62 protein-coding genes and 4 pseudogenes (1 of these 66 only partly in view) are annotated in these 55,353 nt (G+C 62.8%); 22 read left to right on the top strand and 44 right to left on the bottom strand.

The annotated features are described in order from the left end of the window. The 15 genes from ACM61V_RS17950 to ACM61V_RS17880 form a co-directional block, all read right to left on the bottom strand. Positions 1-1,658, bottom strand: the 5' portion of a protein-coding gene (locus ACM61V_RS17950; protein WP_419714323.1) for an efflux RND transporter permease subunit. 1,504 nt of this gene lie to the left of the window's left edge; the window shows 1,658 of its 3,162 coding nt (coding positions 1-1,658); its start codon is at positions 1,656-1,658; the stop codon falls past the left edge of the window. Beyond that, the gene (locus ACM61V_RS17945; RefSeq protein ID WP_419714322.1) at positions 1,655-3,145 is read right to left on the bottom strand and encodes an efflux RND transporter periplasmic adaptor subunit; all 1,491 of its coding nucleotides are present in this window, start codon (positions 3,143-3,145) and stop codon (positions 1,655-1,657) included. The genes ACM61V_RS17950 and ACM61V_RS17945 overlap by 4 nt, the downstream gene beginning before the upstream one ends. After that, positions 3,142-4,371: a TolC family protein gene (locus ACM61V_RS17940; RefSeq protein ID WP_419714321.1), complete on the bottom strand. Its 1,230-nt coding sequence runs from the start codon at positions 4,369-4,371 to the stop codon at positions 3,142-3,144. Before ACM61V_RS17940 ends, ACM61V_RS17945 begins: the two co-directional genes overlap by 4 nt. 135 nt (positions 4,372-4,506) lie before the next feature. Continuing rightward, the gene (locus ACM61V_RS17935) at positions 4,507-4,791 is read right to left on the bottom strand and encodes a hypothetical protein (RefSeq protein WP_419714320.1); all 285 of its coding nucleotides are present in this window, start codon (positions 4,789-4,791) and stop codon (positions 4,507-4,509) included. Between the two features lie 103 nt (positions 4,792-4,894). Then, positions 4,895-5,269 (bottom strand): hypothetical protein, encoded by a 375-nt coding sequence (locus ACM61V_RS17930; RefSeq protein WP_419714319.1) that lies wholly within the window; start codon positions 5,267-5,269, stop codon positions 4,895-4,897. 46 nt (positions 5,270-5,315) lie between these two features. After that, the gene (locus tag ACM61V_RS17925) at positions 5,316-5,759 is read right to left on the bottom strand and encodes a DUF411 domain-containing protein (RefSeq protein ID WP_419714318.1); all 444 of its coding nucleotides are present in this window, start codon (positions 5,757-5,759) and stop codon (positions 5,316-5,318) included. 43 nt (positions 5,760-5,802) lie between these two features. After that, the gene (locus ACM61V_RS17920; RefSeq protein WP_419714574.1) at positions 5,803-6,198 is read right to left on the bottom strand and encodes a DUF305 domain-containing protein; all 396 of its coding nucleotides are present in this window, start codon (positions 6,196-6,198) and stop codon (positions 5,803-5,805) included. Between the two features lie 70 nt (positions 6,199-6,268). Beyond that, the gene (locus ACM61V_RS17915; RefSeq protein ID WP_419714317.1) at positions 6,269-6,715 is read right to left on the bottom strand and encodes a DUF305 domain-containing protein; all 447 of its coding nucleotides are present in this window, start codon (positions 6,713-6,715) and stop codon (positions 6,269-6,271) included. Between the two features lie 45 nt (positions 6,716-6,760). Further along, positions 6,761-7,480 carry a PepSY domain-containing protein gene (locus ACM61V_RS17910; RefSeq protein ID WP_419714573.1) on the bottom strand — a complete coding sequence of 240 codons (720 nt, stop codon included), beginning with the start codon at positions 7,478-7,480 and terminating at the stop codon, positions 6,761-6,763. Beyond that, on the bottom strand, positions 7,477-8,730 hold the full coding sequence (locus ACM61V_RS17905; RefSeq protein WP_419714316.1) for a copper resistance protein B: 1,254 nt from the start codon (positions 8,728-8,730) through the stop codon (positions 7,477-7,479). Before ACM61V_RS17905 ends, ACM61V_RS17910 begins: the two co-directional genes overlap by 4 nt. Beyond that, positions 8,727-10,622, bottom strand: coding sequence for a copper resistance system multicopper oxidase (locus ACM61V_RS17900; protein WP_419714315.1), 1,896 nt, complete (start codon positions 10,620-10,622; stop codon positions 8,727-8,729). Before ACM61V_RS17900 ends, ACM61V_RS17905 begins: the two co-directional genes overlap by 4 nt. Positions 10,623-10,715: 93 nt before the next feature. Continuing rightward, positions 10,716-11,288, bottom strand: coding sequence for an RNA polymerase sigma factor (locus ACM61V_RS17895; protein ID WP_419714314.1), 573 nt, complete (start codon positions 11,286-11,288; stop codon positions 10,716-10,718). Beyond that, the gene (locus tag ACM61V_RS17890; RefSeq protein WP_419714313.1) at positions 11,285-11,722 is read right to left on the bottom strand and encodes a periplasmic heavy metal sensor; all 438 of its coding nucleotides are present in this window, start codon (positions 11,720-11,722) and stop codon (positions 11,285-11,287) included. The genes ACM61V_RS17895 and ACM61V_RS17890 overlap by 4 nt, the downstream gene beginning before the upstream one ends. Next, the gene (locus ACM61V_RS17885; RefSeq protein WP_419714312.1) at positions 11,719-12,000 is read right to left on the bottom strand and encodes a hypothetical protein; all 282 of its coding nucleotides are present in this window, start codon (positions 11,998-12,000) and stop codon (positions 11,719-11,721) included. The genes ACM61V_RS17890 and ACM61V_RS17885 overlap by 4 nt, the downstream gene beginning before the upstream one ends. A gap of 144 nt (positions 12,001-12,144) precedes the next feature. Beyond that, positions 12,145-12,825: a c-type cytochrome gene (locus tag ACM61V_RS17880; protein WP_419714311.1), complete on the bottom strand. Its 681-nt coding sequence runs from the start codon at positions 12,823-12,825 to the stop codon at positions 12,145-12,147. A 127-nt stretch (positions 12,826-12,952) separates the two neighbouring features. On the opposite strand from ACM61V_RS17880, the gene copC reads away from it, so the two are divergent. Then, positions 12,953-13,345 (top strand): copper homeostasis periplasmic binding protein CopC, encoded by a 393-nt coding sequence (gene copC / locus ACM61V_RS17875; protein WP_419714310.1) that lies wholly within the window; start codon positions 12,953-12,955, stop codon positions 13,343-13,345. A gap of 4 nt (positions 13,346-13,349) precedes the next feature. Continuing rightward, entirely contained in the window at positions 13,350-14,285 is a 936-nt protein-coding gene (gene copD / locus ACM61V_RS17870; protein ID WP_419714309.1) for a copper homeostasis membrane protein CopD, read from the top strand. A gap of 7 nt (positions 14,286-14,292) precedes the next feature. On the opposite strand, the gene ACM61V_RS17865 is transcribed toward copD, so the two are convergent. Then, complete coding sequence (locus tag ACM61V_RS17865; protein ID WP_419714582.1) at positions 14,293-14,460, bottom strand: hypothetical protein; 168 nt, start codon at positions 14,458-14,460, stop codon at positions 14,293-14,295. 323 nt (positions 14,461-14,783) lie between these two features. On the opposite strand from ACM61V_RS17865, the gene ACM61V_RS17860 reads away from it, so the two are divergent. The 3 genes from ACM61V_RS17860 (at position 14,784) to ACM61V_RS17850 (ending at position 18,575) form a co-directional block, all read left to right on the top strand. After that, complete coding sequence (locus ACM61V_RS17860) at positions 14,784-15,716, top strand: NAD(P)/FAD-dependent oxidoreductase (protein ID WP_419714308.1); 933 nt, start codon at positions 14,784-14,786, stop codon at positions 15,714-15,716. A 211-nt stretch (positions 15,717-15,927) separates the two neighbouring features. Then, positions 15,928-18,192 carry a heavy metal translocating P-type ATPase gene (locus ACM61V_RS17855; RefSeq protein WP_419714572.1) on the top strand — a complete coding sequence of 755 codons (2,265 nt, stop codon included), beginning with the start codon at positions 15,928-15,930 and terminating at the stop codon, positions 18,190-18,192. Then, positions 18,189-18,575, top strand: a complete 387-nt coding sequence (locus ACM61V_RS17850) for a Cu(I)-responsive transcriptional regulator (RefSeq protein ID WP_419714307.1) — start codon at positions 18,189-18,191, stop codon at positions 18,573-18,575. The genes ACM61V_RS17855 and ACM61V_RS17850 overlap by 4 nt, the downstream gene beginning before the upstream one ends. Positions 18,576-18,755: 180 nt before the next feature. Here the strand turns inward: ACM61V_RS17850 and ACM61V_RS17845 are convergent, their stop codons facing one another. The 14 genes and pseudogenes from ACM61V_RS17845 to ACM61V_RS17780 all read right to left on the bottom strand — a co-directional run bounded on the left by ACM61V_RS17845 (position 18,756) and on the right by ACM61V_RS17780 (position 31,702). Continuing rightward, positions 18,756-19,529, bottom strand: a complete 774-nt coding sequence (locus tag ACM61V_RS17845; RefSeq protein WP_419714571.1) for a hypothetical protein — start codon at positions 19,527-19,529, stop codon at positions 18,756-18,758. 35 nt (positions 19,530-19,564) lie between these two features. Next, a complete protein-coding gene (dmeF, locus tag ACM61V_RS17840; RefSeq protein ID WP_419714306.1) occupies positions 19,565-20,494 on the bottom strand; it encodes a CDF family Co(II)/Ni(II) efflux transporter DmeF in 930 nt (309 codons plus the stop codon). 9 nt (positions 20,495-20,503) lie between these two features. Beyond that, complete coding sequence (locus ACM61V_RS17835; RefSeq protein WP_068075194.1) at positions 20,504-20,779, bottom strand: metal/formaldehyde-sensitive transcriptional repressor; 276 nt, start codon at positions 20,777-20,779, stop codon at positions 20,504-20,506. A gap of 72 nt (positions 20,780-20,851) precedes the next feature. After that, entirely contained in the window at positions 20,852-22,633 is a 1,782-nt protein-coding gene (locus ACM61V_RS17830; protein ID WP_419714305.1) for a chloride channel protein, read from the bottom strand. Continuing rightward, positions 22,630-23,469 (bottom strand): prolipoprotein diacylglyceryl transferase, encoded by an 840-nt coding sequence (gene lgt, locus ACM61V_RS17825; protein WP_419714304.1) that lies wholly within the window; start codon positions 23,467-23,469, stop codon positions 22,630-22,632. Before lgt ends, ACM61V_RS17830 begins: the two co-directional genes overlap by 4 nt. 118 nt (positions 23,470-23,587) lie before the next feature. Further along, on the bottom strand, positions 23,588-24,334 hold the full coding sequence (gene arsH, locus ACM61V_RS17820; RefSeq protein WP_419714303.1) for an arsenical resistance protein ArsH: 747 nt from the start codon (positions 24,332-24,334) through the stop codon (positions 23,588-23,590). Between the two features lie 61 nt (positions 24,335-24,395). Beyond that, a complete protein-coding gene (locus ACM61V_RS17815; RefSeq protein ID WP_419714302.1) occupies positions 24,396-25,682 on the bottom strand; it encodes an arsenic transporter in 1,287 nt (428 codons plus the stop codon). Beyond that, complete coding sequence (gene arsC / locus ACM61V_RS17810) at positions 25,682-26,110, bottom strand: arsenate reductase (glutaredoxin) (RefSeq protein WP_419714301.1); 429 nt, start codon at positions 26,108-26,110, stop codon at positions 25,682-25,684. The genes ACM61V_RS17815 and arsC overlap by 1 nt, the downstream gene beginning before the upstream one ends. Further along, positions 26,110-26,634 carry an arsenate reductase ArsC gene (locus ACM61V_RS17805; RefSeq protein WP_419714300.1) on the bottom strand — a complete coding sequence of 175 codons (525 nt, stop codon included), beginning with the start codon at positions 26,632-26,634 and terminating at the stop codon, positions 26,110-26,112. The genes arsC and ACM61V_RS17805 overlap by 1 nt, the downstream gene beginning before the upstream one ends. Positions 26,635-26,645: 11 nt before the next feature. Further along, positions 26,646-26,978, bottom strand: coding sequence for an ArsR/SmtB family transcription factor (locus ACM61V_RS17800; protein ID WP_419714299.1), 333 nt, complete (start codon positions 26,976-26,978; stop codon positions 26,646-26,648). 677 nt (positions 26,979-27,655) lie between these two features. Then, positions 27,656-27,796 carry a hypothetical protein gene (locus ACM61V_RS17795; RefSeq protein ID WP_419714298.1) on the bottom strand — a complete coding sequence of 47 codons (141 nt, stop codon included), beginning with the start codon at positions 27,794-27,796 and terminating at the stop codon, positions 27,656-27,658. A gap of 27 nt (positions 27,797-27,823) precedes the next feature. Beyond that, positions 27,824-28,048, bottom strand: a pseudogene (locus tag ACM61V_RS17790) (MerR family transcriptional regulator); the annotation flags it as partial. A 22-nt stretch (positions 28,049-28,070) separates the two neighbouring features. Next, a pseudogene (locus ACM61V_RS17785) lies at positions 28,071-31,076 on the bottom strand (Tn3 family transposase). Positions 31,077-31,084: 8 nt separating this feature from the next. Next, positions 31,085-31,702 (bottom strand): recombinase family protein, encoded by a 618-nt coding sequence (locus ACM61V_RS17780; RefSeq protein ID WP_419714297.1) that lies wholly within the window; start codon positions 31,700-31,702, stop codon positions 31,085-31,087. 240 nt (positions 31,703-31,942) lie between these two features. On the opposite strand from ACM61V_RS17780, the gene ACM61V_RS17775 reads away from it, so the two are divergent. The 4 genes from ACM61V_RS17775 (at position 31,943) to ACM61V_RS17760 (ending at position 33,433) form a co-directional block, all read left to right on the top strand. Beyond that, on the top strand, positions 31,943-32,254 hold the full coding sequence (locus ACM61V_RS17775) for a nucleotidyltransferase family protein (protein ID WP_419714296.1): 312 nt from the start codon (positions 31,943-31,945) through the stop codon (positions 32,252-32,254). After that, entirely contained in the window at positions 32,238-32,498 is a 261-nt protein-coding gene (locus ACM61V_RS17770; protein ID WP_419714295.1) for a nucleotidyltransferase family protein, read from the top strand. The genes ACM61V_RS17775 and ACM61V_RS17770 overlap by 17 nt, the downstream gene beginning before the upstream one ends. A 297-nt stretch (positions 32,499-32,795) precedes the next feature. Beyond that, positions 32,796-33,212, top strand: coding sequence for a hypothetical protein (locus tag ACM61V_RS17765; RefSeq protein ID WP_419714294.1), 417 nt, complete (start codon positions 32,796-32,798; stop codon positions 33,210-33,212). After that, positions 33,212-33,433, top strand: coding sequence for a GDCCVxC domain-containing (seleno)protein (locus ACM61V_RS17760; RefSeq protein ID WP_419714293.1), 222 nt, complete (start codon positions 33,212-33,214; stop codon positions 33,431-33,433). Before ACM61V_RS17765 ends, ACM61V_RS17760 begins: the two co-directional genes overlap by 1 nt. Before the next feature lie 144 nt (positions 33,434-33,577). Here the strand turns inward: ACM61V_RS17760 and ACM61V_RS17755 are convergent, their stop codons facing one another. The 4 genes and pseudogenes from ACM61V_RS17755 to ACM61V_RS17740 all read right to left on the bottom strand — a co-directional run bounded on the left by ACM61V_RS17755 (position 33,578) and on the right by ACM61V_RS17740 (position 35,811). Beyond that, positions 33,578-34,015, bottom strand: coding sequence for a DsrE family protein (locus ACM61V_RS17755; RefSeq protein WP_419714292.1), 438 nt, complete (start codon positions 34,013-34,015; stop codon positions 33,578-33,580). Between the two features lie 173 nt (positions 34,016-34,188). Further along, positions 34,189-35,124, bottom strand: coding sequence for a multicopper oxidase family protein (locus ACM61V_RS17750; protein WP_419714570.1), 936 nt, complete (start codon positions 35,122-35,124; stop codon positions 34,189-34,191). Between the two features lie 45 nt (positions 35,125-35,169). After that, positions 35,170-35,553: pseudogene (locus ACM61V_RS17745) on the bottom strand (multicopper oxidase domain-containing protein); the annotation flags it as partial. Between the two features lie 108 nt (positions 35,554-35,661). Further along, positions 35,662-35,811 carry a hypothetical protein gene (locus tag ACM61V_RS17740; RefSeq protein WP_419714291.1) on the bottom strand — a complete coding sequence of 50 codons (150 nt, stop codon included), beginning with the start codon at positions 35,809-35,811 and terminating at the stop codon, positions 35,662-35,664. A gap of 69 nt (positions 35,812-35,880) precedes the next feature. On the opposite strand from ACM61V_RS17740, the gene ACM61V_RS17735 reads away from it, so the two are divergent. From ACM61V_RS17735 to ACM61V_RS17710, 6 genes are read left to right on the top strand one after another with little or no spacing between them, the layout of a single operon-like run. Continuing rightward, the gene (locus ACM61V_RS17735; RefSeq protein ID WP_419714290.1) at positions 35,881-36,228 is read left to right on the top strand and encodes a metalloregulator ArsR/SmtB family transcription factor; all 348 of its coding nucleotides are present in this window, start codon (positions 35,881-35,883) and stop codon (positions 36,226-36,228) included. A gap of 2 nt (positions 36,229-36,230) precedes the next feature. Further along, positions 36,231-36,656, top strand: coding sequence for a YeeE/YedE family protein (locus ACM61V_RS17730; RefSeq protein WP_004213265.1), 426 nt, complete (start codon positions 36,231-36,233; stop codon positions 36,654-36,656). Between the two features lie 3 nt (positions 36,657-36,659). Beyond that, positions 36,660-37,103, top strand: coding sequence for a DUF6691 family protein (locus ACM61V_RS17725; RefSeq protein ID WP_004213266.1), 444 nt, complete (start codon positions 36,660-36,662; stop codon positions 37,101-37,103). After that, a complete protein-coding gene (locus ACM61V_RS17720; protein ID WP_419714289.1) occupies positions 37,100-37,879 on the top strand; it encodes a sulfite exporter TauE/SafE family protein in 780 nt (259 codons plus the stop codon). Before ACM61V_RS17725 ends, ACM61V_RS17720 begins: the two co-directional genes overlap by 4 nt. 19 nt (positions 37,880-37,898) lie before the next feature. Then, positions 37,899-38,648 (top strand): MBL fold metallo-hydrolase, encoded by a 750-nt coding sequence (locus ACM61V_RS17715; protein ID WP_419714288.1) that lies wholly within the window; start codon positions 37,899-37,901, stop codon positions 38,646-38,648. A gap of 37 nt (positions 38,649-38,685) precedes the next feature. Beyond that, entirely contained in the window at positions 38,686-39,069 is a 384-nt protein-coding gene (locus tag ACM61V_RS17710) for a rhodanese-like domain-containing protein (protein ID WP_419714287.1), read from the top strand. Between the two features lie 210 nt (positions 39,070-39,279). On the opposite strand, the gene ACM61V_RS17705 is transcribed toward ACM61V_RS17710, so the two are convergent. After that, the gene (locus ACM61V_RS17705) at positions 39,280-40,518 is read right to left on the bottom strand and encodes an integrase (protein WP_419714286.1); all 1,239 of its coding nucleotides are present in this window, start codon (positions 40,516-40,518) and stop codon (positions 39,280-39,282) included. Positions 40,519-40,931: 413 nt separating this feature from the next. Between ACM61V_RS17705 and ACM61V_RS17700 the strand changes: the two genes are divergently transcribed. The 4 genes and pseudogenes from ACM61V_RS17700 (at position 40,932) to ACM61V_RS17685 (ending at position 44,424) form a co-directional block, all read left to right on the top strand. Further along, complete coding sequence (locus ACM61V_RS17700) at positions 40,932-42,368, top strand: transposase (RefSeq protein WP_419714285.1); 1,437 nt, start codon at positions 40,932-40,934, stop codon at positions 42,366-42,368. Continuing rightward, a complete protein-coding gene (locus ACM61V_RS17695; RefSeq protein ID WP_036526781.1) occupies positions 42,365-43,288 on the top strand; it encodes a TniB family NTP-binding protein in 924 nt (307 codons plus the stop codon). Before ACM61V_RS17700 ends, ACM61V_RS17695 begins: the two co-directional genes overlap by 4 nt. Next, positions 43,285-43,701, top strand: a pseudogene (locus tag ACM61V_RS17690) (TniQ family protein); the annotation flags it as partial. The gene ACM61V_RS17695 and the pseudogene ACM61V_RS17690, both read left to right, overlap by 4 nt. 399 nt (positions 43,702-44,100) lie before the next feature. Further along, positions 44,101-44,424: a hypothetical protein gene (locus ACM61V_RS17685; protein WP_008828479.1), complete on the top strand. Its 324-nt coding sequence runs from the start codon at positions 44,101-44,103 to the stop codon at positions 44,422-44,424. Positions 44,425-44,654: 230 nt separating this feature from the next. Here ACM61V_RS17685 and ACM61V_RS17680 read toward each other — a convergent pair whose 3' ends face one another. The 5 genes from ACM61V_RS17680 to ACM61V_RS17660 all read right to left on the bottom strand — a co-directional run bounded on the left by ACM61V_RS17680 (position 44,655) and on the right by ACM61V_RS17660 (position 49,179). Continuing rightward, a complete protein-coding gene (locus ACM61V_RS17680) occupies positions 44,655-45,131 on the bottom strand; it encodes a hypothetical protein (protein WP_008830650.1) in 477 nt (158 codons plus the stop codon). Between the two features lie 11 nt (positions 45,132-45,142). Next, positions 45,143-46,393 carry a molybdopterin-dependent oxidoreductase gene (locus tag ACM61V_RS17675; RefSeq protein ID WP_008830651.1) on the bottom strand — a complete coding sequence of 417 codons (1,251 nt, stop codon included), beginning with the start codon at positions 46,391-46,393 and terminating at the stop codon, positions 45,143-45,145. Between the two features lie 85 nt (positions 46,394-46,478). Then, complete coding sequence (locus ACM61V_RS17670) at positions 46,479-47,630, bottom strand: TDT family transporter (RefSeq protein ID WP_100239874.1); 1,152 nt, start codon at positions 47,628-47,630, stop codon at positions 46,479-46,481. Beyond that, positions 47,630-48,499, bottom strand: a complete 870-nt coding sequence (locus ACM61V_RS17665; protein ID WP_048939395.1) for a LysR family transcriptional regulator — start codon at positions 48,497-48,499, stop codon at positions 47,630-47,632. The genes ACM61V_RS17670 and ACM61V_RS17665 overlap by 1 nt, the downstream gene beginning before the upstream one ends. A gap of 83 nt (positions 48,500-48,582) precedes the next feature. Next, a complete protein-coding gene (locus tag ACM61V_RS17660) occupies positions 48,583-49,179 on the bottom strand; it encodes a uracil-DNA glycosylase (RefSeq protein ID WP_419714284.1) in 597 nt (198 codons plus the stop codon). Here ACM61V_RS17660 and ACM61V_RS17655 point away from each other — a divergent pair. The 3 genes from ACM61V_RS17655 to ACM61V_RS17645 are packed head-to-tail and all read left to right on the top strand — an operon-like array spanning position 49,179 to position 51,747. Continuing rightward, positions 49,179-49,745 (top strand): DUF305 domain-containing protein, encoded by a 567-nt coding sequence (locus ACM61V_RS17655; protein WP_242443602.1) that lies wholly within the window; start codon positions 49,179-49,181, stop codon positions 49,743-49,745. The two genes, ACM61V_RS17660 and ACM61V_RS17655, sit on opposite strands and share 1 nt — an antisense overlap. Beyond that, on the top strand, positions 49,742-51,178 hold the full coding sequence (locus tag ACM61V_RS17650) for a YncE family protein (protein ID WP_048939397.1): 1,437 nt from the start codon (positions 49,742-49,744) through the stop codon (positions 51,176-51,178). The genes ACM61V_RS17655 and ACM61V_RS17650 overlap by 4 nt, the downstream gene beginning before the upstream one ends. Next, positions 51,175-51,747 (top strand): DedA family protein, encoded by a 573-nt coding sequence (locus ACM61V_RS17645; RefSeq protein WP_124810932.1) that lies wholly within the window; start codon positions 51,175-51,177, stop codon positions 51,745-51,747. The genes ACM61V_RS17650 and ACM61V_RS17645 overlap by 4 nt, the downstream gene beginning before the upstream one ends. 67 nt (positions 51,748-51,814) lie before the next feature. Here ACM61V_RS17645 and ACM61V_RS17640 read toward each other — a convergent pair whose 3' ends face one another. From ACM61V_RS17640 to ACM61V_RS17625, 4 genes are all read right to left on the bottom strand, one after another. Beyond that, positions 51,815-53,128, bottom strand: coding sequence for a phospholipase D-like domain-containing protein (locus tag ACM61V_RS17640; protein ID WP_037509278.1), 1,314 nt, complete (start codon positions 53,126-53,128; stop codon positions 51,815-51,817). A gap of 66 nt (positions 53,129-53,194) precedes the next feature. Then, the gene (locus ACM61V_RS17635; RefSeq protein WP_008830659.1) at positions 53,195-53,932 is read right to left on the bottom strand and encodes a universal stress protein; all 738 of its coding nucleotides are present in this window, start codon (positions 53,930-53,932) and stop codon (positions 53,195-53,197) included. Positions 53,933-54,006: 74 nt separating this feature from the next. Continuing rightward, entirely contained in the window at positions 54,007-54,408 is a 402-nt protein-coding gene (locus ACM61V_RS17630) for a DUF190 domain-containing protein (RefSeq protein WP_008830660.1), read from the bottom strand. Continuing rightward, positions 54,401-55,353: chloride channel protein (locus ACM61V_RS17625; RefSeq protein ID WP_419714283.1), on the bottom strand; the 953-nt coding region annotated here is incomplete at its 5' end. The genes ACM61V_RS17625 and ACM61V_RS17630, both read right to left, overlap by 8 nt.

Genomic DNA, 55,353 nt, shown 5'->3' with positions numbered 1-55,353 from the left:
GGCCAGGCCGTGGTCGCGAACACCAAAGCGGCGATCAGCAGCACCGTCTTGGGCCGCTGCATCGTCCAGTCGATCGCTGGCCGGTAGAGGTTGGTCAGCCAGCGATTGACCGGATTGGCCTGCTCGGCCGGGATGCGGCCGCGGATCAGCCAGCCCATCAGGATCGGCACCAGGGTCACCGACAGGATTGCCGCCGACGCCATCGCATAGGTCTTGGTGAAGGCGAGCGGCGCGAACAGCCGGCCTTCCTGCGCTTCCAGCGTGAACACCGGAATGAAGGAGAGCGTGATGATCAGCAGGCTGAAGAACAACGCAGGGCCGACCTCGGCGGCGGCCTCCGTGACGACGATCCAGCGCATCTCGCACTCGAGATGCTTGTCCGGGTGTTCTTGCTCCCATCGCTCGATCTTCTTATGGGCATTCTCGATCATGACGACCGCTGCATCGACCATCGCGCCGATGGCGATGGCGATGCCGCCCAGTGACATGATGTTGGCGTTCACCCCCTGTAACCGCATCACGACAAACGCCGCCAGCACCCCCAAGGGAAGGGTCAAGATCGCGACCAGCGCCGAGCGGACATGCCAGAGGAACAGGCCGCAGACGATGGCGACGACGATGAACTCCTCGACCAGCTTGTGGGTGAGGTTCTCGACAGCGCGATCGATGAGCTGCGAGCGGTCATAGACCGTCACCACCTCGACACCCGGTGGCAGGCTCTTCCTGAGATCGGCGAGCTTGTCCTTGACTGCCGTGATCGTTTCCCGGGCGTTCTTGCCCGAGCGCAGGATCACGACGCCACCGGCGACCTCGCCTTCGCCGTTCAACTCGGCGATGCCCCGCCGCATCTCCGGGCCGATCTGGATCGTGGCGACGTCACCCAGCCGTACCGGCACGCCACCTGCAGCGGTGCGCAGCGGGATCGCCCGGAAGTCGTCGAGCGTCTTCAGATAGCCCGAGGCGCGGACCATATATTCCGCCTCGGCCATCTCCAGCACCGAGCCGCCCGCTTCCTGATTGGCCTGCTGGATCGCCTGGACCGCCTGCTGGTGGGTGATCCCGTAGGCGGCCAGCTTCACCGGATCGAGCAGCACCTGGTACTGCTTGACCATGCCGCCGATGCTGGCGACCTCGGCAACACCGGGAACGGTCTTCAGTTCGTAGCGCAGGAACCAGTCCTGAAACCCGCGAAGCTGGGCCAGATCGTGCTGGCCGGTCCGGTCGACGAGAGCATATTCATAAACCCAACCGACCCCGGTCGCGTCCGGCCCCAACGCACTGCGCGCGCTGGCCGGCAGGCGACCCTGCACCTGATTGAGATATTCGAGCACGCGGCTGCGCGCCCAATAGAGGTCGGTGCCGTCCTCGAAGATCACATAGACGAAGCTGTCGCCGAAGAAAGAATAGCCACGCACCGTCTTGGCGCCCGGCACCGACAGCATGGTAGTGGTGAGCGGATAGGTGACCTGATTCTCGACGATCTGCGGCGCCTGGCCGGGGTAGCTGGTGCGGATGATGACCTGTGTGTCGGAGAGGTCCGGCAGCGCGTCGATTGCGGTCGATCGCACCGCCCAGACGCCCGCGCCGATAAGGGCCAGCACACCGATCAAGACGAAGAAGCGGTTCCTGACCGACCAGCGGATGAGGTGGGCGATCACTGGCCGGAAACCTTCGTCATACGCCGGATCGTCGGTCCGGCCGGTGGCTGGTCGAAGCCGAACCGGACGCGGTCGCCCGTCCTCAGGCCCCGCGCGACGTTTGGATCCGGAAGCTGGAAGGTCATCGTCATCGCCGGCCAGCTGATCGCCGGCACTGGCTCGTGGCTCAGCGTCACCGAATTGGCGGAGAGCTGCTCGATTTTGCCCACGGTCTCGTAGAGCGCGGCGGTAGCTGCGGGTTTGCCAACTGCCATCGGCACACCGCCACCGATCGGCCGTGCCTGCACGCCGGAAAGACTAGCCTCGGAGTCGATCAGGAACTGTCCCGAGGCGATGACCTTCTCGCCTTCGGAGAGCCCAGCGAGGATCTCGGTGTCGTCCCCGGATTCCCTGCCGGTTTGCACCTCGGCCGGCCGGTAGCGGCCCTTGTCGAGCGCAAGCATCACTAATGTCCGCTTGCCGGTGCGGATAAGCGCCTCGGACGGCACGATCAGCGCCGGTTGCGCGCCGCCGCCGAACGACACCGTAGCGAACATGCCCGGGCGCAGACGACCACCACGATTGGGTAGTTCGATCCGCACGGTGAGCGTGCGGCTGTCGGCCTGTGTCGTAGGCAGGATCGCCGAGACACGGCCCGACAACGTCTCGCCGGGGAATGCGGCAAGCGTGGCCTGCACGGTTTGCCCGGGCTTGAGCGGCCCCGCGATGGCTTCGGGCACGGCAGCATTGAGCCAGACCGTGCCAAGGCCGTTGACCTCGGCGAGCGTCTGTCCTGCCGTCATGGTCATGCCGGCCCGCACATCCAACGTCTTGATGACACCGCCGGTCGGCGTGGAAATCGTGATGACATTGTGCGGCCGACCCGTTCGCTCGACCGATGCGACCGTGCCGGACGGCATGCCAAGCAGCATGAGCCGCTGGCGCGCTGCCTGGATCAACGCAGCGTTCCCGGTGCGGCGGACCGCCAGGAACTCAGCCTGTGCGCCACCCCATTCGGGGACGAGCAGGTCGGCGAGTGGGGCACCGGCGCCGATGATGTCGCCGGGTGCCCGAGCATAGACCCTTTGAACGAACCCGCCAGCGCGCGCCTGGACGATCGCGACATCGCGCTGGTTGAAGTCGATCGTGCCGGTGGCGGTCAGGCTGCTGGCCAGCTCACCGCGCCGGACTGCCGCGGTGCGAAGTCCTAACGTCTGTGACGTCGCCGGATCAATCCGCACGCCGGGCGCGTCGCCCCCGCCCTCGTCGGCAAATTTGGGAACCAACTGCATATCCATGAACGGCGACTTGCCCGGCTCGTCGAAATGCTGGGACGGCACCATCGGATCGTACCAGTAGAGCACCTTCCGACCGGCATCGGCTGTTTGCGCAGGAGGGGCTTCGCTCCCGCCGAGATGGGCAATGCCATAACCCGCGCCACCGGCAACGAGTGCGAGTGCTGCGGCGGCAAGACCCAACCGGGCGTGCGGTGATATCTCAAGGCTCATCGGTCTTCGCTCCGGTAGGTGAGGGTCAGCCGGGCGCCGTCGGCGGCGACCAGGGCTTCGCGGTCGAGGACAGTGAGGGTGGCGTCGGCGAGCGCGGCATAGGCGTCGGCGATATCGACCAGGCTGGCGCGCCCCGCTCCGTAGCTGGCGGTCTCCAACTTCACGCGCTGCTCTGCGAGCGGCTGCAGCGTTCCTTGCGCGCGCATCCATTGTTCGTGGTGCATGACATGGTCGGCGATATCGGCATCGAGGTCGGCAGCAAGCGCGCGGCGCGCGGCTTCGCGTTCGGCCAGAACGCGCCCGGCATTGGCCTGGGCTGCGGCGATTCCGGCGTTCTGACGATTGCGGGTGAAGAACGGCAGGCTGACCGTCACGCCGGCCGAGACATAGTCGCCGAAACGGGGATCGCGTCGCTGATAGGCGACATTCACGCCGAAGTCCGAACGCCGACCCGCATCCGCCACACGCACATCGGCGTCCGCCTGGCCGGCCTGGGCATCGATCATCTGGATGGTCGGATGGCGATCGAGGCCGATACGCAGCTCGGCCGCATCGATCGGGAATTCGGGGATCGGGCCGGCGATCTCGGGCGCGGGGTCGCCGGTCCAGCGGGTCAGCGTCGCGCGTGCTCGCGCTACGTTCGAGACGAGCTCGCTGCGGCGATCCTGCATCGCCGCGACCGCCTGCTGACCGGCAAGCGTCTGTGCCGGCCGGGCGTTACCCGACGCGACCGCGCTCGTCGTGGTCCCTACCACGCGCTCGAGGCGGGACAGAACATCGTCGAGTGCGGCAAGCCTGCGTTCGGCATAGGCCAGATTGATCCAGGCAAGCGCGGTGCCAACCTCGACGGTGCGCGCCTCGACGGCGGAATCGGCCTCGGCCGCCTTGATGTCGCTGTCGGCGCGCGCCTGCAGCGCATGGCGCTTGGCGAGATTGGGAATGTCCTGACTGACCCCGACCCGCGCCATCGTGAAGTCGTCACGATTGGGCTCGAACGCGAGCGGTCCAGAGATCGGAAAGCTCTCGACGCCCACAGCCAGCGTCGGATCGGGCAGCGCGCCCGCTGCGCCACGCGCGGAACGCGCGGCATCGGTGCCAAGTGTCTTCGCTCGAATGGATGGAGCATCATGCTTCGCCTGGCGAAGCGCCGCATCGAAGGTAAGCGGACCGGCGAACGCAATTCCGGGAATCGCCGCGAGCAGCGGCGCGCAAAGAAACAATCGCATGCAAAACTCCTGATCGGAGGGCCGGGCCGGTGGCGCGCGCTATGACAGGCACATCAGTGGCGGCGGAATGGGGGGCATCCCGCCGCCACTGCTGGCCTAGCCGTCTATGCGACCTGAAGCGGCCAGAACCTGTGCCTAGCCGGCCGAAGGGGCCGACGAAGGCGATGCCATGCTATGAATCTCCTTCATGCAGTCTGCGGCACTCATCTTCATCATGTCGCAGTTGCAGTTCGCCATTTGCGGAGCATCCGGCACCCAGACGCGCCGTTGACCCTGGAGCGGCGCACGCGGTCCATATTGCGGAACCGACTTCCACTCATAATGGCCAGACTGCTGGCTGTGGTCGGGCTCGCCGGCGAATGCGGCGACGGGTGCGGCGAGGGCTACGCCCAGCAGCGCATAGAAAATACGGTTTTTCATGACTGTAATCCTTTGGCAAATCATCGTGGTAGCCGCAGATCAGACGGGATGTTTGGGTGCGCAAAAGGCGCAACGATCCTGTCGGCCTGACGGCCGGGTTCGATCAGCCAAGGAGCGTCGGTGGTTCCGGTTCGGGCGTAAGGTCACTGCCGTGCAAGACAGTGGTGGTCGTCCAGAAGGCCAAGGGTGAACCAGTCGCGGGCACCGCAAGCGTTGGTGCGTCGTTGCGAACCGCCATGGGAATGACACAGCCCATCGCGGCGATGCAGGCGAGCGTCATGCCCTTGCAGGGTTTCTGCGCAGGCTTCTGTTGCTGCGCCATCATCTTCATGCAGTCTTCGGACATCCCTGCCGTGGCCATCCCGGTCATCACCGTCGGTGCGGACAACACAGGCGACGCCGATGCAAAGGCACCTTCCTGGCCGAGCAGACCGATCAGGGCTCCGAGAAGGAGAAAGAGATGAAGGGCACGTTTCACAGCTATAACCGAATACGCCAATATTGATCCAAGAGCAACGCCATGCTCATCCGCCGTGGCGCGCGTAAATGGTTTCGCGGCCGGCACCAAAGGCTATGACATTGAACGGCTGAACCGGCTGCCCGGGGACTTCCATGCCTGGTGATCCGAGAGGCATGCCCGCTACGGCGAGACCGCTCACACCACGCGGACGCTGCGCGAGAACGCGCTTCATGTCCGCGATCGGGACGTGTCCCTCGAAAACCATGCCATCGACGATCGCTGTATGGCACGATGACCGTCGAGCGGGCACCCCATGCGCGCGCTGAAAGGCGGATCGCTGCTGATCGTCGATGATGGATAGGCGCCGGCCGAATTGCTGGCGAACCTGGGCGGCCCATTTCTCGCAGCACCCACAGCCCGGATCGCGATGCACGACGATAGGTACAGCCGCGGCACTGGCGACCGAGAGAGACGCGGCGAACGCAGCAAGAGCGATTTTGAGTGTCATATAAACCTTCGGTGATCCCCCCTCGTTTTGACGGGGAAAAGCTTTACTGCGGGCGCTTACGATGAGCTCTCAACCAGCCCTGAAGCTCGCCTACTTCTCGCGTCTGCTCGCTAACCGTCTTGTTCGCCATCATCCGAACCCGAGCGTCCTTTGTGTCGCGCAAGACGATGCGTGACATCGCGATCGCGCCGCGATGATGCTCGATCATCTTTCGAACCCAGGTTTCCGTCGCGTCGCTGCCCATCGCGGACATCATCTTCTGATGCATCTCCATCTCGGCCGGCGGATACGGGTTGGCCGGCGTGGGGTTCATCATCTGGCCCATGTCCATCTTCGAATGGTCCATGCCCTGCATTTGCGCGATCGCGGGCGTGGCCAACAATCCGACGATCATGACGGCGATTATTTTCTTCACAATTCTCTCCTCATCGCCCCGCATTGTTAATACGCGCGAGCGCGCCATTACCCTCGCCAGGCCGCGCAAATTTCCGAGAATGGGATTACGAAACCTACTTACGGGCAAGAATAGCCTTCATCTCATCAATCTCCCGCCGCTGCGATTCCTCGATGCCGCCGCACAGACGGACGATCTCCGGATCTTTCAATGACGCTTCACGGCACATGAGGATTGCCCCGGAATGATGTGGAATCATCGAACGCAGGAATGCCGTATCGCCGATCGTCGTTTGCGTACGGATGAGCGCGAACGATCCGACAAATATTGCAACCGAGCCGATCAACAGGACCACATTTACGGTCTTCGACGGAAACATATGGCCCATGGCGAGGATCATCAGCGCCACCATCGGCGCGACCATCATCAGCGTCATGTAGACCATGTTGAGGTTGTTGTAGAAGCTCCCCAGACTGTCGATCATGACAAACATCACCAAATACATGATGATGCCGCCGACAAGGGTCTGGAGGGCGAGGCTCGCATACGCATTTTTCATCATTGGTCGTCTCCTTTGGTCCCCGCCCAGCTACTCTCCGCGGTTCGTTTAGCCCGTTCGGCGACGCTTTCGCGGCCAGCGGAAATACAAAAGAGCCGATCCCGCGATCGCCAGCGCGAGCCCTCCACCGGCAAACCCGATGAGCCAAGGCGTGTTGAAATCCTCATGGTTTTTCCAATCCATGATGTGGAGGCCCCAGAAGAAGTCGTAGAGCCGCCAAGTGCCGTTTCTGACGGCAACGATTCGACCGCTGTTTTGCGCAACATAGATATGGGTCGCGTCGCGGTCCGGGAAATCGACCCGCCAAGCCGGCAGCGTCCCTTTATATTCGGTGCTCGCGGTCGAAACGGCGCGCACGCTCGGTGGCGGCGACGTCCCACGGTAGGCCTGCACCCCCACCACCCGGGCCATAGCGGCGCTCAGAGGTGGAATGGACTGCGCTGTCTCGGCGTCGTGCAGCAGCACTGCGCCATCGGCCAGCTCGACCTCGGCAACCTCGCGTCCGAGGAGCAATCGATATCGAACTTCACGCACGGGCTTGGCCGCCTCGCGCAAGACGAGATCAAGCGGTGCACGCGGACGAGCTTGATCAAGCGTCGCCTGCGATAGCCGCTCCACGAGATGTTCACCGCGAACCCGGTCGATCGGCAGCACGCTCATGATCAGGCCGCTGGAAAACCACAGCAATAACTGCACACCGATGATCAGGGCGAGCCAGCGGTGGACGCGGCTAACCCCGAGGTGGAGCCGAAGCCGGGTGCTTCTCAGAACCAGGTCCGCACGCCAATGACGAAACTCGTCGCCTTGACGTCTTTCCCATCGGCGCGCGCATAGTCCGCCGTCCGCCCAAACTTACGGTCGTAGGAAACGCCGATATAGGGAGCGAATTCGCGGCGAACCTCGTAGCGCAGCCGCAACCCCAGCTCGGCATTGGACAGCCCCGATCCGATCCGTGTCTCAGGGACATTTTGAGCCGAGAGGTTCAGTTCGACCCGGGGCTGCAGAATCAGTCGCTGCGTGATGCGCTGGTCATAATAGCCTTCGATCCGCCCCAGCACCTCGCCCTTATTCGACAGGAACAAGGCTGCTTCCGTTTCGAACCAGTAAGGCGCGACTCCCTCGATGCCGATCGTTGCGTAGGTGCGGGAGGGATTGGGTTTGAAATCATACCGGACGCCGGCCTGCACGTTCCAATAGGGATCCAGCGCCCGGCTGTAGAGCGCCTGAACCTCAGCACTGTCGACCCCTTCGCGAAAAGCCCCCTCGCCCTCGGTCTTGACCACGAGCCGGTCGAGATCCTTGCCGAACCACGCCTCACCATCCCAACGGTAGCCGTCACGTCCGTTGCGGACCTGATATTCGGCCAGGTTAAATAGGATCATCGAGGATGAGCTGCCGCCATGTTCGTTGTGCAGCATGGAGCGTGAATCGGCCATTGCTCCGTTTTGATAGATCCGATCAGCATAGTGATCTTTCGGAGGGGCGGGCGCCGGCGCGTCACCCGGCGCAAGGCTCGTGCCCCCTGCCCCATGACCCGCCATCTGCCCGTCCATTGCCATCCCGGGCATCGACGACATGTCATGTTCCATCGGCTGACCGCTTGCGCCGCCAGGCATATTCATGCCCGGCATAGCGTGGTTCATCGCACCGCCTGCGGGCGCGGGCATCGCCATGCCCGGCATGCTCGACATGTCATGGTCGGCATGGCCATCGGTCGCCGGGGGCGTCTTGCTGGCTGGCATGGTCATGCCAGGCATATCGCCCATTCCCGACATGCCTTGCATAGCGGGCTTGGGTTTCGCAGCGGGTGCCCTACGCCTTGCAGGCGCTGGTCTGGCAGTCGGCTTCACGGCGGTTGCGCGTTTGGCCTGACGTGCCGGTTTGGCCGCTGGCTTCTTCTTTGCTGGCGGCTGAGCCATCGGCATGTTCATGCCGGGCATGTTTTGCATCGATTGTGCGCTGGCCGGTACCGCGAGAGCGAGCGGCACCGCGCCGATCAGGAGGAGAAGCGACTTCATGCGGCTTCTCCCCGAGGCCGGACAGAGACGACGCGCATCATCCCGGCATGCATGTGATAGAGCATATGGCAGTGGAACGCCCAGTCGCCGACCGCATCTGCGGTGACGTCGAAACTTACCTTGCCTCCAGGGGCGACATTGACCGTGTGCTTGCGCGGCGAATATTCGCCATGCCCGGTCATCAACTCGAAAAAATGTCCATGAAGATGGATCGGGTGCGACATCATCGTGTCGTTCACGAGCGTGACGCGGACCCTTTCGTTTTCGATAAACGGAATGGGCTCGCGCTTGTCGCTGAGCTTCACCCCGTCGAACGACCACATATAGCGTTCCATATTCCCGGTTAGATGGATCTCCATCGCACGATCGGGCGCCCGGACATCCGGGTTGCGCTCCACGGCCATGAGATCGCGATAGACAAGGACGCGGTGCCCGACATCTTCAAGGCCCTGTCCGGGCTCTCCGGTACGATCCATCGGCATGGTCGAGATCGTCTGTACACCAGGCCCCATCTTGACCTGCGGGGCTTTGCTGGCGTCGCGCATATTCATGCCGCCCATTCCACCCATCGCCATGCCGCCCATCGCATCACCGGCAGGGGCTCCCATTCCAGGCATATTGGCCATGGAACCACCCGCCGTCTTATCCATGCCTTGCATCGATGCACCGGACCCCATGTCCATGCCCGCCATACCACCCGCGGCGGTTCCGCCCGCCGACATGTCATGTCCCATCGCTGCGTGGTCCATGCCGGGCATGCCCCCCATGTCCATATCCCCCATCCCCATGTCCTTCATGTTGGCGAGGGGCCGTTTGCGAAGCGGAGGGACTTCGGCTGTCATGCCTTCGCGCGGGGCCAGGGTGGCGCGCGCCATGCCCGACCGATCGACGGATTCGCCAACCAGCGTGTAGGCGCGGTCATCCGCTGGCGTGACGATAACGTCATAGGTCTCGGCGACCGCAATCTGGAATTCATCGACCTCGACGGGCCTGACATTGAGGCCGTCTGCCTGAACGACCGTCAGTTTGAGGCCGGGAATCCTGACGTTGAATGTCGTCATAGCAGAGGCGTTGACGAAACGCAGTCGAACCCGCTCGCCCGGCCTGAAAAGCGCGGTCCAATTGTCCCGGGGACCATGCCCATTTACGAGATAGGTGTAGGTCGAACCGGTGACATCGGAGACGTCGGTGGGGTCCATCCGCATCTTGCCCCAGTCCAGGCGTTCCTTGAGCGGTTGATCCTTCCCGGCCAGGAGACCGGCAAGCGTCTGACGCTGGTAGTTGAAATAGCCTCCCCCGGCCTGCTTGAGCTTCCGGAAGATCGCGTGGGGGTGCATCTGGCTATGGTCGGAAAGCACGATGACATGCTCGCGATCCGATCGGATCGGATCCTCGCCTTCCGGGTCAATGACGATCGGCCCATAATGGCCCATCTGCTCCTGCAACCCCGAATGGCTGTGATACCAATAGGTGCCGGCCTGGACGATGGGGAACTCGTAAACGAAGGTCGACTTGGGCCTGATGCCGGGGAAGCTGATCCCGGGCACGCCATCGAACTGGAACGGCACAAGCAGGCCATGCCAATGGATCGAACTGTCTTCATCGAGATCGTTGATCACCGACAGACGCGCCGTCTGGCCCTGGCGCAACCGGATCAGGGGCGCGGGCACTGTGCCGTTGATACCGATCGCATGGCTTTCCCGGCCATCGATCATCATCATCTGATGCGCGATCTTGAGCGTGATATCGTTGCCGGTGACGGTCGGGAGCGGCTTCACGATCCCGGCCGAAACGGGCTGAGCCCATGCCGGCATCCAGGCCGACAGTGCCAGACCACCGCCGGTCAATGCGGCGCCGCGGAAAAGGTCGCGGCGGTTCAATACCGGGGGCATACTATCTCCTTGTTCAACCTGCAGCACTCCGGGTCCGCAAAGACGCTGGAACGCGGTATCTCTCTCTCCTTACGCGCGAGCGGGGCGCACCCCTCATTCCTCGGCCAAGATTTCTGCAAGGCGCGCCCGCGCCCGGTAGAGACGCGTCTCTACCGCCTTGCCGCTGATCGAGAGCGCGGTTGCGGCTTCCGACTGGTTCAGTCCTTCGACGGTGCGAAGCAACAGAACTTCTCGCAATGGAGCAGGTAATGCGCTGATAGCGGCCGCAATTCGCTTGAGCTGCATTTTCGCGTCAGCATTGGCATGTGCGGAAGGTGCCTCATCCGGCACTTGTTCGATCTCGTCGTCGGACGCAGCAGAACCGAAGGTGAAAAGCTGCCGCACCTTCTGTCGGCGCCGCCAATCGCGGCATTTGTTGATCGCAATCCGGGACAGCCAAGCCCGTAGCGGCCGCGCACCATCATATTTTCGCAGATGGCTGAACGCGGATACAAAGCAGTCCTGGGTAAGGTCAAGCGCGTCCTCGGCATTTCCGACGAGGCCACGCACCAAGCGGAATATCGCAGCCTGGTGTCGGTGCATGATCTCCGCGAAGGCTGACTGCCGCCCCGCGAGCGTCAGCGCCGCAAGTTCACCATCCGAACACGCCTGAAGATCCAGACTCACCGTACATCGTCGGTGAGCGCATGTACCACCGCCTGGTCGAAGGTCTTGGCCTGATCAGGGCGCAAGATCTGGCGCATGGCGAAGATATGACCAAGTGTTTCCTTTTGCAGCGCACCCATCGCCTGATGCGACTGATCGACGGCCACCGCGACCCGCGGTCCGTTACCATGTTCGGTTTCGATCGCGGCTGCGAGACGCGCATTGTCCGCTCTCATTTCAAGCTCCAGTGCGCGTCGGCGCACGGCGAAGCGCTGCTCAAGAAGCTCGACTTGAGCCTTCTGACGGTCGTCCAGATCCAGCTTGCTGTGCAATACGTCGTGGAGTTCGACCCCGGCTGCCTTGGGCTGCGGGAAGAAGTAGCGACCCAGGAACACCCCCGCAACGGCCGCAACGAAGGCGACGATTGCGATCAGAACGAGCAGCTTCGGCTTCATTGTGGGCCCGCCAGCAGGGTTGAGGGAGCAAGCGGATTGGATGGCCCGAAAGGCGAGAGTGTTACCGATGCCTCGGCAGGTGGCGTGAATCCGTTACTGGCGATACCGAGCAACACCGCGCCAAAGGCGGCCACCGCGCCGAGCCTGAGTTGAGAAGCGGCCGAAACCTGCGGCAGGGTGGCAATGCGCCTGAACACGGCCTCTTCCAGACCGATAAGGGCCGGATGTCCCGGTTCGTTTCGCAAGCGGGCCAAAAGCCCATCTAAATCCATATTCATCGCAAAATCCGATCTCTTATTTGGTAGGGCGCGCTGGCGCCGGACCCACCTTGCCCATTGTTCCCTCTATCGGTCTGTCCGTCAAAGCACCGCTGTCCTGAGCGGAGCCCGACTGCCAGCGCCTGCCGGGTAAGCACCACATCGTTATGGCATCGTCTTCTTCATGCCGGGCATATCCATCATCATCGCGTCATGGTCTTCGGGCGCGCTGGCAATTGCGGCTTGATATTGGGCCGGGGTCATCTGCGGTAGCTTCCGCACAAAGGCGACCATATCCCAAATCAGTTCATCGCTATGCGTTTTACCCCAGGCCGGCATCGCGGTCAGCTTGACCCCATGCTTGATGATCCAGAATTGCGCCTTTACCGATCGCTGCTGTTCCCGGAAAAGCTCCGGAGCCCTGGGATAGAGACCTTGGCTGATCTCGGACTTTTCCAAACCCGGCCCGAGATGGCAGCCGCTGCACATCTCGGTGTAAAGTCCTGCGCCGCTCTGCAGCCGTTTCACGTCCGCTAGGTTGGCTGGGACGCTCACGTTGCGTGACCGGACGGCGATCGAACGATCACGGAGCTGCTCTATGAGCCAATAAACCGGCTTCGTGTGCGGCGCATCAGCCCCTATGTCATAGGCACCGACATACACGACGATCCCAGCAAGCGCTCCGCCAACTAAGCCGGTCGCGGCAATAAAGCCTACGCTTGGAAAATGCCTCCGCAGCCATGCTGTCCTCGAATTTTCCATCGCGTCCTCCCGAGCAGAATGCGTCCCTGGATCCTCGGTGATCTCGCACGCATCCAATTGAGCATACGCACGGCGCGCGTTCATCCCTCATCGGCCGCGCAGATCTCTGGTGCGAACCCGTAGGCCTCCCGACATTGAAGAAATCTTGGAAGCTAAATGAGGGGTCGCGCCACGCGGTGCGTAAATCGCTTTGTCGGCAGTATCGCCGCCCATGGAGAAATCGATGTTTCGTAAAACAGCTTTTGCCGTCGCCATGGCGGCGTCTGTCCTCGCCGCTACCGCTGTTCAGGCACATCCCAAGCTCAATAGCGCGAGCCCGGCAGCCAATGCTGTCGGCGCATCCCCAACGAGGATCCAGCTCGTCTTCTCGGAGGCGCTGGTCGCGCAGTTCTCGGGGATCGACCTGACGATGACCGAAATGCCCGGCATGAAGATGGGTCCGATGAAGATGAACGGCGTCGCGGCGACTGTGGCCGCCGATGGCAAAACGCTCGTGGCCACGCTTGCCAAGCCGTTGCCGGTTGGAACTTACAAGGTCGACTACCACGTCGTCTCTACCGACACCCATCGCGTTCAGGGCAGCTATACCTTCAAGGTCCAGTAAGAGCGTGCCGGACATCTTAGCAATCGCGGTCAGGCTCGGGCTTTATCTTGACCTGATGCTCCTCTTCGGATTGCCGCTGTTCGGCCTCTATACGTTGCGCGGGACCGAGCGAGCATCCGGCTCGGTCCTGCGTTTCCGCTCGGTATTGGCGACGATCGCGCTTGCCGGCATCGGATTATCGATCCTGGGCATGATAGTCCTGGCGGCCTCGATGGGAGGCATGCCGATCGATCAGGTGGACCGCGCCACGGTCAACCTTCTGATATCAGGCACCGCGATCGGTACGGTCTGGCAAGTACGGGTAGCGGCCCTCCTGCTCGTGCTGTACTTTTCCATCGTCGGATGGCGTCGCCCCGCTTTCGCGCTGTGGTCTCTATCTGCTACCGCCGCTGTCGCTCTCGCAACCTTGGCCTGGACCGGTCATGGCGCTGCCGATGAAGGCTTGCGGGGATGGATCCATCTTGGCGCCGACATCACCCATCTGTGGGCCGCGGCCATTTGGGTAGGAGCCCTATTGGCCCTTTGCCTTCTCATTTTCCGCCCTGCCGCCCGCATGGCGCTAGATCATATCCACCTCTCCCACCGCGCGCTGGACGGCTTTGCAAAAGTCGGATCGGCTGTCGTGGCGCTGCTGATCCTGTCGGGCTTCATCAACAGTTGGATTCTGATCGGACCGTCGAAGCTCGGATCACTTTTTACCAGTCTCTACGGTCTACTGCTGGCAGGGAAGCTGATCCTGTTCGGCGTCATGTTGATTCTGGCCGCCGCCAATCGCTTCTTCCTGACGCCCTCCCTTGCTGCGGCTATCGAAACCGGCAACACATCCTCGGCGATAGGGTCACTCCGCCGCAGCCTCGCAATCGAAACCGGGTGCGCCGTTACCATTCTTGCCCTCGTTGCCTGGTTGGGGATGTTGGCCCCGCCTGCCTCCGGGATGTAATCCGGCGTCAAGGTAGCGCGCGCGAAATCGCCTTGATCGCTTTCAAGCCCGAGCCAAAACGGGAAATCGCCTCCTTGTGCCGTTCGAGTTTGCCATAAGGAAGATAGGCGATTTCCAGGTCCGCGAGATAATAAGCCCGACCACCAACATGAGTACAGCGGGAGACCAGCGACAACCATGATCACCCAAAGCGCTTGGCCCATCGAGACCGAAAAAGGGCTGCAGGTCTCCATCTTCCCCCGTCGATGATGGTGTCTCGCCCCCTGACGCTGCGACATGTGGTTGTTCCGGGGCGAGCGACAATGGAGCGCGATCGGTAATTCCAACCCGTCTTCCCCACGTCCGCTCGCCCCCGCGCCACGCTGCGACCCGTGGGCACCTGAGCTGTCCATCCTGTTGGCGATGGGCTTCATCTGAATTTACGCAGCGACGGGGCTTACCCCTCGCGGGCCACTGCTTTTTTCGAGGAACGCGCACGCTTTCGAGGGAAGGAGCGGCGTGCCGCGTAATACCAGTGACGACCAAGGTCAGCGAAAGGCAGGCATGTACGACTGCGTGATCATAGGCGGCGGCCCCGCGGGGCTGACAGCCGCAACCTATCTAGGCCGGTTTCTGCGTTCTACGCTGGTCATCGATGCTGGCGATGGCCGCGCGTCCTCCATACCGACGACACATAACCTCCTCGGTTTTCCAGACGGTATCTCTGGCGGGAATCTGCTTGTTCGTATGCATCAACATGCCGCCCGCTACGGTGCCGAATTGGTCACCGGAGAGGTCGAGCGCATCGACCGGGTCGAGAATGGTTTCGTCGTCGAAACGAAAGCCGAAATCTTCGGTGCGCGAACAATATTACTTGCCCAAGGCGTGACAAATCATCGACCGCGAATGGAGCAGGAACCGCATGATCGAGCCGTTGCCCAAGGGCTGATACGCTATTGCCCGATCTGCGACGGCTATGAGGTCCGCGGCAAGAGAGTGGCCGTGCTGGGCTGCTCCGATCATGGTGCGGCCGAGGCTCTGTTCGTTCGCCACTACAGCGACACCGTGACCTTGCTCGCCCAAGACGGCTCGCAACTTTCGGAAGCCGAAGAGGCAGATCTGGCTCGAGGCGGTATTGCGGTCGAACGCGCGCCAATCCGGGACTTGTCGATCGATGGAGAGAATTTGCTCGCCCATTTGACTGATGGCCAATTGCTCCCGTTCGACACGCTATATGTTGCCCTTGGAACCTCTCCTCGCTCAGAATTGGCGCGAATGGCTGGCGCTGAACGGAGCCCGGCAGGTTGCATCGTCGTTGACGAGCATCAGCAAACGACGGTCGGCGGCCTATTTGCTGCCGGCGACATGGTTGAAGGGCTGGATCAAATTGCGGTCGCGGCAGGTCAGGCGGCCAAGGCCGCGACGGCCATCCACAATCTATTGTCCGGCTGACGTGGGAACGCACCAAGGTACGCGCGCAAAAATAAATGTGGGCCGGGCTTGACCCTGACATGATGTCAGACCCCAGATTGACCTTCGTCGATAAGGAGACGAGCCTGTGACTGATCCTCTTCCAGCGAGCAATTCTGGTGCGCACGGCTGCTGCGCGGGCAAACACGGCGGCGACGCCGACGCGAAGACGGCCAAGGATCCGGTTTGCGGCATGATGATCGATCCCACGGCAACGCCACATCATGCCTCGCATGACGGCGAGGACTATCATTTCTGCAGCGCCGGCTGCCGCACGAAGTTTGCCGCCGACCCGGTGCGCTACTTGTCCGCGGGTGACACAGAGGCGGTGGTCGCCCAACCAGGCGCGATCTGGACCTGCCCGATGCACCCGGAGATCCGCCAAGACCATCCCGGGCCATGCCCGATCTGCGGCATGGCACTTGAGCCGGACCTCGTGACGGCAGACACCGGGCCAAGCGGCGAACTGCTCGATATGTCCCGGCGTTTCTGGATCGCGCTGTTGCTCACCATCCCGGTCTTTGTCCTGGAGATGGGCAGCCACCTGTTCCCGGCGCTGCACAATCTTGTGCCGGCCCGTCTATCGGGATGGTTGCAATTCGCGCTGGCAACCCCGGTCGTACTCTGGGCAGGCTGGCCATTCTTTGAACGCGGTTGGGTGTCGATCCGGACGCGCAACCTCAACATGTTCACGCTCATCGCTATGGGGACGGGCGTGGCCTGGGCCTATAGCGTGGTCGCAACCTTCGCTCCGAGGATCTTCCCCGCAGCGTTTCGGATGATGGACGGCACAGTCGCAATCTATTTTGAGGCCGCCGCCGTCATCACCGTTCTCGTGCTGCTGGGACAGGTGCTCGAGCTACGTGCCCGAGAACGGACCTCAGGCGCGATCAAGGCGCTGCTCAACCTCGCGCCCAAGACCGCGCGCCGCATTGGCGCCGATGGTAATGACGAGGAGGTATCGCTTGACCAAGTGGCCGTTGGCGATCGTCTCCGTGTTCGACCGGGCGAAAAGGTGCCGGTCGATGGGAAGGTCGAGGAGGGCCGATCCTCGCTCGATGAGTCAATGGTGACGGGCGAGTCGATGCCGGTCACGAAGGCGCTCGGCGACGCTGTCATCGGCGGAACAATCAATCAGAGCGGCGCGCTCGTCATGCGCGCCGAGAAGGTCGGCCGCGACACGATGCTCGCGCGCATTGTCCAGATGGTCGCTGACGCGCAGCGTTCGCGGGCACCGATCCAGCGACTGGCCGATCAGGTCGCGGGATGGTTCGTGCCCGCCGTTCTGCTGATCGCGCTCATTGCCTTTGGGGTATGGGGTATCTGGGGGCCGGAGCCGCGCCTCGCCCATGGCCTGATCGCCGCCGTCGCCGTCCTCATCATCGCCTGCCCCTGCGCCTTGGGGCTGGCGACGCCGATGTCGATCATGGTCGGCATCGGCCGGGGCGCGGGTCTTGGCGTGCTCATCAAGAATGCCGAAGCCCTGGAGCGGATGGAGAAGGTCGACACACTGGTCGTCGACAAGACAGGCACGCTGACCGAGGGACGGCCATCGGTCACCCGCATCATCTCCGCCCTTGGTTACGAGGAGACCGAGTTGCTGCGGCTTGCCGCCGGCGTCGAGCGCGCCTCCGAACATCCGCTGGCACTGGCCGTGGTCGCCGCCGCCAAGGATAGGGGGATTGCGCTTCCCGAGGTCACCGATTTTGATTCACCGACCGGCAAGGGCGCGATCGGCACGGTGGATGGCAAGCGCATCACGCTCGGCAACGCCCGTTTCCTGTCAGAAAGCGGGATCGACGTCAGCGCCCTTGAACCGCAGGCGGACGAACTGCGCCAGGATGGCGCGACCGCCATCTTCATCGGCATCGACGGGCAGGCGGCCGGAATTCTTGCGATTGCCGACGCGATCAAAGCGACGACGGCCGAGGCCATCGCGGCGCTTCGCAAGGAGGGCATAAAGGTCGTCATGCTGACGGGCGACAATCGCACCACGGCGCAAGCGGTCGGGCGGAAACTCGGGATCGACGATGTCGAACCCGAAGTGCTGCCGGATCAAAAGAGCGCGGTGGTCGCGCGATTGAAGGCTGAGGGCCGCATCGTCGCGATGGCAGGCGACGGCGTAAACGACGCACCCGCGCTCGCCGCCGCCGATGTCGGCATTGCGATGGGCTCGGGCACAGATGTTGCGATTGAAAGCGCTGGCGTAACACTGCTCAAGGGCGACCTTAACGGCATCGTGCGCGCACGCCGGCTCAGTGAAGCGACAATGTCCAATATCCGCCAGAACCTGTTCTTCGCCTTCGTCTATAACGCCGCAGGTATCCCGATCGCAGCGGGGCTGCTCTATCCGATCTTCGGCATCCTCCTCTCGCCGATCATCGCGGCGGCGGCGATGGCGCTGTCCTCGGTCAGCGTGGTCACCAACGCGCTGCGCCTCAATCGGGTGACATTATGAACATCGGCGGTGCGTCGGCGGCGAGCGGGGTCTCGCAGCGGATGATCCGCCACTATGAGAAGATCGGCCTCATCCCGTCGGCGGCGCGGCGGGATAGTGGCTATCGCGACTACAGCGAAGCCGACGTCCATCGGCTTCGTTTTATTGCAAATGCCCGCGATCTCGGCTTTCCGATCGAAGAAATCCGACAGCTGCTTTGTCTGTGGTCCGATCGCGATCGCGCCAGTTCGGAGGTCAAGATGTTGGCGGAATCGCGCGCCGCCGACCTTGGGCGGAAGGCGGATGCGCTCAACGCCATGCGGGAAGCGTTGCTCGACTTGGCAAAAGGCTGCCACGGCAATGAGCGGCCCGAATGTCCGATACTCGCGCGTCTGGCCTCCTGAGCCGATCCTACAGGTCTGCTAACGGCCGAGAGATCGCAAGTTGAGCCCGTGGTGACCGTGAACTCGATGAGAGTTGCACGCCGCCGTACCAAGACTCGTTAGCCACACTATGCCGGCATACAGCACGGCATCGCAAGACTGCCCCAGTCTCGACAGCGTTCGATCCAGAGCGATGCGCGCTCAGTCGAGGACCACGTGCTTCGGGTGCTGCCCGGCGCGTTGCGGCAGAACAATGATAAGAAGCAGGATGGCAGCGGTCAGAACAGCGGACGCCAACGGCCGGCTAAATGACAACCCGCCGTGATCCAGCGGTTTGTCAAGGAAATCGCCGACTGCAGCCCCGAGGGGACGCGTCATAATGAACGCCGCCCAGAACAGCAGCACCCGACTAGCGCTTGTCGTGTAATATAGCAGCGCCAGCACGGCGAGCAGCCCCGCGAATATGATCGCGGCGCCGATATAGCCGAGGTTGCCTGTATCGGCCGTCCAGTCGCCGAGCGCAGTGCCCAACGTTTGCGAGAATGTAATTGTGATCCAGTAGAACAACTCAGCCTTCGGCTCGCGCACCGTGTCGACCGAGATTGAGCCGAGCGTTCGATGCCAGACAATCAGCGACGCCACCACGCAGGCGAGCAGGAGCGCTGACCCGCCAGTGTAGCCGATGCCAAGCGAGCGCGTGGCGAAATCCGCCATCGTCGTTCCCGCCGTGGTCGATGCGATGATCGTCGCCCAATAGAGGAACGGGTGAAAGCGCGTCGCCGCGACTTGCCACCACACCAAGGCGACCAGCACCGTCAGGAAGATGGCAGTCCCGACCAGATAGCCGAGGTTCATCGTCATCGAGACGGTATCGCCGCCCGTTTCGCCGAGCGTGGTCGCGAGGATCTTGATGAGCCAGAAGCCCAGCGTGACAGCGGGCACCTTGCTTGCCAGCTCGCGCTTCGTCGATTCCAACACCGCGTTTTCCTTTCGTCGGGTTCTGCGCGGCTCTACCGACACTCGACCGTGATATGCGCGAGTTCGTGAACTGGCGCGAGCCGGGCGCGAATCTCGTCACCGGTGATCCCCTGCCCGCCCACGACGCTTACTATCGCAGCGTGCGCTTCCGGACCGACGCGCCAGACATGAAGGTCCGTTATGCGCGCGTCCCCGGGCGTTTCGACCAGCTCGCGCACTTCGTCCTCGACATGATGATCGGTCGCATCGAGCAGAACTGACGCCGTGTCGCGCATCAGCGACCATGACCAGCGCGCGATGACGATCGCGCCGACAATCCCCATCACCGGGTCCATCCAGACCCACCCCAAATAGCGACCCGCCAGTAGCGCCGCGATGGCAAGGACCGAGGTCAGCGCATCCGCGAGGACATGGACATAGGCCGAACGCATGTTGTTGTCGCCGCCATGCGCGCCGTGAGCATGGCCGTGGTCGTGCCCATGATGATCGTGCCCGTGATGGTGCCCGCCCGAAAGCAGGAAGGCGCTGGCGATGTTCACGCCCAGGCCGACCACCGCGATGATCGTCGCCTCCCCGAATGCTACCGTGATCGGCTGAAACAGACGAAGGATAGACTCGACGCCGATCCCGAGCGCTATCAGCCCCAGCACCATCGCCGACGCGAACCCGGCCAGATCGCCGACCTTGCCCGTGCCGAAGCTGTAGGCCCGGTTGGAGGCATGGCGCTTGGCATAGGCATAGGCAGCCGCGGCAACCCCGAGCGCGCCCGCGTGCGTCGCCATGTGAAAGCCATCGGCGAGCAGCGCCATCGAGCCGGTCAGGTATCCTGCGACAATCTCGACCACCATCATCCCGGCGGTGAGCGCCACGACCCACAAGGTTCGGCGCGCGTTGTCGTCGTGCGCCGCACCCAGGAATACATGATCGTGCGCAAAGGCTTCGATTTCGGGCAATGTCGCCATGAGGAAGTCCTATTTGGAGTAGCGGCGGATCACCGCCAGCAATTCTTTGGCGCCGGCCGCCCGCTCGGCGTCATCGAGCCCTGCGCGGGACACATGCGCTTCCAGATGCTCGGCAATGATTTCGTACATGAGGCCATTCACCGCACCACGCACCGCCGCGACCAGGTGCAGCACGTCGGAACAAGAGGAATCCGATTGTAGTGCGCGCTCGACCGCCCCGACCTGTCCCGCAATTCGGCGCACGCGCGCCACCAGATCAGCATTCGTTTCGGACAAGTGAGCCATATCATACCCCCCTACCCTATCTATGCCTGCATGACAATCTTTGGTGTCGGGCTCGGGCGGCGCTCATGGAGTTTAACGCTCGCCGAAAAGCTCGCGCTGTGCCTTTTCCAACTCTTCAGTATAGCGCCGCCGGACATAGGTTTCCGAGACGACGCCGAGCACATGACGATCAGCCGACAACACGGCAAGTTCATCGGTGCGCGCTTCATCGAAATTTGTCATCACTGCCGCTATGTCCATATCCGGCGTCAGCACCACGTCGTGCCCGGAGGCGAGTGTGGCGACGCTGGCGTTCGGATCGAGCCCTTCCGCATAGGCGGCCGGTACGACTACGATACCGGCATAGACATCTTGCGCGTTGGCCAAGACAACCCTGCTGGTCGATCCGAGTGGGAAGGTACGCCGAAACTCTGCGATCGACATGGAGGCGGGCGTAGGCTTGGTTTCCTTTCGCATCATCCGCCCTGCGGTAAGGGTCTTCACCCATCCCACGTCGCGCGCGCTCTTGATAGTTTCGCCGCGCAGATGAAGCCGCCACGTCGAGAACGAATAGCCGAACAGCTCGCGCACGATGGTTGAGGACACCAATGACGCAGCGATGACCGCCCCCGTCAGAGAAAAATCATGCGTCGCTTGCAGGACAAGCATTGCCATCGTCATCGGCCCGCCCACGACCGCGACGGCGAACGCCGCCATTCCCACGAGCGCGGCATTGCGCGGATCAACCACGGGATGTCCGACCATCAATGTCAGACTTTCGGCGAAGAGGTGACCGATCAGCGTTCCGAGGAACAGCGACGCAAAGAAAAGCCCGCCCCGAAATCCAAATCCGAGCGATACGATCGACGCGGCGCTCTTGGCGAACAGCACGATCAGGATGAAACCAAGCGAGGCGCCGATCGCCAGATCAGCGTGAAGCGCATCGTGCCCGGCCGAGAGCGACTGTGGCGACACTATCGCGATCGGGATCAACAACAGGCCGCCTAGCGCGGGGCGCGCCCATTCCGGCATCCCCGTTCGTCGCGTTCCACGCTCGACCAGCGCCACGGCGCGCATCAGTACGATCCCAAGCAGCGCACAGATAGCGCCCAGCCCTGCGTAGATCAGGTAATGGTGCGTCTCGACTGAGACGCTTGAGGCAGCGTCGATCAGATAGGGTTGCTGCCCGAAAGTTTGCGCGACGAGCGCACCGGCCAGAGCCGCAGCGGCCACGGGTGCAATCGCCGACGGCGTGTAAGCCCCGATAACGATCTCGAATGCGTAGAACGCCCCGGCTAGAGGAGCGCCGAACGCGGCGGCGATAGCCGCGCCCGTCCCGGCCCCGACCAGCGTTCGTTGATCGGCACGACGCAGCTTCAACCAACCGCCGAGCACCGATGCTACGGCCCCGCCCATTTGCGCATAGGCGGCTTCGAGGCCGACCGATGCTCCAAAGCCGTTCGAGAGAACCGTTTGCCCTGAAATGACAAGGCTATCCAGGAGCGACATGCGCCCGCCGTGCAGGGCATTAGCCTCGACCGCGTCCACCAGGCGGCGCTTGCGGGCACGGGTCGCGTATCCGAACGCTGTGAAGACAAGGCCACCTAGCGGCAGAACGATTAGGCTCGGCAGTCCAAGATCCGCGACGCCGCTTAATCGGGTGTTCGGGGGTAGCGCGAACAACAAGTGCTGCAGAGTGCGCGCGAGCGCGCCCAGCACCACGCTCAGCAGGCCGGCAGCCCCGCCAATGCCGATCGCCAGCACGATGAACGATGCTTCGCTGGCGCGCAGCCACCCCCGAAAGTCGCGCACTAGCAGGCGAGCGCGCCTGCGAGTAATGATTTGCGCGACCAAGATGCGACGAGGGTCGGTCATATTTGCGAGACGGTGGTCGCTGTATCCAAGCGACGCCTGCGGCCCGCGGACGCGGCAATCAGGTAAAATCCGCCGACGAACATCGGCAAGGTGAGCCACTGACCCATGTGGAGGCCGGTTCGCGCCGCGAAACCGACGAGCTGGGCATCAGGCTCCCGGAAAAACTCTACCGTGAACCGGGCCAGGCCATAGCCGATGAGGAACACCCCGACTAGCATACCGGGCCTACGGCGGGCATTGGTGAACCAGAACAAGAAGGCGAGCACGGCAAACAGTGCCAACCCTTCAAGTCCGGCCTCATAGAGTTGGCTTGGATGCCGGGCGAGGCCGTCATGGCTTCCCGGGAACACGATCGCCCACGGCAGATCGGACGGCTTTCCCCACAGCTCACCGTTCACGAAGTTGGCGAGGCGGCCGAAAAACAGGCCGATCGGCACCGTGCAGGCGACATAATCGTGGACACGCAACCAATCCAAGCCGTGCCGACGCGCGAAGATGATCAGCGCGAACGAGACACCGGCAGCGCCCCCGTGAAACGACATGCCGCCATCCCACAGCTTCAAGATCTGCAGGGGATCGAGGATCATCTCGGGACCGTAGAAGATCACATATCCGAGCCGCCCGCCCAGGATCACGCCGAGCGTCGCATAGAACACCAGATCGTCGGCTTGCGTGCGGATCATCGGAGCGGCGGGTTGTGCGAGGAGTCGCAGCAAATACCACCAACCGAGAACGATGCCCGCGATATAGGCAAGCGAATACCAGCGCAGGTCGAGCGGACCGAGGGACAGCGCAATGGGGGTGAGGCCGAGATCGGCAAATTGAATATGGTGCATCACGACTGACTTTCGGACTTAAGCGGTATGTGGCCCTGTCCTCCTGGCGCTAACCTCTCCCCCGATTGAAGCCAAGCAAACATCGATCGGCGCATTCCCAGACGACGCGGGCCAGACGCTATTGCTGGGGAGCAGTGGCGATACTCGACAGATCGGTTGCCGTATTGATGAGCACGCCGGCATCCTTGCGTTCCGAGTAGCGATCGACGAGCTGAGCGCTGTGCGGGCGCAGCAGCACCGTGAACCGCACCAATTCCTCCGTCACGTCTACGATCCGGTCGTAATAGCTGGAGGGCTTCATGCGACCGGCGTCGTCAAACTCGTTGAACGCCTTGGCGACACTCGACTGATTTGGGATCGTCACCATCCGCATCCAGCGGCCGAGAACGCGCAGCGTGTTAACGCTGTTGAATGACTGCGACCCGGCCGACACCTGCATTACCGCGAGCGTGCGCCCTTGGGTCGGGCGCATCCCGCCCATCGACAGTGGAAGGTGATCGACTTGCAGCTTCATGATCCCGGTAATCTGGCCATGACGTTCGGGGCTGCACCATACATGCCCTTCTGACCACATCGACAGTTCGCGTAGCTCGTGAACAGCCGGATGATCATCGCCGGCATGTTGATCGGGCAACGGCAGCGTGGAAGGGTCGAAAATGCGCGTCTCGCACCCGAAGAATTGCAGCAGGCGGGCCGCTTCCTCGACGCACAGCCGTGAGAATGATCGCTCGCGCAGGGAGCCGTAGAGCAGCAGGATTCGCGGCGCCGGATCACCCGCACCGAGGCCGAGTGCGGGCCGTTGGATCGCATAGCGCCGATCAAGGGCGGGCAGATTGTCGGGCTCGGGAAGGTAACGGAGCGGCATCAGGGCGCTTTCACGAGATAGCGGCCCGAGGCCGGGCATAGCGCGGTAAGGAGCAATCCTGTCATGCAATGCTGATCCTGATGGCAAGCGCGGCGAGCGTGACGAGCAGCACCGGCACCGTGATCGTAACCCCGACACGGAAGTAATACCCCCATCCGATCCGAATGCCCTTCTGGCCGAGAACGTGGAGCCACAAAAGCGTCGCGAGTGAACCGATCGGCGTCAGCTTGGGGCCGAGATCGCAGCCGATCACGTTCGCGTAGATCATGGCTTCCTTGACCGCGCCCGTGGCGTGCGTGGCGTCGATCGACAACGCCCCCACCAGCACCGTCGGCATGTTGTTCATCACGGAAGACAGGACAGCCGCGATGACGCCTGTTCCCAGGGCCGCTCCCCACACGCCCCCTTGTGCGGTGCGATCGAGCAGCGCCGCCAGATGGTCAGTCAGGCCAGCATTCCGCAGGCCATAGACGACAAGGTACATGCCGAGGGAGAAGATCACGACCTGCCACGGCGCACCGCGCAGCACCTTGCCGGTCTGGATCACGCGGCCACGGCCCGCGATCACCAGCAGCAGGATCGCGCCGGCAGCGGCAACGGCGCTGACCGGCACGCCAAGCGGTTCAAGCAGGAAGAAACCAGCAAGCAGCAACGCGAGGACGATCCACCCGGCACGGAAGGTCGCGGCGTCACGGATCGCTTCACGGGGCGCGCGCAGCGCCGCCACGTCATAGGCTTGCGGAATGTCGCGCTGGAAGAATAACAGCAGCGCGCCCAGCGTGGCGGCGATCGACACCAGATCGACCGGCACCATCACGGACGCATATTCGCCGAAGCCGATCTTGAAGAAGTCGGCCGACACGATGTTGACGAGGTTCGAGACGACGAGCGGCAGGCTGGCCGTATCGGCGATGAACCCCGCCGCCATGACGAACGCCAGCGTTGCCTCGTCCTTGAAACCCAGCGCCCGCAGCATGGCAATGACGATTGGCGTCAGAATCAGCGCAGCGCCATCATTGGCGAACAACGCAGACACCGCCGCGCCCAGCAGAACGATCAGGACGAACAGCCGACGACCATGCCCCCTGCCCCAGCGGGCGACATGCAGCGCCGCCCATTCAAAGAACCCGGCCTCATCGAGCAGCAGGCTTATGACGATAATCGCGACGAACGCGGCTGTCGCGTTCCAGACGATGCCCCACACCACCGGCACGTCGGACAGCGTAACGACGCCCGCGAGCAACGCCACGACAGCCCCGCCCATTGCGCTCCATCCGATGCCAAGGCCCTTGGGTTGCCAAATGACGAGCGCGATCGTCGCGACGAAGATCAGTACGGCAAGGAGCATCAGGCGACGCGCTCACCCGAATCATCAACTACCTGTTGCCCGTCTTCCTTCGCGAACGCGCCGAGTTGGTCGCTTGGAAGCAGATCGAGCACGGCTTCGGAAGGGCGGCAGAGCTTCACGCCTAGCGGCGAGACGACCAAGGGCCGGTTGATGAGGATCGGGTGCGCCATCATCGCATCCACCAGCGCGTCGTCAGAAAGCGACGTGTCGCCGAGACCAAGCTCCGCATAGGGTGTCCCCCTCTCGCGCAACAGCTCGCGGGGTGTAATGCCGGCGCGATCGATCAACTCGACTAGCAGCGGGCGCGAAGGTGGGGTTTTCAGATATTCGATTACATGCGGCTCAATGCCGGCATTTCGGATCAGACCGAGGGTGTTGCGCGACGTTCCGCATTCGGGGTTGTGATAGATGACGATATCGGTTGCCATCACGCGACGTCCGAACGGGGTGAGGATGCGCCTTCCCCCTGCCCTATCTCGCGCACCTTGGCGCGCAGCGCGGAGGCTTCCAGCTTCTCGATCGGCAGGGCCGCAAACAGCGCGATCCGGTTTTCGAGGTATCGCAGCGCCGTGACGAATGCGCGCCGACGTTCCATATCGCTGCCTTGCACCGAAGAGGGGTCTTCGATCCCCCAATGAGCCGTAACCGGATGCCCCAGCCAAACCGGGCATGCCTCGCCGGCAGCATCGTCGCAGACGGTAAAAACGAAATCCATGACAGGCGCGCCAGGCACCGCAAACTCATCCCAGCTTTTCGAGCGCAGCCCTTCAATCGGGTATTCAATATCCGCGAGGAGCGCGAGGGCGTCAGAGTTCACTGCTCCCTTGGGATAGCTCCCCGCCGAGAAGGCGCGGAACTGGCCCCCACGCTTCGTAAGCGCGCTTTCGGCGAGAATTGAGCGGGCGGAATTGCCCGTGCACAGGAATAGGACGTTGAACGTGCGATCGGACATGGCAGACTCCATCAGCAGCAGGGCACCAATTCGGCGACGAGCGGGGCGCACAGCTCCGCTCGACCGCCGCAGCAATCTTTGACCAGGAACAAGGTAAGGGACCGCAGCGCGTCGAGATCGGCGCGATAAATGATCGAGCGGCTATGCCGTTCGGATCGCACGATACCGGCGCGAGCAAGGATGCCGAGATGCGCTGACATTGTGTTTTGCGGCACGTCGAGTTGGCGGGCGATTTCGCCGGCAGCAAGACCATCCGGTCCGTACTTCACCAGCAGCCGGAACACATCGAGGCGCGTTCCTTGTGCCAGTGCACCCAAGGCGGAAATTGCCGATTCGCTATCCATATATCCAGCATAGACGATATATTGATAGCTGGCTACCGTGACCGGAGCGTCGCCGTAGAAGATCCGCTTGGGCGGAGCGCGGCTAGGGTGACACGCCGAGGTTGAGCCAGTTTCAATTTTTCATTGAATCCTAATGCGCACGCGCATATATCGATATTCACATGGCCATCCCGCTGTAGCCTCTGGTATCGAGGGGCCGCCTTCTTGATATCAGGGCGGATGCTTCCGCCCAATACCAAACCCATCTCAGTTTCGCCGATTAGGCCAAGGCCGCCCACCATCTTCAGCGGATCGGCTACGGGCGCCCGCCCCCCCATTGGCAGCCCTTCCAGCAGATCGTCCCCCATCCCGCGGATGCGACGCGCACCATCCGCAGCGATCAGTTCCGGCTAGGCGGCGCGTCCGCCACGCCGTCATTCTCTACCTCTTCGGCAAGCAGCTTCGCCTTCTCTCAGTGTCAGTCGGCAGGGCTAGGAGGATACCCCGCCGCAACCATCCCCGATCAACAATCCTTTCGAGACAGGTCGGCAGGCACGCTATCTAACTTTTTCAACAGCCCGGTTCGTTTTGACGCGTCCCGGCACCCACGCGTTTCGGCCGTGTCAGAAGCGAGGCGCATTTTGCATCGGGATTTTGGTTCACCCAACCCTTCGAAGGGGCGGCACGCGTAAATGGTTTCAAAACCGACCCGGTTGTGACACCTGCGCAGTTGTATGCTGGTCCAGTAAATCGAGCACGGCGCAACTCGCCGCCCCGTCGCCCTCACAACGGTCGATGGTCGTGGCGAGCAGATTGGCGAGTTGCGCTAGGTCCGCCATCTTCGCTCGAACCCGCTCTAGATGATGGGCTGCAATCTCGCGAACCTCGTCGCATGATGCCTGCGCGTGAGCGCCAAGTGACAGGATCGCGCGCACCTCGGCCGGGGTGAAGCCGAGTTCGCGCGCGCGCCGAATAAATCCAAGGGCGCGAACGTGATCGGCTCCATATACTCGCCGCCCGCCGCTCGTGCGCGGTGGTGTCGCGAGAACGCCGACGCGCTCGAAATAGGGGGTTGAGTAGCAACGGAACAGAAAACCTACATAGGGCGCGACCTCACGCGTCGTCGATGCCCGTGGTGCCGGGATCGCGGAGCGGCCGAAGCTCGCCGCGCGCGACCATGTCGGGGATAGTAAAGGCGTAGCGGCCGAGCATGTTGATGTGCCGGAAACCGAGCGGCGAAAGGCGGGCTACGTCTTCGTCCAGGATGACATGGCCTTCCGCACGGAGCTGGTTGACCGCGGCATCGATGTAAATCGTGTTCCAGAGCACGATCAGATTGACGACCAGCCCGAGCGCGCCAAGTTGATCCTCCTGTCCATCGCGATAACGCTGGCGCAGTTCGCCGCGCTTGCCGTGGAAGATGGTGCGAGCAAGCTGGTGGCGGCTCTCGCCGCGGTTGAGCTGGACGAGGATACGACGCCGGTAGGCTTCGTCGTCGATGAACCGCAGCATATAGAGCGACTTGATGAGACGGCCAAGTTCCTGAAGCGCGCGTGCAAGCCTGGTCGGACGATCGTTGGTCTGAAGGACACGGGTGAGTCCGATCGCCCTCACGACGCCGAGCTTCAGTGATCCGGCGAGGCGCAGGAGATCGTCCCAATGCTCGACGATCAGCTTGATATTGATCCTGTTTGCCGCGAGATCGTCCAGCACGCCATAATCGGCCTTGCCATCGACACGCCAGAACCGTGCCCCGGCTATGTCAGCGATACGCGGCGAGAACTGGAGCCCGAGCAAGTGGAATATTCCGAATATCGTGTCGGTGTAGCCGGCCGTATCGGTCATGATCTCGATCGGCCGCAATTCGGTTTCCTGGTCCAGCACGACCGCCAGCAGATGAAGACTGTCACGCAATGTGCCGGGGACCGTCACGGCATTCAGCCCGGAAAAGCGGTCGGAAACCAGGTTGTACCAGGTGACGCCGCGTTCGCGCCCGAAATAGCGTGGGTTCGGGCCGGCGTGGATCGTGCGGACCGGCACGGTGAACCGCAGCCCATCGGCCGAGGCGACCTCGCCGCCGCCCCAGGCGCGGGTCAGCGGTATCCTGTTATGCGCGGCGACCAGCAGCGCGTTGGCGGTGGTCAGTGTCTCGGCGCGCATGAAGTTTTGCTTCACCCAGCTCAATCGAGACCGGCGTAGCGCGGGCATCTCGGGACGTAGGAGCGGCTCGAACCCGGTATTGGTCGCCTCGGCGACAAGTACGGCGCAGATCGTCGTCGCTATATCCCCGGCGCGGGCGTTACCTTCGCTGGCATGCGTGAACGCCGCCCCGAACCCGGTTCGCGCGTGCATCTCCAGGATCAGTTCGGGAAGGTCCAGCTGCGGCAGCCGTGCATCGATCGCCTTGTGAAGATCGGTGAGGCTGAGGGGTTCGTCGATCTTGTCGAGTGGCTCGAACGACAGGTCTGCGCCGCTCGCCGTCCTGGTGATGGTCACGGCATCATTATCCGGAACACGCGCGGCTGTCTGGCGATAGGCGAGATCCAGGCGCGCGGACAGTTTGGCGATTTCCTCGTCGCCGGCGACCGCCACGCCGACCGTGCGGCACACCATCGGTCGCGCCGCTTCCCAGGCGGTTCCCGTCAGCAGGCCTTTGCGTGGGTCGGCATAGCGAAGCGAGCGAACGGGAAAGACGTCGCGGCGACGAATGGCGCGGCGCAGCCGGTCGAGCGTGCAAAGCCGATATCCGGTAAGATCGAACGTGCCGTCATCGGTCTTCAACTGACGGCCCCAGGCCTTGGGGACGAACGCGGTCGGCACCGGTCCCCTGCGCTTTTCGCCCCGGTGAACCCTTCGCAGATGATCGACCGCGTCCAGCAACGGCTGCCCTGCGGGCGCCGCTGCGAGATCGAGCCCTGCAAGCATTTTCGGCAGATAGCGCATCGTGCCATCTGCTGACGCAATTCGACAAAGTAGCTCTCGTCGGTCGGCCGGGCGAGCAGGTTCACCTGGGCGACGGCGTTGGTCAGTGCTGCCCGATCGACCAATGCAAACACGGCCGCGCGCACCTCCGTGTCGCTGATACTGTCATCGAGCAGCACAGCACCGGCATCACGAAGCCGGAGTGATGCCGCGTCTAGATCGCGTAGCGAGCGCATCCGCGCTTCCTTGGCATTGATACGCGCGTTGGAGAACATTCTGGTCGACACGGCGTCGAACAGGTCGATGACATCGTCGCCGGCGGATGCTTCGAGCGTGCGGATGAAGGCAATTAAAGTGGCCGCTCGCCGATCGTCGGGAAGCCGAGCCACCGCCTGAGCTCTCGCGGCACCGGCAAATCGCGCCAACGCGGCCGCCTTGCCAGGCGGCACGCGGTCGAGCTCGGGCAGGTCAGCGGTGAACGAGCGGATTTCGGTCAATCGGTCGATCGCCCGGCTGATCTCAGGGCCGCTTTGTAGATATGGTCCGTCACGCAGCCGGTCGAGCGGGCTTTGTCGTCCGTCCCTCGGAACAGCGACGAGTATATCGAGCCGGGCGCGTTGCTCTGGCGTCAGCTTGGCGACCAGGCGGCGATGAACGTGCCCGGCAACCCGGGTGCGGACCCGTGCGATATCCCGCTCGAGAACGGAAAGGCCCGGCAACATCACCTTGGATTCGATCAGCCATGTCGCTGCTGCATCGAACAGGGCCGAAGGTCGATCGGTGCCCGTCCAGCACAGGGCATATATGAAACGGTGCAGTCGAAACGCGACGCCGGGATCGGAAAAGACCCCGATAGCCATAATGCTCGCGGATGCGCGGACCGTGCCGCCATCTCCCCTTGGTTGCGCAATATCGCGCCATCAGTTCGACCGTTCCGTCGATCGCCAGCTGGCTGCCGACAAACCGTGTGACCGATGCCGGTGTCAGTGCCGGATCCTCGAGAAAGGTGCCGAGCAACCGCAAAGAGCCAAGCTGCACCGCCACGCCGAGCCGGTTGTGATCGCCGCGATGCGCACTGATGAATGCCTGGTCCGCGTCGTCGAGATGGAAGTGACGCGCGAGCTGTTCCGATGTCGGATCGCCGACGAAGGAACCATAGCGCAGTGCTTGGTCGTCCGAGAGAAAGCCGACCGGCACTGCTCAGGCTATGCCGCTACCTTGGACCGTGCCCGACGCTTACCCAGCAGTTCGCTGGCGCGCTCCCGCGGCCGCCCCTCTGCATCGACATACGCGTAGAGCGTCGATACCGACATGCCGAGCTGGACAGCGACGTCTCGCGCGGCGTTGTCGCGGTCCGCCATCATGGCCATTGCCGCCTTCAGCTTCTGCTTCGTCATGATCCGTGGCCGACCACCCGACCGCCCACGCGCCCTGGCAGCAGCGAGCCCCGCCATCGTGCGCTCATGGATCAGGTCGCGCTCGAATTCGGCAAGGGTCGCGAAGATGCCGAACACCAGTCGACCCGTGACGGTCGTCGTATCGATATCGCCAGTCAGCACCTTCAGTCCGACGCCGCGCTTCTGCAAATCGCCGACCAGCCCGACGACGTGGGGCAGTGACCGTCCGATCCGATCGAGCTTCCAGACGACGAGCGTGTCGCCGTCACGCATGATATCGATCGCCTTGTCGAGTCCGGCCCGCTCCGTCGCACGGCCCGAACACACGTCGTCGAAGATCCTGTCGCATCCGGCACGATCCAGCGCATCACGCTGCAGATCGAGATTCTGCTCGCCCGTCGATACCCGCATATACCCGATCAGCATCGACGTCCGTCTCCCTATCCCATCAATCTATCGGCGGATGGGTTTATCGGCCACAGGTTTCTGGACGGGTAGATGTGAGATTATGGGCCTTAAAGCGGCACGCTCATGATCGTCGGGGTGGCTCGTATCAAACCGGGGTTTGTTGGACCCAGGGAGCCAGCAGCGCTGCGCCTAAAAGCTGCTGCTCGTGACCAATCGGAAGATTGCTAGAACCGGTCAGGCGCGTGCTAAGATCACAGCATGACCGACGAAGAATTTCACGCGTACGTGCTCAAAAATCCGTTCAACGAGGAACTGCTTCGCCGTCTCCAAGTGATGGGGTTGCGCGACTGCTACTTAACTGCGGGATGCCTGTTTCAGACCGTCTGGAATCAGCTTTCGGGACGAGATCCGTCGTGGGGCATAAAAGACTACGACGTTTTCTATTTTGACGATCGAGACCTATCTTGGGATGCTGAGGATCAGGCGATTCGTCGCATCGCCGAGGCAACTGCTGATCTTCCAATCTCAGTCGAGATAAAAAAATCAAGCGCGCGTGCATCTCTGGTATAGGGAACGCTTCGGGGGCGATTATCCCTCGCTCAACTCTACCCGTGACGGAATTGACCGCTATCTCATTTCCTGCACTTGCGTCGGGATCGATGTACAGGGTGGCGACCTGTACCTGCCGAATGGCCTTGCTGACCTCGCTTCCGGTGAGCTGCGCATAAACCCCCTCAATCCAAGGCCCGATCTATTCCAGCAAAAGGCGGAAAGCTACAGGTCACGATGGCCGTGGCTAACTATCATGAACTGATTGCGCGGATGTCTGTAACGCCACAAATTTGCGGGTATTTTGAAATCGGACTGTCCGAAAACCAGCTACGTGTCCCCGTTCCGAGTGATGTCTGACGCCGTGATTAACCGGTGGCAGGCCTATGTAGGTTTTCTGTTCCGTTGCTACTCAAACCCCAAATAACGGATGGTCTCGATGTTCACCCCGGTCCGGCGCGACAGCTCGCCGATCGCGATACTTTGCTCGTCCCGCATGAAATCTCTTGCTCCTGTAGCCGCTACAGGAGGCATAGCGAATTTTTCTGCCGGAGACGACCCGATGACGCAAAGGACCATACCACACGAAACCCTGGGCGCTCCCGCGTCACCACGCCGCGCCGATGCGGGGTTATCCGCCCTCGGCGCGCTGGCGAGCTTCGGTGCGGTCCTAGCTGCGGCGTCCTGCTGCGTCCTGCCGCTCGCGCTTGCGGCGCTCGGCATGGGGGCGGGCCTGTCCAGCGCGTTCGCCGCGCTGATGCCGCTGCGCTGGCCGCTGACAGCGCTCTCGATTCTGGGGCTGGCTGCCGGGTGGTGGTCCTATGCGCGGCGTCGAAGAGCCTGCGCCGTGGATCGCTCCTGCACCTTACCGCTGCCTTCTCGCGCTACCCCGATCGTGCTCGCGATCGGCACGGCGCTGACGCTGGTCGTGCTGATATGGGGCCGCCTGGAAGCGCCACTGATGAAGGCGCTTTCCTGATGCAGCTCACCTCCACTCTGACCTGTCCTAAGTGCGGCGGGGTTGCGAGCGAGACGATGCCCACCAACGCCTGTCAGTTCTTCTATGATTGCCGGCATTGCGCGGCGGTGCTGCGGCCCCTGCCCGGCGACTGCTGCGTGTTCTGCTCGTTCGGCGATGTTCCATGTCCTCCGATTCAGGAGGCGAAGGCAAACGGGACCGTGGCGAGCTGCTGCGGGTGAGGCGATGGCGCTTCGGCGTCGTCGCGATCACGGTGCCGTGGATGCCGGCGATCACCTCAATGCGACCGCTATGACTTCTTGATCCAACGCGCCACTCCGCTGTCACCGCCAAGCATTGCAGCTTGGGCGGGCCGCATCGCACCTTCAATCCGGGATGAGCGCGTAGCCCCGAATCTGGAAATTCGCCAAGGTTGTGAGCGCTGAATCGTCGATAGCGACGCCCGGCGTCACCTCGCTCGGGGTGATATTATTTCCAACCATGGCCTGACTGCATACGCGGACCGAAACACCAGCTTTCTGAAGCGCCGCGATCAGCGCGGCATTCGGGTTTGTCGCTACCTTCATGCGCGCCGCATATGGGGCGTTCTGCAGGATGAGCGGGGTCGCGGGACCATGAATGATGACGGCGATGTCACCAGGAGCAGGGTGGACATTGTCCGCGCCAAGCAGGTTCACGAAGCGCGCGACCTTCTCAAGGCTGGGATTCACTCTGTCAGGAGAGCTTGCGGCCTTGGTGACATTGAACAGGACACGGTAGCGAAGCTTGGGATCAGGGCGCTCGGCAGCACGGGGCACGGCCACGATCCCGCCGTATCCGGGAATCACGGGATAAACCCGATTATCCTGTGCAGCTAGCGAGGCGCGGCCCGTTAGCATCGTTGCCGCAAGTAAAAATGCGGCAAAAGCTCTTTTCGACAACGTTGCTCTCCTGTTAAACGGCGACGCCGAAACTCCGCAGAAATGAGAACCTCCGCCTACGCAACGCTGAACTGGCCCATCATTCCATTATCCTCATGCTCAAGGATGTGGCAGTGATACATGAAGGGAGCGCTTTTTGCCGGCTGATCAAATCGGATGAGAAGCTCCACCGGCTCCTTGACGAGGACCGTATCGCGCGGCCCCTGGTCGACAACATCGGGCTTCCCGCCGCCACGGGTGAGAACATCAAAGTGGACGCCGTGAATATGGATCGGGTGGCGCATCATCTCGCCAGACACCTCCCATATTTCAGTGGAGCCTAGCTTCACCATCTCATCGATGCGATTCATGTCGAATGGCTTGCCATTGATCGTCAGGCCGCCACCGCCGCTTCCTGAGCCCATCATGCCGCCCATGCCCATGTTGAGGATCAGACGGCGACGGCGCACCGCCTTGCTGGCGTCGGGCCGAGTTCGTGATGCCAGAAGGGTCGGCACGACGCCGCTGGCACGAGCCTGTCCCGACGGCCGTGGTTCAAACCGCAGCACGGTCGCTGGTGCGGCGGCATCGGTCCTTCCGGCGCCACGCCCCATTCTGCCCATGCCGCCCATCATCGAGCTGTTAGTATCAGCCGCCGTGACCAGCGAGGCGGGTCTGCCGTCCGTGAAGTCCACGAGAAGCTCGGCGCGCTGGCCCGGCGCCAAAGTTATGGCCTCCAATGCTACTGCCCGTTCGAGCAGCCCGCCTTCGGTTCCGATCCAATGAAAGCTTCGTCGATCGGAAAACGACAGCTCATAAATCCGGGCGTTCGATGCGTTGACGAGCCGCAGGCGGACCAACCTATTTGGCACCGCCGCCAGCGGGTTCACTGCGCCGTTCACCAGGATCGTATCGCCGCGCCGGCCCTGCATGGCGACCATCATGCCGCCTGGCAGGACAAGGCGACCATTTTCAAACTGACGATCCTGGATGAGCAGCGGCAGATCGTCCACGCCATATTCTGACGGGAGGCCCAGGCCTTGCTCTTCATCGTCGGTTACCAGCAACGCCCCCGCCAGACCCGAATAGACTTGCTCTGCCGTCAACCCATGGACGTGTGAGTGATAGAGAAGGGTCGCTGCCGGCTGCCGGATCGGAAGCGTGGGTCGCCAAGTCGCGCCCGGCGCGATGATCTGATGGGGGCCGCCATCCAACTCGCCGGGGATCAAAAGCCCGTGCCAGTGCACAGTGGTGTCCGTGTCGAGCCCGTTGGTCACGGCAGCCGCCACGTCGTCGCCACGACGAACTCTGATCGTCGGCCCGAGATAGCTACCATTATACCCGAGTGTGTCGCTCGGACGCCCTGGATAAAATGAAGTCGTTCCGGACTGGACCTGTAGCGCGAATGAGCGACCAGGCTGCGCGTCCAACAGCGGCGGCATCGGGAGGAGGTTTGCACCACCACTGTCGCTCGCCGGCGTGGAGCGCGAGCAAGCGGCGGTGGCGAACAATGCCGCCCCGCCGGCCAACAGCGAACGTCGATCGAGCATCTAAATCGGGCCCAGCATGCAGCGCAGCTCGGAAGCGACACCAGCAGCCTTGTCGGTCAGCATTGGTTGCTCGCGCTCCAGCACCTCAAAGCTTCGCACGGCCACTTTCCTCGAAGGATGCCGCGATAGTCTGGCGAAATCGTAGCGCACGGGAACCTCCTAAGCTGGCGCTTGATTGAACGCCTATCCATCATATATGGCGCATATAGGATGTATGGAGTGACCGTGCCACCCTTTCTCGTTGAAATGTCTCCGGAGCTTTTGGGGGAAAGGGCCGGCGAAGCTGAGGCGTTCCTCCGTTCGCTGGCGAGCCGGCACCGCCTGATGATTCTGTGCAGCCTGCTCGGCGGGGAGCTGTCCGTCACCGAACTCGGCGAACGCCTCGGGCTGACCCAGTCCAATTTGTCCCGACATCTGGGCATGCTGCGCGATGAGGGCCTGGTCGGGACGCGGCGCGAAAGAACGACGATATTCTACCGCATCACGTCCGAGCGCGTGCTGCCGATCCTGACGGAACTCTACGCACTCTTTTGCGCCGGTGACGAAGCTGAGAGCAGAGAATCCTGACGATGGAGGGTTTCACCCCATTCTCGGCCATCGTGGGCGGCGCGCTAATCGGCCTCTCGGCTTCCTTCCTGTGGATCGCCAATGGGCGCATCGCTGGAATCAGCGGCATCGTCGGCGGGGTGCTTGCGCCTGTCCGCGGCGAGATGGCCTGGCGCGCAACATTCCTGGTCGGCCTGCTCGCCGCGCCCTTGCTCTACCGGGCGGCGGGCGGCCTGCTACCGGACCTCACGTCGCCGGCCCCAGTCGCCGTCGTGATCGCAGCCGGCCTTCTGGTGGGATTTGGGACTCGGCTCGGGAGTGGTTGCACCAGCGGGCATGGCGTCTGCGGAATAGCGAGGCTCTCGCCCCGCTCGCTCGCCGCGACAGGCGTCTTCCTCATCACAGCGGCCGCGACTGTGTACGTCGCCCGACACGTCATCGGACTCTGAGCAATGAGGAAGCTGCTCATCGCGCTCGCCTCGGGGCTCATTTTCGGCTTCGGCCTGATCGTCTCCGCCATGATAGCCCCCAGCAAGGTTCTGGCGTTTCTTGATGTCGCCGCGCCGTCGTGGGACCCGAGCCTTGCCTTGGTGCTGGCCTCGGCCGTCATGGTTTCAGCGTTGGGATTTGCACTCGGCCGAAGGCGCGATGCTCCGCTTTTCGCACCGGCGTTCAATGGGCCATCGTCCCGGTCCCTGGACAAGAAGCTTCTCTCGGGCGCGGCTTTGTTCGGCGTCGGATGGGGCCTCGTCGGCTACTGCCCTGGTCCGGCCCTGGTCGCCCTGAGCCTCGGAGCGCCGGCGGCGCTGGTGTTCGTCGTGGCGATGCTGGCGGGCATGGGCGTCTTCGCCCTTCAGGAACGTTATCGCGCAGCCAGGCCCGGGGCAAACCCATGACGCCGGTCGACATCCTCACGCTCATATCCGGTGTCGTCGTCGGCTTTACCCTCGGGGTGATCGGCGGCGGCGGCTCGATCCTTGCCCTGCCGTTGCTGCTGTATGTCGTGGGCATGAAGGACCCGCACGTCGCGATCGGCACGAGCGCGCTGGCGGTGGCCGCCAATGCCTTCGCCAACCTGATCCAGCACGCCCGGGCCGGAACCGTGAAGTGGCCCTGCGCCCTCGTCTTCGGGGCATCGGGCGTCATAGGCGCCCTGATCGGCTCCACCCTGGGCAAGATGGTGGCGGGTCAGCATCTCCTGGTGCTGTTCGCAGGCGTGATGATCGTGGTGGGGGTTTCCATGCTGCGCGGCAAATCCGGCGGCGGCGACCCGGGCGTGCGGATCACGCGCCCCATCGCTGTGCGGCTCGTGGCGATCGGCCTTCTCGCCGGCCTCCTGTCAGGGTTCTTCGGCATCGGCGGCGGCTTCCTGATTGTGCCCGGCATCATGCTCGGCAGCGGCATGCCCATCCTCAACGCGGTCGGATCGTCGCTGTTTTCGGTGGGAACGTTCGGATCGGCGACAGCCCTCAACTATGCCCTGTCAGGACTCGTGGATTGGCGCGTGGCCGGCTTCTTCATCGCTGGCGGGGTCGCTGGCGGCGTCGCCGGCATGCAAACCGCCATCCGGCTCGCCGATCATAAGGGCTTGCTCACCCGCATCTTCGCTTTCGTCCTGCTGGCTGTGGCCGCCTACATGCTGTTCCGCAGCGTGGGCGGGATCGGCGGCTAGGCACCATTGGAGACCGATCATGATCTTTCGTCAGTTGTTTGAATCCGAGTCCTCGACCTACACCTATCTCCTCGGTTGCCCGGAGACGCGTAAAGCCGTCCTGATCGATCCTGTCCTCGAAAGGATCGAACGCGACCTTGCCGCGCTTCAGGAACTGGAACTCGAACTGGCCTATACGTTGGAGACGCATGTGCATGCGGACCATGTCACATCGGCCTGCTATCTGCGTAGCCTGACCGGCTCCAAGATCGCGTACCCCGCCATGGACGGCCTTCCCTGTGCCGACGTCGGCGTCGCCGAGGACCAGCCTCTGACTGTCGGCGCGCTCAAGCTTCAGCCCTTGTTTACGCCGGGGCACACCGATGCCCACCATACCTACCTGGTTGATCAGCCCGATGGCCTTCGCGCCTTCACCGGCGACGCGCTGCTGATCGACGGCTGTGGCCGCACCGATTTCCAGAACGGTGACGCCGCCACGCTCTATCACTCGGTCACGCAGAAGATTTTCACTCTGCCGGGCGACGGTCTGATCTTCCCGGCTCACGACTATAATCATCGCCACATCACGACAGTGGCGCAGGAGCGCGAGCGCAACCCGCGCCTTGCCGGCAAGACCGTTCAGGAATTTGTCGCGATCATGGATGCTCTCGATCTTCCCTACCCGAAGAAGATCGACGTTGCCGTTCCGGCGAACAAGCTTTGCGGTGATTGCCCGACAGACCTGCCGGAACGGCTACGCCAGATAGGCGGTAAATCCCAACAGGGCTGAAAGCCTGGAAAAACGATCAGTTGACAGGAGAAGAGTGATGACGCGTACCTCAAAAGAGCTGGTTTCCGAAGCCAATGCCCTCGTCGAAACTATCGCGCCTGAGGATGCCGCCAGGCTCGTCGGCAATCCCGAGGTCCAGTTCGTTGACATCCGCGAGCCGGGGGAAGTCGCGAAATCGGGGCTGGTGGCTGGTGCGGTAAACGTCCCACGTGGCCTTCTGGAATTCCAGGTCGATCCGGAGAGCCCCACCCACATTGCCAAGCTCGCTGCCGCATCGCGCTTGGTGCTCTATTGTGGGTCCGGCGCCCGCTCAGCACTTGCCGCGAAATCACTCAAGGAGATGGGCGTGGAGAATGTCGTCCACGTGCCCGGCGGGTTTGCGGCGCTCAAGGATGCTGGTGCTTCAATCGCACCGGAATAGCCCGATGGCGCGCTCGAGCACCAATCCTCGCAGGCAGGAGACGATCTCTGAAGCTATATCATCCGTGGCGAGAGCATCTAGGTGCTCCGATCGGGCAGGTTCGTCTCCTGCACTGTCCTCTCCCGCCTCAACCACTTAAAATCGGGATGCTGTGCTAGTAGCGCGACGCTCGACTGGGGCATGAGGCCTTTGGCCCACAATGGTCCGTACCTATCCAATTTTCGCCATCAGCCGACCAGCCGCTCCCTGCTCTGCTGCCAAATTTCGGTTGTAGGCGAGCGGCATACGCGGCGACTTCCACCGCAGCGCATCCATAATGCCCGCGAGATCCTCCCCGCTTGCGAACAGGTCCTGATTGAGCCCGATCCGTGTCGAGTGCGCGCTGATCCCCTTGAGCAGCCGGGTTACATCCTCGGCTGTCAGATCGGGCAGCGCGCCACGGTCGAATGCGCGCTGGATGATCGACCGGAACATCGGCCCGATCGAACCCGGATGCAGCGCCACGGTGCCAATGTCGTACTCGACGCGCGCCTTCACCGCCGGTTTGGAGAGCATCTTGCGCAGATCCCAGGTCTCCCGGCCCGAGATGCTGTCGATGCGGCGCCCCTTCACGGCGGCACGGGCCTTGTAACGCCGCACCTGCACCCGCCGGAACAGCGGCCCCGCGGTGATCTCGGCTACCTCGGTCCACGCCACGATCGCCGCGACGGTGCGAGGGCTTAGGTAGGCGGTCGCCCCCTCCCCGTCCTGATCACCTTTGCTGCGCAGGATCTGCAGCAGCCGTGCCTCGGGGTCGATCGCCTCGATGATGTGCTCGAGATCAACCGCAACCAACTCGGACGCGCGCAATCCGGTGTCGTAGGCGGCCGACAGCAGCGCCCGATCGCGCAGGCCCGGCAGATCGTCGCCGCAGCTCTCGAGCAGCGCGCGGATATTGAGCCCCCGCGCCTTGTCGCGCTCGACGTCGCGCACCGGGCCCTTGAACCGCAGCGGCCGCGCCTGCTTCTGCGCCGTCCCCTTCTCGCGGCGCACGGCCTGCAGCCGCAGCTTGACCAGCGGGGCCGAAGTTGGGTCCTTGAGATCGAGCAGCTGGTGGATCTTGGCGATCGACGCCTTGTAGCGGGATAGCGAGGCCGGCCGGCTCCCCTTCCCCGCCCGCGCATCGAGATAATCGGCCACGGTCTCGGCCGTCGCCGGCAGCGCGATCCGGTTGGTGCGCCGACACCAGGCGTCGAACGCCTCCACGTCAGATTTGAGCGCGCGGATGCTGTGGGGCGACGAGGCGGCCTGATAGGCGGCGATCAGCGCCTCGTTGACGGTGATGCGCTCGCCGGCGCGCATCTGCACGATCGTCCAAACAAGGTCGGCCGAAGCCCCGACGACCGGCAGGGTCGCCTCAGGCGCCGCCACAACGGTTTTCTGCCCTTCCTGGGCGGTTTCGGTGGCCATGACGCGCCTCGCTCCTCGGCGGCGCTTGTACCGCACGTGTCACTTAAAGAATACGGGCGGACGAGAAAACGGCCGAGTTGCGTGGATCATGTACAAGAATACCTCCGGACGTTCGACCTGACAGCGCGATTCTGCTACAAAACGACCGGACCCGGCAACACGAGTCCCTGGCGAAAATCGGGGATAGGTCATGGCCGAAACAGGCACTGCCCTCACGACGGTTGATCATACAGAATGGCGCAAAGCTTGTGAGCGCGAGCCTATCATTCGTGCGCTTACGGCAGAGCCCCGGCTCGGACGCAAAGCGATTGCTGAGGCCGGCCTGAAGCTGAGCCTCAACCGGTCCCGAATTTACGAACTGCTCGCGAGATACCGGGAAAACCCAGTGACCAGTTCGTTGGTCGACCAGCACGATGGATTTCCCAAAGGGCGCTCTCGCCTCCCCTTGCGAGGTGGAACGCCTGATCGATGCCAAAATAGAGCAATTTTATCTCAGCCGTCCAAAGCCCACCATCGCACAACTGGTCCGTCAAATTCGCTTTTCGTGCCTGGAGCAGAATCTGCGACCTCCAGCACGGCAAACTGTTGTCCTGCGGGTCAACGCCGTGGAACGGACACGCCTGACAGGCGCCCGTGATGGGACCAAAGCCGCAGCAGACCGCTTCCGACCCGTCGTCAGCTCATACGAGGCGCAGTACCCTCTTCAGGTCGTACAGATGGACCACACGCTGGTCGATATCATCATCGTCGATGAGTATCTCAGGAGACCGGTCGGGCGGCCAACGCTGACCCTGCAGATCGACGTAGCGACGCGGGTGATACCCGGCTTCTACATTTCACTGGAACGACCTTCCGCGATTTCGGTCGGCATGGCGATCCGTCATGCAGTACTGCCCAAGAATGATTGGCTGGCCGATCGAGAGCTCACCTTCGCATGGCCTGTCTTCGGCCTGCCAGACATCCTCCATCTCGACAATGCCTCGGAATTTCACTCACGCGCGCTGACTCGGGGCTGCCAGCAATTTGGGATCGAGCTTCACTACCGTCCACCGCGCACTCCGCACTTTGGCGGGCACATCGAGCGCATGATCGGCACCGCCATCGGCGAAGTTCACCTTCTTCCGGGTACTACGTTCTCCAACATCCAGGACAAGGGAGACTACGACGCTGAGGGCAAAGCCTGCATGACCCTCAAGGAATTCGAGCGATGGTTCGCCCTCCAGGTGGGAATCTATCATCGCACCATTCACAGCTCACTTGGCGTCCCCCCGATGACAGCGTGGCAGGACGATCAAGGTAAGCGTGTTGCAGCCCTGCGCCTGCCGGCCGATGAAGAACGTTTTCTGCTCGACTTCCTCCCGTTCGAGATGCGCCGGGTCCGGCGCGAGGGCATCAAACTCTTCCACGTTTTCTACTGGCATGGCGCTTTGGCCACGCTGGTCGCGAACAGCGTTCATAAATTCCCGATCAAATACAATCCGCTCAACCTCTCGGCCGTCTATCTCGAACTGCCCGGCGGCGAGCATGTCACAGTTCCTCTTCGCGATAAGCGGCGTCCTGCAATTACCAAGTTCGAGCACGACCAAGCCCTGAGAGCGCTTCGAGAGCGCGGGCGAACCGCCGTCGATGAGCAGATGCTTTTCGAGATGGTGAGCACGCAGCGCAGGATTGTGCTTAGGGCCGTAGAGAAGACGCGCGGAGCTCGACGATCAACCCAACGCATCGTCGATGCGCTCATCCGCGGCGAACCGCCTGCGGCCTTTGTCCAGCACCAAGAGGCCAACGCGCAGCTGACACCGCCAAATCTCGACGGGCCGGTTGTACCACTCGCGATCGAGGAGCAGTCATGAACGTGCTCTACAGCCATATCTTCCCGGCTTATCGCGAGTATGCCGAATTGACCGATGAGGCCCGGATCGACTGGCTACGCCGCGACCGCTGGATATCGTTGCCACAGGCTGAGGCCGCGCTCCGCCACCTTGAAGACCTGGTAATCTATCCGCCGCGAGGGCGAATGCCCTGCCTGTTACTGTTTGGCGCCACCGGGATGGGCAAGACCGAAATTGTCAGCCGCTTCTCGAAACTTCACGCTCCTCAGTTCGATATCAGGACCGGGCTCAGCAAGATGCCGGTGTTGCTCGCGCAGATACCGCCAGAGCCGAGTGAGGAGCAATTTTACACCGAGGTGCTGACCGCGCTAAATTGCGTCGACCTTAGCCGACTGTCCGTGCGATCGATGCGAGCGGAAGCCAGGCAACTGCTTGCCGAAGTCGAAACCAAGGTGCTCGTCCTGGATGAAATCGACAAGATGCTCGCCGGCACTCCTCGCCAGCAGCGGGTGTTCCTCAATACTATCCGCTTTTTGACCAACGATCTGAAAATTCCAATTGTTTGCGCAGGGACCGAGGACGCGCGGATGGCGGTCCTGATGGATCCGAACCTTGCCGACCGGTTTGGGGCGTTCGAATTGATGCCATGGCGCAACGATCATGCCCTGCGCCAGCTGCTTGCGAGCTTCTCGGGCCTGCTGCCCCTGAGACGCCCATCGATGCTCGACACCGTCGAAGCGCGGCAACGCGTGCTGGCCCTCACCCAGGGTGTGACGGGCCGAATATTCCGGCTCATCGAGGCAGCCGCTGTCACGGCTATCCGCGATGGCCGCGAGATGCTTGATGCCGCAAGCTTCGAGGCCAACGACGTGACGCTTCCTCTCGTCTCCATGTTTACGTCGGCAGGCAAGCGAAGGACAATCGGCCGGGCGACCGTATGAGTTTCGTGGAGCCATTCGCGGATGAACTTCTCAGTTCATGGCTGGCGCGCGTGCGCGATCAGCGGGCTCCGGGTGAGCCTTTGCTGCGCGCCTATCGAAATCGCGCAGGCCATTGGCGGCATCCCGATGTAAACCCAAAAAAATCGATGATCGCTGAGCTTGCCGCAAGCGAGGGCTTCACGGAAAACAGTGTCGCCGAACTCGGTCTTTGCTATCGGTATCCGAGGATCACCCCGGATTTTGTAGCCTGGCACCACGTTCCATCCGATGATCCTAGCCGAGATTTCGCGCCCGCTCTTACCCTCCGGTTGAGCTGGTGCAGTCGTTGCCTTGCCGAGGACTATGCCGCTGGCCGCCCCGCCTATATCCGTGCGGACTGGGCCATGGCTGCGTGGGGCTTCTGTTTCCGGCACCACTGGCCACTCGTCGATCGATGCGTGTCTTGCGGGAGTAGTCATTGGGCGATTAAGCGGTCATCGCAGGGGCCGCCAAGATTGTGCTGTATTCGCTGCCGTCGGGGCCTCGAACGGGCGCACCCCAGGGCGCTCGAGCTTGAGCCAGCAGCGCAGCCCATCTGGATCAATATCGTAGCCTTTGAAGCCGCGCTGAGGGGTGCGCTTAGGGGAAAGGTCCCAGATCAATTTCGCTTCAACGACACTTCAGCCGGTCAGCTGCTCGAAGAATCCGCCAGAATCTGTCTACTGTTCGCAAGGGCCCACAGGCGCTGGAGACTGCGTGATAGACTCCTACATCGGTTTGCGGCGCCTGTGCTCACGCTCGATAACGTTTGCCCCAACGAGCCTTCCTGTGAAATGCCGCTCGCGCTTGCCAGCCCCTCAATGCGTCGTTGCCTTATCGCAATCTGCGCCGCGATGCTCGATGCAGACTGTGACCCAACGGTGCGAAACGAGGACGAGCCGGTTGTCGACGTATGGGCGCGGATGGTCGATAGCATCGCACTCCAACAGTTCATCCAAGATCGTCAGGCGTGCTCGCCGACGTTGAAAAGAACAGTGGAAGCAGCGTGCCATCGGAACGAAAAAGTCGAGCGGATGTCCGCGTTACGGAGCGCCTCGACGGCCTACAAAACTCTCTTCCGTGACGCGGCCGGAAATGCGTTCTCTTCGCGCCATTAAGTACCCGCGAGCCTACGGATGGCAGGCGCATTTGGCCTCTAGCTGGCCGCACGCTTTTTAGCGGCAAGTGTCCATTAACTTAGGAGGTTGGCGGCGCGCACCTGAATGCGGCGCTTCTGCTGGATTTCATCAATTCCATTCCGTCCCGCGATTGGGCAACATGCGCCCATTCCCGCCGCTCAATGCTCCTAGGGTAGCGCCTGAAAGCAGACGTTACGCAGCTTGGCGCCTCAACCCGTTCCTCCGGAGGCATCCGGCGCGGTGCCGGGGGCGGTATCCTGAGCCTTTCCGGTCGGCGCCCCATCCTGCGCTGCACTCATCGCCGTCAGATAGTCGACGATAGCCGGAATGTCCTTGTCCGCCACGGGAGCCTTGTAGACATCCTTCATCTTGGTGACCGTTGCCTTCCACTGGTCCGCTGAAAGCACTGGCTGGGTCATCGCCATGCTGGCGGAATGGCAAGACGTGCAATTCGCATTGATGACATCGGCATGAGGGCCATCGGGATATTGCTGCTCATCGATAGGAAGATCGACCGTATCCGAGGTCATGGTAAAGCCGTTCACGGAAATGCTGCTGGGTGTAGGCCCTGTGGATTGGGGTTCGGGCAGCGGGGTGTAGCTGCCGGGAGGGCCCACCATCATGAGGGTGAAGACGGTCACGCCGAGCAGTCCGACGGCCAGCATGCCTGGGGTTGGCGCTTTCATGCCAAAGCTCCTTATGCCGTCACGATGGTAGTGGTTTCGATATTGCCGCGCATGAAACCGCCAGGGTTCCAGATCGGCGCCATCGGCTGTGCGACGCCTGCCGTATTCCAGCAGCGCGACATAAGCGACGTCTTTCCGGGGCCGGGCAAGGGAACCTGGGCGTCCCACCGCCGGAAACTGTACTTCCCGTGGTCCGGTCCGAGCTTGGTTGCAAACCAGTGGCGACCGCCGTCGGTGGACACATCGACCCGTGCCACGCCGCAGTCGCCGCCCATGGCAATACCGCCGAGCGGGATCGAGGCCTCGTGTGCGATCCGCTGACCTTCGCCCAGACTGGTAACCCACGAACGCGGGATCATGCGGTTGATCGGAACGGTTGGGAAGTCCTTGGCGCCGGGCTTTACATTGGCGCCCGGCGTCGCCGGGATCTTGTAGGCCTTGGCCATCCAGTATTCGTCATCAGGCCCGGGCAAGACCTCGATGTCGTTCAGCATCTTGACCCAGTAAGTCGAGTACCAGCCCGGCACGATCAGCCGGATCGGGAAGCCGTTGAGGAGCGGCAGCTGCGTGCCGTTCATGCCGAAGGCGATCATCACTTCGCCGTCGCGGGCATGATCGATGTCGAGCGCCTTCTCGAAGTCCGGGGCACCGGCGACCACAGGTTGATCGAGCGCCCCGAACCGGACCTGGACCGCCCCCGCCTTCACCCCGGCCAGATCGAGCACATCGCGCAGGCGCACGCCGAGCCACTTCGCATTGCCCATCGCCCCGTTGCCCCACTGCGCGCCGGGGACGCGGGGCTGGAACAGCCCGCGCGAATTGCCCGAGCACTGGTTCACCGCGGCCATCTCCACCCGCGGCAGGCGCATCAGCTGTTCGAGGCTGATTGCGATCGGCTTGTTGACGTGCCCGCGGATAGTGAGCCGGAAGGCATCGACGTCGATCGAGGTCGGGATGTCCGCCCAATGCCAGCGCACGAAGAACTGGTCATTGGGGGTGAACACATCTCGGTCGAAGACATCCATCGGTGTTTCCAGCAACGGCGGATGGACGCGCTGGAGGATCATGCTTCCTTTGCCGGGAAATGCGCTCGTCATTGGGCGCTGCGCATTGCCGCCGGGGAGATGCAGGTCGGTCAGACCCTGCGTGATGCCTTGCGCCAGAGCGGGTGCGGCAGCGATGGCTGCACCGCCGAGCGCGGCATTCTGCAGGAAACGGCGGCGGCTTGTTTCGGCCGCGAGCTCAGCATCCAGTCTGTCCATGGTCGTATCCTCTCGGGCAAAATGGTGGCGGGTGCTGCTGTGAGAAGCAAGCGATCAGAACGCCGTTACTGATCGCAATGCCCGATCAGTTTGTAGCGGCGATACAGGGTGATACGAACAGATTGCCGCGCCATCCGCCGATCAGGGTCTTGGCGGCCACCACGATCCACATCAGCGCGAGCGCCAGGGTCAGGGCGGTGCCGACGATACCGAAGAAGGCAAGGTTCAGGGTCGTGCCAAGGCGAAAGGTTGCCACGGTGAAGACGCCTAGCGGGAAGGTATAGCCCCACCAGCCAAGGTTGAACGGGATACCTGCCCGCCAGTAGCGCCAGGTGATGAGCGAGGCGAGCGCCAGCCACCAGAGGCCAAAGCCCCACAGCAACAGACCGGCGATTGTGCCGATGCCTTGGGCGACAGTGCCGACATCGGCCAGCCCATGCCCAGCCATGATCGCGGGGGCGTCGCCGCCCAGAACCAGCATGCCCAGCGCGCCGGTACCGATCGGGCCAAGCGCCAGCCAGCTCGATGCGGCCATGCCCTCATGCGGCAGCTTGTGGAGCGCCATGCGCAGGATCAACAGTGCAAGAATGCTGAAGGCGACCGGGACCGAATAGGCCCACAGGATGTAGGACGTGACGAGCATCCCAAACTGTGCGCTGCCCTGCGCCAGATGCGGCGCCAACAGTCCTCCGCTGGCAGCCGTCACTTCGGCCGCCACGACCGGCAGCAGCCACACCGCCGTCATCCCATCGAGTGAATGCTGGTGGCGCGTGAACATGAAGTACGGGATCAGCACACCGCAGCTCACCGCCATGGCGGCGTCGATCCACCACAAGACCGTGGCGACCGGCACGATGCCCTCGCCGAAGCGCGCGATACCGAATGCGAGACAGCCGTTGATGATCGTGGCGAGGCCCATGGGGATCGTGCCGATGAACATCGATACGGTATTGTGCCCGAAGATGCGCCGCGCTTCGTGGCCGAACAGGATCCAGCGCGCGGTATAGAGCGCGGTAAAAAGGGTGAAGAGCCCGATGTTAAAGAACCACATCACTTCTCCCACCGGCTTGAGCGAAGCGCCGATGCCCGGCATCTGCGGGAGGGCCAGCGCAAGGATGCCCGTGCCCATGGTTGCGGCAAACCAGTTGGGCGTGAACTGGCGGATCATCTCGCGCGGGTGATCGAGCCGGCTGAGCGGGCGCATCCCTTCGAGGATGGGCTTGATATCCGTGGTCATCATCCAAACTCCTTGACCAGTTCGGTCAGCGCGTCGGCTGCCCGAGTGCGATACCGTTCCTTGTGGCGTAACGCCTCAAATGGACGGGCTGGCATCGCGAGCGGCAATTCATGAAGGTGCCCCGCAGCAAGCGCGCGGCGCACCACCAGTTCGGAAAGGACCGCGACACCGGCGCCGGCCTCGACAGCGGACCGTACGGCTTCGTTGGACGGCAGCGTCATGGCGATGTTCAGGTCTGCCGGATCGATACCGCGATCACGCAGGACATCCTCGAAACTCGACCGTGTGCCGGACCCGTGCTCCCGCACGATCCAGTTGGCGCCGCGCACCCAGTCCTCATCGATGGTATCGACAGCCTGCCCCGAGATCAGCAGCATCCGGTCCTCGCCGACTTTCCAGTGGGCGAGTGCGGGCTGGTCGATCGAACCTTCGACAAAGCCCAGTTCCGCGCGGCCATCCAGTACCTGTGCCGCCGCACCCTCGCTGTTGTCGATTGCGAGTTCGACGCGGATCGCGGGGTGGCGGCTGTGAAACTGAGCCAAGCGCGAGGGCAGCCAGTAGCTGGCGATGGTCTGGCTGGCGACAAGGCGCAGGGTTCCGCGCTTCAGGCCGCCGTACTCGGCCAGGGTAAGCTCCGCCGTCGCGGCGCGGCCAAGAACGGCGCGTGCCTCATCGAGGAACATGCGACCCGCCTCGGTCAGTTCGATGCCGCGGCCCACGCGGTTGAAGAGCGGCACGTCATGCCTGGCCTCCAGCGTAGCGATCGCCGCGCTGGCAGCGGACTGGGTCACGCCCAGTGCCTCGGCGGCCCGCGTCATATGTTCGCGTTCGGCAACGCCCACGAAGATGCGTAATTGTTCAAGGGTCATGGTGATCTCCTGTCACCATTGATACCGCAGCCCGATCAATCACTCCAACGCATTGATTATATCATTCCAATCTCGTTCTAAGATCATTTGACGAGTGCGTTCCTGGCGGCGAGCAGCGCGCTTTCGATCCGTTGGCTGACATCAGGACTGGTGCAGACATTGGCCGGACTAGGGTGGGGCATGGTGATGACCGACACATCGGGCCGTGCCTCTTCGATAAGTGCTTCCGCCCCCGCCGCCACCCGGCCCGCCAAGATGCAGACCCGCACGCCCGGCAGTTTCGCAAGCAGGTCGGGAAGCGTTGCGAGACCTTCGGCAATCTCCGTTCGGCGCAGCGCGCGATTGCGGGCACCGGGGGCGTGGACGATCCAGGGCACGCAATTCCACTGAACGATGTCCATTCGCGCGATGCCCGCCGCTTCCAGATAACGGCGAAGGTTACGAGCAGTGCCAGATGGGTTGTCCCGCGACACGAAGCGAGTGCGATCAGGCCCGGGGCCCGGCGTCTCAAGAAGCAGGAGAAGGCGCGCATCTATGCCGCCATCGAACGGGTCGAAATGCGGCACCGTGTGTCCTGCGCCAACGAGCCCCTCACGCCATATCTCCAGCGGCGCAATGTGCGGCGCACCAAGTGCCGCTCTGCGTTCGGCGATCAACGCGGGATCATCCAGCCAGGCCATTGATCGTCAAATCCTATCGAAACTACAAAAATCATCGGTTGGATCGATGGCGAGTGTTGCGCCATGTGTTCGACAGGCAACGCCTGCGTTGGCGTACCTGCTCCTCGGCAGCTCGCATTTTTTCCGTTGCATGCTGCGAGGATGACACCTGCGACCGCTGTAGGCGTTATCGCCGGAACGCCATGACGAAAGGGCTTCACTTGAAACTGCTATGGGGATTGGCCGGCCTTTGCGCGGCGACAGCATCGGCGGCCGCACTGGCGGCATCGTCCGATGGCTTTGCAAGCCAGATGGCAGCCTCCATGGAGCGGATGCACCATGCGATGATGATTGCGCCATCGGGCGACCCGGACCGCGACTTCGCGGCGATGATGATCCCCCATCACCAGGGCGCGATCGAGATGGCGGAAGCGGAGCTCAGATACGGAAAAGACGAACGCCTGCGCCGCCTGGCTCAGGGCATCATCGTCGAGCAGCGGCAGGAGATCGCCGTCATGCAGGACATTCTCGCGAAAAAGACAGGCCCCGCTGCCAGCGCGCACCATCACATGGGAGACGACAAATGAAGAAGACGCTGAGCATCGTGTCGTACACCTTGCCGATAGCGGCTGCCCTTGTCGCACTCCCGGCAAATGCGCAGCAGGTTCCCAATGCCCAGCCTGATCGGGCTATCAGCGCTCAGGACCGTTTCTACACCTCGGACCAGTTTTCCAACACGGTATCGGTCATCGATCCGTCGACGAACACGCTGCTGGGTGTCATCAAGCTCGGCGATCCTACGCCTGCAAATCTCAGCCCGCTCTATCGCGGCCAGCTTCTGGTGCATGGCATGGGCTTCTCGCCTGATCGCCGTACACTGGCGGTCGTGTCGATCGGGTCCAACTCGGTCAGCTTCATCGATACCGCGACCAATGCCGTGAAGCACACCGCCTACGTCGGGCGTTCCCCGCATGAAGCCTTCTTCCGGCCCGATGGCCGAGAAGTCTGGGTGAGCGTGCGCGGCGAGGATTATATCGCTGTGCTCGACGGGACCACCTTCAAGGAGACGGGCCGTATTGCTGTACCCAATGGGCCGGGCATGACGATCTTCTCGCCCGATGGGAAATACGGCTACGTCTGTTCCAGCTTCTCGCCGGAAACCGTCGTGATCGACACGAGGTCGAAGCGCATCGTTGGCCGCGTGAAGCAGGACAGCCCGTTCTGCCCGGACATCGCCGCCACGCCTGACGGCAAGCAGGTATGGCTGACGCTCAAGGACGTCGGCAAGGTCATGGTCTTCGACGCCAAGCCGCCTTTCGCCGTGATGAAGACGATCGACACCGGGCCGATCACGAACCATGTCAACATCGCCAGGACTCCCAAAGGCCAGTTCGCCTATGTCACGGTCGGCACGCAGAATATCGTCAAGGTGTTCCGCACCGACACTTTCGACCAGATCGCCTCGGTGCCGGTCGGCGCGCTGCCGCATGGGCTCTGGCCCTCAGGCGATGGCAGCCGGATCTATGTCGGGCTGGAAAATGACGATGCAGTCGCCGTCATAGATACGGCCACGAACAAGGTCATTGCCACGATCCCGATCGGACAGGGCCCGCAAGGCGTCGCCTATGTGCCCGGCGCCGTGCCTTCGGGGCAAGGCCTCGACAACCTCGTGCCGCTCGCCAAGGCGCAGGGGAAAGCGCAGGTCGTCCTGGAAGGTCAGGGACAGAGCCAGGTGTCGCTGTTCGATCAGGGGCAGGTCCAGATCCTGCAGGCTGCCGTCGCCGGACTGGCGCCCAAGCAGACCTTTACGCTGGGTCTGGCGGCACGTCAGGATGGCACCGGTACAATCGAGCCGCTGGCCAAGTTCATGACCAATCCGGCAGGCGCGGCGATCGTCAATGCGGTTGGCCCGATCCGGCAGATCGTCAAGGATGCCGCGCCTGCAGAGCGCCGCTTCCTCGTAATCCGTTCCGGCGCGCCGGATGAGGCTGGCGCGGTGGTCCAGCGGCAGAAGCCGTGACGCTTGAAGCGATCCTTAGCCAGTACGGCCTTGCGGCTCTGTTCCTTGGTGCGGGCATCGAAGGCGAGACGGTAGTCGTGCTGGGCGGCGTGATGGTCCACCGTGGCCTGATCGCGTACCCCGCCGCCATAGCAGCGGCGGCGCTCGGTTCCTTCGTCGCGGATCAGATCTTCTTTGCCCTCGGCCGCCGGTTCCGCAATCATCGCTACGTTCAGCGCGTCCAGCAGAAAGCCGCGTTCCGCCGCGCCATCGATGTGTTCGAGCGGCGGCCGGTGCTGTTCGTGTTCGGGTTCCGCTTTCTGTATGGCCTGCGCACCGTCAGCCCGATCGCGATCGGCACGACTGCGCTTCCTGCCTCCCGCTTCATGGCCATCAACGCTCTGGCGGCCATGGTTTGGGCGACGGTCTTCGTGACCTTGGGTTACCTTTTCGGTCAGGGCATCGAGGCCGCTTTTGGCCGCGTCCGCGATGTGGGCCATGTTCTGCTGCCCGTACTCGCGGTGCTGCTCCTCGTCGGCCTCGCCGCACACTTCCGGCACCGCAGGCGCGAGGTCACAGCAAAGGACTGACGAGGCGAGCTAGATTTTCGCAGAAGCGGGAAACACGCGGGCGATCACGCCATTCCTCCAGCAAAAGTCAGTCGCTTCGGCGGATGTATCCCCGTTGGACATCCGCGAGAGGTCCGGTGGACGCTTCATCATGCAAGATCAGGCTGATCTCGGCATTCAGCATGAAGGAGCGAACATCGGCATTGCTGGATCCGATGACGGCCATGCGGCCATCGATCGATACGTTCTTCGCGTGCAGCAACCTGTCGCGGTAGAGGTGGAGGCGTACGCCCGCCTCGAGCAGTTCGCTATAATAGGATCGCTGGGCAAGGTTCACGAGCCGCTGGTCCACGACACGCGAAACGACGAGGTCGATCGCGACGCCGCGTGCGACCGCGTTCTTGAGCGCGGTCAGCAGGGCTTCGTCTGGGATCAGATAGGGCGAGACAATGGTGATATTCTCTTGCGCCTCGTGAACGAGTTCGACGAGCAATCGCTCATAGCCGGGCACGCGGTAGTCTGGCCCACTGGGCATCGCCTGCAATTCTGAGGCGCCTGAGGCATCGGGCACGGGCAAGGCCGCGATGGTCTGTTCGGTCTCAAGGAACAAGTCGCTGGCAAAGACCGCATCGAGCGCGCAGACAACCGGGCCTTCAACCCGCGCTACGAGTTCGTCATTTACGATCCCGGGCTTGAAATCGCGGTTCACAATATTCTGCGACCCTACGAAAGCGACCCTGCCATCGATCAGGCACAGCTTGCGGTGATTGCGCAGATCGCTTCGCGCACGGCGAAGCGCCGCGAAGCGAACCGGCAGGACCAGGCGGGCAGTGACGCCTCGGTCCGCCAGCATCGGTAGGCTGCGTTTTGCCCAAGGGCGCGAGCCCAGCGCATCGATCAGGACGCGGACATCGACGCCGCGTGCATGTGCGCGGCCAAGGGCATCTGCGACTTTCTGTCCCGTCCGGTCGTCTGCGAAGATGTAGGTCAGCAGATGCACCCGAACATGGGCTGCATCTATCGCCGTCACCATAGCGTCGATCGTGCCGTCATAGTCCTCAAGCAGATGGAGGGCGTTGCCCCCACAGTTTGGAAAACCGCCCAGCCATTGTGCAAGCACAGCTGTCCGGGAAGGCGCGCTTTTGCTGCTCATCAGCGCCTGCCCGGCACTCTCCCGCTCCGGCGCCGCCCGCCTGAAGCGGTCCCGCCGCCAGGATGGGAACGCGGCCCGGCCGATCAGGCGGTACAGGATGAAGGCGGGCACCGGCAAGAACAGCACGAGAAGCAGCCAACTGCGCGCCGCTTCGGGCGGACGCCGCACCGGAATGACCACCACCATGATGAGCCGGATCGCCCATTCGAGCAGCAGATAAGCGAGCGTCAGGTTCGGGATGGAGATCATCGCGCGATGCTACCTGTCTCTGCTGCGTCGTGTCGATGCGCCCGTCAGATCACGCCCCCTTCAACCTTAGCGAACCATCAGGAGCGGGATGTCCGCCTTGGCGAGCAGGTGCCGGGTGGTTCCGCCTGCGAACCATTCGATCAGCTGGTTATGCCGATAGGCTCCCGTCACAAGCATATCCGCTCCCGCCAGATGGGCCTCAGTCAGGAGTTGCTGACCAAGGTTTTCGTGCGAGCGCGGCACGACGTGGAGCTGGTGCGCAATCCCTGCATCGTCGAGCAGCGCTTCCAGCTTGAGCGCCGGATCACCTGCATCGCCGATCCGAATAGCGGTGACGTCAGTGGCGCCTTCCAACCAGGGCGTGGCCGCCTCGATGGCGCGCCTTGCCGCATCGGAGTCGCTCAAGCCGGCAGCCACACGCGAAAAGCTCTGACCGGGCTGGGGCTTCCAGGAAACCGGGACGATCAGCACCGGTTTCTGGCTATCGAACAGCGCGGCATGCAGGGCGTCCCCGCCGTCCATGTTTCGCTCGTGGGCGATCACGACCAGCAGGTCGGCATTGTTCGCCTCCTGCGTCACCACGACTTGCTCATCCCCAACGATGGTTCGCCAGGCAACGGGTGGCGCGTCCTGGGCGGCTCCTGCGGTCCATGCCACGAAAGCCGTGTGGCAGGCGGCCGATCGCTCGCTGGCCGTGCCTTCCCAATGTTCGCGCAGACGCTGCATATCGACCTCTTCGCTGGCGGCAACGAGCAGGCCGGGATCGACCACGACATTCAGCGCTTCGATTGTACAGTCCCCCACGCTCTGCGCTGCGAGAACGGCTGCATTGAGGCATGTCGCAGTGCTGTCGGCTCCGACGATGACGGAAAGGATCTTTATGCTTTGCTCTCCTGATGCGGCCTTGCCGGGGCTTCGATCGACCAATGTTCGAGCTGTTTGTAGATGACCACCTTCGTCGACAGCAGGGCGGCATGCCGCTGGCAGAACAGTTCAAGATCGGCGCGGTGGCCGATCAGTTCGACGCACATGGTCAGATAGGGATTGCTCGTTTCCGCGCCCTGATCGAGCACCGGCCCGTGGTTGCTGAAGCCGTAATGGGTATGATGGGCTACGGCGTTCATCAGACCGGCAGCCTTGGCCTGGACGACAAGCTCACGATAGAGCGGGCGTGCTGACCACAGCTTCCATGCCTTGCGCGGCTCTGCCGTATCACGCGGCGCCATGTAGATACGCAGCATGCCGATCTCGCTGGACGTGAGAATAGCCGTGTCAGTCATTTTTACGAAGATCCTGCTTTGTGATCTGAGGGCGCGCGGCGCGAACGCTCCGCAGCGTAATGCCGGGGCTGATGGAAATGCGCGGATGCTTGGGGACGGCAATCTGCTGAGACAGGTAGATGCCGCTGTGGCCTGAGCACAGATAGGCGACGAAACAGGCTACGGCGATGTAGACGGCATGGGTAGCACCGAACAGTTCGATGCCCATGATGGTGCAGGCCAAAGGCGTGTTCGCTGCCCCGGCAAAGACAGCAACGAACCCGAGACCGGCAAAAAGATCGACAGGAGCGCCGAATAGGGTGCCAAGGGCGTGGCCGAGCGCCGCGCCGATGAAGAACAGCGGCGTTACCTCGCCTCCCTTGAAGCCGGTGCCCAGCGTCACGACCGTGAACAGCAGCTTGAGCGCCCAACTCCAGTAGTCAGGCCCCGGCGCGAAAAAGCCGGCGATGGTGGGTGTCGAGGCGTCGGGCGCCCAGACGCCGAGGCCAAGATAGTCGCGCGTACCGAGCAGATAGACCAGAGCGATCACCGCCAGGCCGCCCAGGAAGGGACGCAGCGGCCCGAAGCGGACGTGGCGCTTCACGAAGTCGCCGAAGCCGTGCGACAGTTCGGAGAACAGCAGGCCGACCAGTCCAAACGCCACACCGGCAACGCCCGCCTCGAGCAGAAGCACCGGGTCGACGGCAATCGGTCCGACCGCGCGCTGGAGATAGTCGATATGGTACAATCCGTGGTGGATTCCCCACTGGTGACAGGTCCAGTCGCCGACAATCGCAGCTATCAGTACCGGCACCAGCGCCCGATATTCCACACGGCCGACTGCCAGCACTTCGAGAGCGAAAACGGCGCCTGCCAGCGGTGTGCCGAAAACGGCCCCGAAACCTGCGGCAATACCCGCCATCAGGATGATGCGGGTACTCTCGGCATCAAGCCGAAACATCGTGG

This window comes from Sphingomonas sp. TX0543, from assembly GCF_048565505.1.
Classification (GTDB): Bacteria; Pseudomonadota; Alphaproteobacteria; order Sphingomonadales; family Sphingomonadaceae; genus Sphingomonas.
This window is presented reverse-complemented; position numbering and strand designations above follow the sequence as displayed.

Bases quoted from the DNA above. Each gene is read 5' to 3' on its own strand.
- ACM61V_RS17945 (WP_419714322.1), bottom strand. From the start codon at position 3,145: ATGAGCCTTGAGATATCACCGCACGCCCGGTTGGGTCTTGCCGCCGCA.
- ACM61V_RS17940 (WP_419714321.1), bottom strand. From the start codon at position 4,371: ATGCGATTGTTTCTTTGCGCGCCGCTGCTCGCGGCGATTCCCGGAATT.
- ACM61V_RS17935 (WP_419714320.1), bottom strand. From the start codon at position 4,791: ATGAAAAACCGTATTTTCTATGCGCTGCTGGGCGTAGCCCTCGCCGCA.
- ACM61V_RS17925 (WP_419714318.1), bottom strand. From the start codon at position 5,759: ATGACACTCAAAATCGCTCTTGCTGCGTTCGCCGCGTCTCTCTCGGTC.
- ACM61V_RS17920 (WP_419714574.1), bottom strand. From the start codon at position 6,198: ATGCGGGGCGATGAGGAGAGAATTGTGAAGAAAATAATCGCCGTCATG.
- ACM61V_RS17915 (WP_419714317.1), bottom strand. From the start codon at position 6,715: ATGATGAAAAATGCGTATGCGAGCCTCGCCCTCCAGACCCTTGTCGGC.
- ACM61V_RS17905 (WP_419714316.1), bottom strand. From the start codon at position 8,730: ATGAAGTCGCTTCTCCTCCTGATCGGCGCGGTGCCGCTCGCTCTCGCG.
- ACM61V_RS17900 (WP_419714315.1), bottom strand. From the start codon at position 10,622: ATGCCCCCGGTATTGAACCGCCGCGACCTTTTCCGCGGCGCCGCATTG.
- ACM61V_RS17890 (WP_419714313.1), bottom strand. From the start codon at position 11,722: ATGAAGCCGAAGCTGCTCGTTCTGATCGCAATCGTCGCCTTCGTTGCG.
- ACM61V_RS17885 (WP_419714312.1), bottom strand. From the start codon at position 12,000: ATGAATATGGATTTAGATGGGCTTTTGGCCCGCTTGCGAAACGAACCG.
- ACM61V_RS17880 (WP_419714311.1), bottom strand. From the start codon at position 12,825: ATGAACGCGCGCCGTGCGTATGCTCAATTGGATGCGTGCGAGATCACC.
- copC (WP_419714310.1), top strand. From the start codon at position 12,953: ATGGAGAAATCGATGTTTCGTAAAACAGCTTTTGCCGTCGCCATGGCG.
- ACM61V_RS17855 (WP_419714572.1), top strand. From the start codon at position 15,928: ATGATGATCGATCCCACGGCAACGCCACATCATGCCTCGCATGACGGC.
- ACM61V_RS17850 (WP_419714307.1), top strand. From the start codon at position 18,189: ATGAACATCGGCGGTGCGTCGGCGGCGAGCGGGGTCTCGCAGCGGATG.
- dmeF (WP_419714306.1), bottom strand. From the start codon at position 20,494: ATGGCGACATTGCCCGAAATCGAAGCCTTTGCGCACGATCATGTATTC.
- ACM61V_RS17835 (WP_068075194.1), bottom strand. From the start codon at position 20,779: ATGGCTCACTTGTCCGAAACGAATGCTGATCTGGTGGCGCGCGTGCGC.
- ACM61V_RS17830 (WP_419714305.1), bottom strand. From the start codon at position 22,633: ATGACCGACCCTCGTCGCATCTTGGTCGCGCAAATCATTACTCGCAGG.
- lgt (WP_419714304.1), bottom strand. From the start codon at position 23,469: ATGCACCATATTCAATTTGCCGATCTCGGCCTCACCCCCATTGCGCTG.
- arsH (WP_419714303.1), bottom strand. From the start codon at position 24,334: ATGCCGCTCCGTTACCTTCCCGAGCCCGACAATCTGCCCGCCCTTGAT.
- ACM61V_RS17815 (WP_419714302.1), bottom strand. From the start codon at position 25,682: ATGCTCCTTGCCGTACTGATCTTCGTCGCGACGATCGCGCTCGTCATT.
- arsC (WP_419714301.1), bottom strand. From the start codon at position 26,110: ATGGCAACCGATATCGTCATCTATCACAACCCCGAATGCGGAACGTCG.
- ACM61V_RS17805 (WP_419714300.1), bottom strand. From the start codon at position 26,634: ATGTCCGATCGCACGTTCAACGTCCTATTCCTGTGCACGGGCAATTCC.
- ACM61V_RS17800 (WP_419714299.1), bottom strand. From the start codon at position 26,978: ATGGATAGCGAATCGGCAATTTCCGCCTTGGGTGCACTGGCACAAGGA.
- ACM61V_RS17795 (WP_419714298.1), bottom strand. From the start codon at position 27,796: ATGGCGGACCTAGCGCAACTCGCCAATCTGCTCGCCACGACCATCGAC.
- ACM61V_RS17780 (WP_419714297.1), bottom strand. From the start codon at position 31,702: ATGCTGATCGGGTATATGCGGGTATCGACGGGCGAGCAGAATCTCGAT.
- ACM61V_RS17775 (WP_419714296.1), top strand. From the start codon at position 31,943: ATGACCGACGAAGAATTTCACGCGTACGTGCTCAAAAATCCGTTCAAC.
- ACM61V_RS17765 (WP_419714294.1), top strand. From the start codon at position 32,796: ATGACGCAAAGGACCATACCACACGAAACCCTGGGCGCTCCCGCGTCA.
- ACM61V_RS17760 (WP_419714293.1), top strand. From the start codon at position 33,212: ATGCAGCTCACCTCCACTCTGACCTGTCCTAAGTGCGGCGGGGTTGCG.
- ACM61V_RS17730 (WP_004213265.1), top strand. From the start codon at position 36,231: ATGGAGGGTTTCACCCCATTCTCGGCCATCGTGGGCGGCGCGCTAATC.
- ACM61V_RS17725 (WP_004213266.1), top strand. From the start codon at position 36,660: ATGAGGAAGCTGCTCATCGCGCTCGCCTCGGGGCTCATTTTCGGCTTC.
- ACM61V_RS17720 (WP_419714289.1), top strand. From the start codon at position 37,100: ATGACGCCGGTCGACATCCTCACGCTCATATCCGGTGTCGTCGTCGGC.
- ACM61V_RS17715 (WP_419714288.1), top strand. From the start codon at position 37,899: ATGATCTTTCGTCAGTTGTTTGAATCCGAGTCCTCGACCTACACCTAT.
- ACM61V_RS17710 (WP_419714287.1), top strand. From the start codon at position 38,686: ATGACGCGTACCTCAAAAGAGCTGGTTTCCGAAGCCAATGCCCTCGTC.
- ACM61V_RS17705 (WP_419714286.1), bottom strand. From the start codon at position 40,518: ATGGCCACCGAAACCGCCCAGGAAGGGCAGAAAACCGTTGTGGCGGCG.
- ACM61V_RS17700 (WP_419714285.1), top strand. From the start codon at position 40,932: ATGGATTTCCCAAAGGGCGCTCTCGCCTCCCCTTGCGAGGTGGAACGC.
- ACM61V_RS17695 (WP_036526781.1), top strand. From the start codon at position 42,365: ATGAACGTGCTCTACAGCCATATCTTCCCGGCTTATCGCGAGTATGCC.
- ACM61V_RS17685 (WP_008828479.1), top strand. From the start codon at position 44,101: ATGCCGCTCGCGCTTGCCAGCCCCTCAATGCGTCGTTGCCTTATCGCA.
- ACM61V_RS17680 (WP_008830650.1), bottom strand. From the start codon at position 45,131: ATGAAAGCGCCAACCCCAGGCATGCTGGCCGTCGGACTGCTCGGCGTG.
- ACM61V_RS17675 (WP_008830651.1), bottom strand. From the start codon at position 46,393: ATGGACAGACTGGATGCTGAGCTCGCGGCCGAAACAAGCCGCCGCCGT.
- ACM61V_RS17670 (WP_100239874.1), bottom strand. From the start codon at position 47,630: ATGACCACGGATATCAAGCCCATCCTCGAAGGGATGCGCCCGCTCAGC.
- ACM61V_RS17665 (WP_048939395.1), bottom strand. From the start codon at position 48,499: ATGACCCTTGAACAATTACGCATCTTCGTGGGCGTTGCCGAACGCGAA.
- ACM61V_RS17660 (WP_419714284.1), bottom strand. From the start codon at position 49,179: ATGGCCTGGCTGGATGATCCCGCGTTGATCGCCGAACGCAGAGCGGCA.
- ACM61V_RS17650 (WP_048939397.1), top strand. From the start codon at position 49,742: ATGAAGAAGACGCTGAGCATCGTGTCGTACACCTTGCCGATAGCGGCT.
- ACM61V_RS17640 (WP_037509278.1), bottom strand. From the start codon at position 53,128: ATGATCTCCATCCCGAACCTGACGCTCGCTTATCTGCTGCTCGAATGG.
- ACM61V_RS17630 (WP_008830660.1), bottom strand. From the start codon at position 54,408: ATGACTGACACGGCTATTCTCACGTCCAGCGAGATCGGCATGCTGCGT.